43 protein-coding genes (2 of these 43 only partly in view) are annotated in these 57671 nt (G+C 61.5%); 22 read left to right on the forward strand and 21 right to left on the reverse strand.

Features of this window, described 5'->3' with window-relative positions:
- The 9 genes in view from hutH to H043_RS0107585 are tightly spaced (at most 9 nt apart) and all read right to left on the reverse strand, a layout consistent with a single transcriptional unit that may run on beyond the window.
- Positions 1-1104, reverse strand: the 5' portion of a protein-coding gene (hutH, locus tag H043_RS0107545; RefSeq protein ID WP_027611338.1) for a histidine ammonia-lyase. The gene continues 441 nt to the left of window position 1, outside the view; the window shows 1104 of its 1545 coding nt (coding positions 1-1104); its start codon is at positions 1102-1104; the stop codon falls past the left edge of the window.
- Entirely contained in the window at positions 1085-2032 is a 948-nt protein-coding gene (locus H043_RS0107550) for a glycosyl transferase (RefSeq protein ID WP_027611339.1), read from the reverse strand. Before H043_RS0107550 ends, hutH begins: the two co-directional genes overlap by 20 nt.
- A complete protein-coding gene (locus H043_RS0107555) occupies positions 2029-2763 on the reverse strand; it encodes a glycosyltransferase family 2 protein (RefSeq protein ID WP_027611340.1) in 735 nt (244 codons plus the stop codon). The genes H043_RS0107550 and H043_RS0107555 overlap by 4 nt, the downstream gene beginning before the upstream one ends.
- Positions 2756-4435, reverse strand: coding sequence for an acyl-CoA synthetase family protein (locus H043_RS0107560; RefSeq protein WP_027611341.1), 1680 nt, complete (start codon positions 4433-4435; stop codon positions 2756-2758). Before H043_RS0107560 ends, H043_RS0107555 begins: the two co-directional genes overlap by 8 nt.
- Positions 4432-4977, reverse strand: coding sequence for a membrane protein (locus H043_RS0107565; RefSeq protein WP_027611342.1), 546 nt, complete (start codon positions 4975-4977; stop codon positions 4432-4434). The genes H043_RS0107560 and H043_RS0107565 overlap by 4 nt, the downstream gene beginning before the upstream one ends.
- Positions 4974-5228: an acyl carrier protein gene (locus H043_RS0107570; protein WP_003220947.1), complete on the reverse strand. Its 255-nt coding sequence runs from the start codon at positions 5226-5228 to the stop codon at positions 4974-4976. Before H043_RS0107570 ends, H043_RS0107565 begins: the two co-directional genes overlap by 4 nt.
- A 9-nt stretch (positions 5229-5237) precedes the next feature.
- Positions 5238-5498, reverse strand: a complete 261-nt coding sequence (locus H043_RS0107575; RefSeq protein ID WP_007967290.1) for a phosphopantetheine-binding protein — start codon at positions 5496-5498, stop codon at positions 5238-5240.
- On the reverse strand, positions 5479-6288 hold the full coding sequence (locus H043_RS0107580) for a 1-acyl-sn-glycerol-3-phosphate acyltransferase (protein WP_027611343.1): 810 nt from the start codon (positions 6286-6288) through the stop codon (positions 5479-5481). The genes H043_RS0107575 and H043_RS0107580 overlap by 20 nt, the downstream gene beginning before the upstream one ends.
- On the reverse strand, positions 6264-6983 hold the full coding sequence (locus H043_RS0107585) for a beta-ketoacyl synthase chain length factor (RefSeq protein ID WP_027611344.1): 720 nt from the start codon (positions 6981-6983) through the stop codon (positions 6264-6266). The genes H043_RS0107580 and H043_RS0107585 overlap by 25 nt, the downstream gene beginning before the upstream one ends.
- A gap of 361 nt (positions 6984-7344) precedes the next feature.
- Between H043_RS0107585 and H043_RS0107590 the strand changes: the two genes are divergently transcribed.
- Positions 7345-8115, forward strand: a complete 771-nt coding sequence (locus tag H043_RS0107590; RefSeq protein ID WP_027611345.1) for a ParA family protein — start codon at positions 7345-7347, stop codon at positions 8113-8115.
- Positions 8116-8246: 131 nt separating this feature from the next.
- Here the strand turns inward: H043_RS0107590 and trxC are convergent, their stop codons facing one another.
- From trxC to H043_RS0107615, 5 genes are all read right to left on the reverse strand, one after another.
- A complete protein-coding gene (gene trxC, locus H043_RS0107595) occupies positions 8247-8681 on the reverse strand; it encodes a thioredoxin TrxC (RefSeq protein ID WP_027611346.1) in 435 nt (144 codons plus the stop codon).
- Positions 8682-8761: 80 nt separating this feature from the next.
- The gene (gene selO / locus H043_RS0107600) at positions 8762-10225 is read right to left on the reverse strand and encodes a protein adenylyltransferase SelO (protein WP_027611347.1); all 1464 of its coding nucleotides are present in this window, start codon (positions 10223-10225) and stop codon (positions 8762-8764) included.
- Between the two features lie 48 nt (positions 10226-10273).
- Entirely contained in the window at positions 10274-13627 is a 3354-nt protein-coding gene (gene mscK / locus H043_RS0107605; protein WP_027611348.1) for a mechanosensitive channel MscK, read from the reverse strand.
- 34 nt (positions 13628-13661) lie between these two features.
- A complete protein-coding gene (locus H043_RS0107610) occupies positions 13662-15404 on the reverse strand; it encodes a potassium/proton antiporter (RefSeq protein WP_027611349.1) in 1743 nt (580 codons plus the stop codon).
- A gap of 304 nt (positions 15405-15708) precedes the next feature.
- Positions 15709-17334 carry a methyl-accepting chemotaxis protein gene (locus tag H043_RS0107615; RefSeq protein WP_027611350.1) on the reverse strand — a complete coding sequence of 542 codons (1626 nt, stop codon included), beginning with the start codon at positions 17332-17334 and terminating at the stop codon, positions 15709-15711.
- Positions 17335-17612: 278 nt separating this feature from the next.
- Between H043_RS0107615 and H043_RS0107620 the strand changes: the two genes are divergently transcribed.
- From H043_RS0107620 to H043_RS0107630, 3 genes are all read left to right on the forward strand, one after another.
- Entirely contained in the window at positions 17613-17843 is a 231-nt protein-coding gene (locus H043_RS0107620; RefSeq protein WP_003220969.1) for a hypothetical protein, read from the forward strand.
- Positions 17840-18142, forward strand: coding sequence for a cell division protein ZapA (locus H043_RS0107625; RefSeq protein ID WP_027611351.1), 303 nt, complete (start codon positions 17840-17842; stop codon positions 18140-18142). The genes H043_RS0107620 and H043_RS0107625 overlap by 4 nt, the downstream gene beginning before the upstream one ends.
- Positions 18143-18241: 99 nt before the next feature.
- A complete protein-coding gene (locus tag H043_RS0107630; protein WP_027611352.1) occupies positions 18242-20179 on the forward strand; it encodes a methyl-accepting chemotaxis protein in 1938 nt (645 codons plus the stop codon).
- A gap of 144 nt (positions 20180-20323) precedes the next feature.
- Here H043_RS0107630 and H043_RS0107635 read toward each other — a convergent pair whose 3' ends face one another.
- A complete protein-coding gene (locus H043_RS0107635) occupies positions 20324-22126 on the reverse strand; it encodes an acyl-CoA dehydrogenase (RefSeq protein ID WP_027611353.1) in 1803 nt (600 codons plus the stop codon).
- A 260-nt stretch (positions 22127-22386) separates the two neighbouring features.
- Positions 22387-26340 carry a trifunctional transcriptional regulator/proline dehydrogenase/L-glutamate gamma-semialdehyde dehydrogenase gene (gene putA, locus H043_RS0107640; RefSeq protein ID WP_027611354.1) on the reverse strand — a complete coding sequence of 1318 codons (3954 nt, stop codon included), beginning with the start codon at positions 26338-26340 and terminating at the stop codon, positions 22387-22389.
- Between the two features lie 457 nt (positions 26341-26797).
- On the opposite strand from putA, the gene putP reads away from it, so the two are divergent.
- The 5 genes from putP to H043_RS0107665 all read left to right on the forward strand — a co-directional run bounded on the left by putP (position 26798) and on the right by H043_RS0107665 (position 33146).
- Positions 26798-28282, forward strand: coding sequence for a sodium/proline symporter PutP (gene putP, locus H043_RS0107645; RefSeq protein WP_027611355.1), 1485 nt, complete (start codon positions 26798-26800; stop codon positions 28280-28282).
- Between the two features lie 354 nt (positions 28283-28636).
- Positions 28637-30652 carry a type VI secretion system tip protein VgrG gene (locus H043_RS0107650; RefSeq protein WP_027611356.1) on the forward strand — a complete coding sequence of 672 codons (2016 nt, stop codon included), beginning with the start codon at positions 28637-28639 and terminating at the stop codon, positions 30650-30652.
- Positions 30642-31343, forward strand: a complete 702-nt coding sequence (locus tag H043_RS0107655; protein ID WP_027611357.1) for a DUF4123 domain-containing protein — start codon at positions 30642-30644, stop codon at positions 31341-31343. Before H043_RS0107650 ends, H043_RS0107655 begins: the two co-directional genes overlap by 11 nt.
- Before the next feature lie 326 nt (positions 31344-31669).
- A complete protein-coding gene (locus H043_RS0107660) occupies positions 31670-31990 on the forward strand; it encodes a hypothetical protein (RefSeq protein WP_027611358.1) in 321 nt (106 codons plus the stop codon).
- Positions 31991-32306: 316 nt separating this feature from the next.
- The gene (locus H043_RS0107665) at positions 32307-33146 is read left to right on the forward strand and encodes a 23S rRNA (adenine(2030)-N(6))-methyltransferase RlmJ (protein WP_003220988.1); all 840 of its coding nucleotides are present in this window, start codon (positions 32307-32309) and stop codon (positions 33144-33146) included.
- Positions 33147-33270: 124 nt separating this feature from the next.
- Here H043_RS0107665 and msrA read toward each other — a convergent pair whose 3' ends face one another.
- From msrA to aceE, 5 genes are all read right to left on the reverse strand, one after another.
- Complete coding sequence (msrA, locus tag H043_RS0107670; RefSeq protein ID WP_027611359.1) at positions 33271-33936, reverse strand: peptide-methionine (S)-S-oxide reductase MsrA; 666 nt, start codon at positions 33934-33936, stop codon at positions 33271-33273.
- Between the two features lie 195 nt (positions 33937-34131).
- A complete protein-coding gene (locus H043_RS0107675; RefSeq protein WP_027611360.1) occupies positions 34132-36828 on the reverse strand; it encodes a bifunctional diguanylate cyclase/phosphodiesterase in 2697 nt (898 codons plus the stop codon).
- Positions 36829-37080: 252 nt separating this feature from the next.
- On the reverse strand, positions 37081-38478 hold the full coding sequence (locus tag H043_RS0107680; RefSeq protein WP_027611361.1) for an alkaline phosphatase D family protein: 1398 nt from the start codon (positions 38476-38478) through the stop codon (positions 37081-37083).
- Between the two features lie 279 nt (positions 38479-38757).
- A complete protein-coding gene (aceF, locus tag H043_RS0107685; protein WP_027611362.1) occupies positions 38758-40734 on the reverse strand; it encodes a dihydrolipoyllysine-residue acetyltransferase in 1977 nt (658 codons plus the stop codon).
- A gap of 11 nt (positions 40735-40745) precedes the next feature.
- On the reverse strand, positions 40746-43391 hold the full coding sequence (gene aceE, locus H043_RS0107690; RefSeq protein ID WP_003220999.1) for a pyruvate dehydrogenase (acetyl-transferring), homodimeric type: 2646 nt from the start codon (positions 43389-43391) through the stop codon (positions 40746-40748).
- Positions 43392-43653: 262 nt separating this feature from the next.
- Here aceE and H043_RS30630 point away from each other — a divergent pair, with 262 nt between their 5' ends.
- The 13 genes from H043_RS30630 to H043_RS0107750 form a co-directional block, all read left to right on the forward strand.
- Entirely contained in the window at positions 43654-43779 is a 126-nt protein-coding gene (locus H043_RS30630; RefSeq protein ID WP_256198919.1) for a hypothetical protein, read from the forward strand.
- Positions 43776-46715 (forward strand): bifunctional [glutamate--ammonia ligase]-adenylyl-L-tyrosine phosphorylase/[glutamate--ammonia-ligase] adenylyltransferase, encoded by a 2940-nt coding sequence (gene glnE, locus H043_RS0107695; protein WP_027611363.1) that lies wholly within the window; start codon positions 43776-43778, stop codon positions 46713-46715. The genes H043_RS30630 and glnE overlap by 4 nt, the downstream gene beginning before the upstream one ends.
- Before the next feature lie 308 nt (positions 46716-47023).
- Positions 47024-48058 (forward strand): lipopolysaccharide heptosyltransferase II, encoded by a 1035-nt coding sequence (gene waaF, locus H043_RS0107700; RefSeq protein ID WP_027611364.1) that lies wholly within the window; start codon positions 47024-47026, stop codon positions 48056-48058.
- A gap of 1 nt (position 48059) precedes the next feature.
- Positions 48060-49121 (forward strand): lipopolysaccharide heptosyltransferase I, encoded by a 1062-nt coding sequence (waaC, locus tag H043_RS0107705; RefSeq protein WP_027611365.1) that lies wholly within the window; start codon positions 48060-48062, stop codon positions 49119-49121.
- Entirely contained in the window at positions 49121-50242 is a 1122-nt protein-coding gene (locus H043_RS0107710; protein WP_027611366.1) for a glycosyltransferase family 4 protein, read from the forward strand. The genes waaC and H043_RS0107710 overlap by 1 nt, the downstream gene beginning before the upstream one ends.
- A complete protein-coding gene (rfaP, locus tag H043_RS0107715) occupies positions 50243-51049 on the forward strand; it encodes a lipopolysaccharide core heptose(I) kinase RfaP (protein ID WP_027611367.1) in 807 nt (268 codons plus the stop codon).
- The gene (locus H043_RS0107720; protein WP_027611368.1) at positions 51049-51783 is read left to right on the forward strand and encodes a lipopolysaccharide kinase InaA family protein; all 735 of its coding nucleotides are present in this window, start codon (positions 51049-51051) and stop codon (positions 51781-51783) included. The genes rfaP and H043_RS0107720 overlap by 1 nt, the downstream gene beginning before the upstream one ends.
- Complete coding sequence (locus tag H043_RS0107725) at positions 51780-52532, forward strand: lipopolysaccharide kinase InaA family protein (protein ID WP_027611369.1); 753 nt, start codon at positions 51780-51782, stop codon at positions 52530-52532. Before H043_RS0107720 ends, H043_RS0107725 begins: the two co-directional genes overlap by 4 nt.
- On the forward strand, positions 52532-53983 hold the full coding sequence (locus tag H043_RS0107730) for a lipopolysaccharide kinase InaA family protein (protein ID WP_027611370.1): 1452 nt from the start codon (positions 52532-52534) through the stop codon (positions 53981-53983). The genes H043_RS0107725 and H043_RS0107730 overlap by 1 nt, the downstream gene beginning before the upstream one ends.
- A 213-nt stretch (positions 53984-54196) precedes the next feature.
- Positions 54197-54532, forward strand: coding sequence for a YceK/YidQ family lipoprotein (locus H043_RS0107735; RefSeq protein WP_027611371.1), 336 nt, complete (start codon positions 54197-54199; stop codon positions 54530-54532).
- A gap of 171 nt (positions 54533-54703) precedes the next feature.
- A complete protein-coding gene (locus H043_RS0107740; protein ID WP_007967355.1) occupies positions 54704-56461 on the forward strand; it encodes a carbamoyltransferase in 1758 nt (585 codons plus the stop codon).
- Positions 56445-57575 (forward strand): glycosyltransferase, encoded by a 1131-nt coding sequence (locus tag H043_RS0107745; RefSeq protein ID WP_027611372.1) that lies wholly within the window; start codon positions 56445-56447, stop codon positions 57573-57575. Before H043_RS0107740 ends, H043_RS0107745 begins: the two co-directional genes overlap by 17 nt.
- A protein-coding gene (locus H043_RS0107750; protein WP_027611373.1) for an antimicrobial resistance protein Mig-14 crosses the window boundary here: on the forward strand, positions 57575-57671 show its start. It continues 800 nt past the right edge of the window; the window shows 97 of its 897 coding nt (coding positions 1-97); its start codon is at positions 57575-57577; its stop codon lies off the right edge, out of view. Before H043_RS0107745 ends, H043_RS0107750 begins: the two co-directional genes overlap by 1 nt.

Below are 57671 nucleotides of genomic sequence, written 5' to 3' on the forward strand. Positions count from 1 at the left end.
GTAGCGCTCGTCGACCAGCAGCGCGAGCTGCCGGTCGAGCAGGTCGGCGACGTTGGCCACCAGATTTTTCAGGCTGTCCATGGCGAACGCGATGTGCCCGCCGTAGAAGTGCCCGCCGTGCAGCACGCGTTCGGCTTCGGCGTCGATGATCGGGTTGTCGTTGGCGCTGTTGAGTTCGGTCTCGATGAACGCACGCAGCCAGTTCAGGCTGTCGGCCAGCACCCCGAGCACGTGTGGGGCGCAGCGCAGCGAGTAGCGATCCTGCAGGCGATGCAGCGGCGCGGTCGGCGCGTCGATCGCCAGATCCTTGCGCAGCCATGCGGCGACTTGCATCTGCCCCGGATGCGGCTTGGCGGCGAACAGACGCTCGTCGAAGTGTTCCGGATTGCCTTGCAGCGCGACCACGTTGAGCGCGGTGATGCGCGTGGCGAGTTGCAGCAGATAGTCGGCGCGGGCGAAGGCGAGGCAGGCGAGGCCGGTCATCACCGCCGTGCCGTTCATCAAGGCCAGCGCTTCTTTCGGGCGCAGCACCAATGGCGTCCAGCCCAGTTCGCGATGCACGTCGGCCGCTTGCCGGCGTTCGCCACGGAACAGCACGTCGCGCTCGCCGGACAGGGTGGCGGCGACGTAGGACAGCGGCGTCAGATCACCGCTGGCACCAACCGAACCTTCTTCGGGGATCAGCGGCAGGATGTCGTGTTCGAGGAAGGCGTGCAGGCGCTCCAGCAGTTCGATCCGCACTCCGGACACGCCGTGGCACAGCGACTGCAAACGCGCCGCCAGCACGGCGCGGGTGGCTTGCGCGTCGAGCAGTTTGCCGAGGCCGCAACCGTGGAAGGTGTAGAGATGACGCGGCAGTGCCTCGACGTGATGCAGCGGCACCGCGACCACGCAGGAATCGCCGTAACCGGTGGTCACGCCGTAGATCACGCCTTCCTTGTCCAGCAGCGAATCGAGGAACCGTGCGCCTTTGGCGATGCGCTCGCGGTAAGCGGCGTCGCTCTGCAACTGCACGGGCGCCTGACGGTTGGCCAGGGCCAGCACGTCTTCGATGCGCAAAGGGCGTTCGCCGAAGGTTACCGGCTCATGGGTTGGCGTCGTCATCGGTCTTCCAGAAAGGGTAAAAGTTGAACCATTGGTGCGGGGCTTCGAGGCAATAGTGACTCAGGCGCTGCGCATAGCGGGTGGCCCACTGATGAATGACCTGCTCGCGCTCGCGGCGTGTCCAGGTCACGCTGTCGGCGAACGGCTCGAGGGTCAGGCGATAGTGGCCGTCCGGTTGTTTCAGGCACATCAGCAGATTGACCGGGCATTTGAGCAAACCGGCCAGCAACCACGGGCCTTGCGGAAACGCTGCCGGGTGGCCGAGAAAATCCACGTTGACGCTGCGCCCGCCATGCAACGGTACGCGGTCGCCGGCAATCGCCAGCCATTCGCCGCGCTCCAGACGTTCGTGCAGTTGCAGCATGATCACCGGATCCAGTTCGCTGACCTGAATCAGGCGCAGATTGGTCGCCCCGGCCTCGCCCAGCAAACGGTTGAACTGCTCGGCGTGCTTGGTGTGCACCAGCACATTCATGGTGACCTTTTCGCCGATCTCGGCCAGCGCCCGGCAGACTTCGAGGTTGCCCAAGTGCGCGCCGACCAGCAGTTGCCCGCGACTGCCGCGCAACTGATTGCGCAGCAATGCCGGGTCGATGATTTCGATCTGCTCAATGCGGATCTTGCCGTTCCACACGTCGAGCTTGTCGAGCAGCGAATCGGCGAACGCCATGAACTGGCGGAACACCCGCCAGTAACTCGGTCGCAATTCGGCACGCTGGCTCCAGTCGGCCAGCCGTTGCTGGTATTGCCAGGCACTGTTGCGCGCGGTACGGCCGAACAGGAAGAAGTACAGGACGATGCCGTACAGCAGCGGACTGAGCAGACGCCGGCCAAGCACCTTGGCGGCGAACGCGGTGAATTTCATCAGCAGGAAGCTGCCGCGTTCTTCGCGGTCGGCCCAGTGCTTCTTGTCGGTCTCGACGCTCATGTGCGCCACCGGCGCCAGAGGATCAGCGGCAGGCGCAGCAGCATGCCGAAGAATAACCGGGTGTGCATGCTGGAAATCAGCGCGTTGTCGTGCAGCAGACGGAAGTGCGAGACGCCATCCAGCGGGTAATGCACGCTGGTCTGCAGCCAACGCATCGGCTGGTTGCGCCACGACAGGCGCACGAGGATGTCGGAGTCGAAATCCATGCGCTTGCCGACCCGCGCCGAGTCGATCACCGCCAGCGTCGGGGCCAGCGGATAGACGCGAAAACCGCACATCGAATCGCGGATCTGCAACGACAGCGTATTGATCCAGACCATCACGTGGGTCAGATAACGTGCGTACAAGCGGCCCTTGGGCACGCTCTCGTCGAACAGCGGATAACCGCAGATCATCGCTTCCGGGTGGGCGCGGGATTCCTCGACGAAACGGGCGACGTCGTGCAGGTCGTGCTGGCCGTCGGCGTCAACCTGCAGGGCATGGGTGAAGCCCAGACGCGCAGCTTCGCGCAGGCCGGTCATCACCGCGCCGCCCTTGCCCTGATTGAGGGTCAGGCGCACCAGATGCACGCTTTCGCGTTCGGCCAGCGCATCCAGCACTCGCGCGCAGGACGGGGTGCTGGCGTCGTCCACCAGAATGCACGGCAGGCCTTGGGCGAGCAGCGCGTCGACCACGGTGCCGATCGCGGTTTCATGGTTGTAGACCGGAATTACGGCGCAAGGGTTATGCATCGGCGGCTCCTAGCAGGATTCGTCCGCTGGAGCAGGTCGCGGTGTCGTTACGGTAGGCGAAATACAGTTTGCCGCGCTCGGGATCGAAACGCAGGTGCAGCTGGATTTCATCGCCCGGGCGCACCAGTTGCTGGAATTTCAGCACTTCCATGCCGGCAAATTTGCCGGCCAGGTTCAGCAGTTGTCGGCCAAGGTTCAGCGCCCATTCGACCTGTACCACACCGGGCAGCACCGGGGCCTTGGGGAAGTGGCCGCTGAAGTAGGCCAGGTCCGGCGGAACACTCAATTGCAGGCTCCACTCGCCGTCGGTTTCGACCTGCTCCAGCACTTCCGGGGCTTTCGGCCGTGGCGCCAGCAGCAGCGCTTCGATGTCGGCCTGCGGCAGCTTGCCCTGGCTGTTCAGCGGCAGTTGTCGCACCAGACGCCAGCGCCGGGGCAAGGCCAGGGCTTCGCAATGCTGGCTCAGGTGTTTGCGCAGGGCTTCGGTCAGGCTGCGGCGGCCGTGCTCGCGCAAGGCGAACAGGCCCGCTTCGCTGAGCACCAGCAAGGCGCCAAGCACCGCACGGTTTTCTTGAACCACGCCCAGCCGCGCTTCGGCGACCCACTCGTGGGCGACCAGTGCCTGTTCGAGCATCGGCAGGGAGATGCGCTTCTCTTCGAGTTTGACGATCCGGTCCAGCCGCCCGAGCAGTTCGAAACGCCCGTCGGCGGCAATGCGCGCGGCATCGGCGGTGTGCTCGACATGCCCGGCTGGCAGGTAGGGCGAGGCGATCAGCAGGGCGCCGTCGCTGTCCTGACTCAGTTCAACCCCGGCGAAGGGCTGCCACAGGCTGGCGCCCTGACGCCAGGCGATGCCGCCGGTTTCCGAGCTGCCGAGGATTTCGGTCGGCCACTGTTGCAGGCGTTGCTGCAGGCTCTGCGCCGCGTCTGCGGGTAAAGCGCCGCCGGAGGAAAACACCCGGCGCACGGCGCTCAGGGCCGGCCAGTCGAGGTTGTCGCCCATGCGTTTGAGCAGTGCCGGGCTGCCGACCCAGGCGAAGGCCGGGTGTTCGCGGCTGGCGCGCTGCAGGTCTTCCGGGAACGCCAGTTGCCTGCGCACGAACGGCCGTCCGGCGCACAGCGGCCACAGCACCCGGAACAACAAACCGTAGATGTGCTGGGTGGCGACGCTGCCGATGATCCAGGCTTCACCCAGATCCGCGCCCCACAGTTGCTCCAGTGCCTCGACCTCGTTGGCCAGTTGGCGCAGGGTCTTGTCGATACGCTTGGGCTCGCCGCTGGAGCCGGAGGTGCACAGGCTCAGGCGGCACTGCTCGAGGTCGAGTTCAGCACCGGGCAGGGCCGGCTGCAGCAGATCGCTCAAGTGAGCATCATCGGGGTGATCGCTCAACCACAGATCGACCTCACTCGACCAGCGCTGGCGGGTCTGCGCTTGCAGGTCGGAGGGCAGCAGGACGGCGACGCCCGCGCGCCAGGCGCCGAGCAGGGCGATGGCGAGGTCGGCGGCATCTTCCAGATGCACCGCCATGCGCTGCACGCCGCGTGCCTGCAGGCCGGCGGCAACGCTCAGCGCCTGCTCGCGCAGTTGCGTGTGGTCGAGCGCCGGGGCGGCGCTGATCGCGCGCTCCGGCAGGGCCTTGAGCAACAGTTGCTCAAGTTTTATCCAGTTCATTTACGGCCTCTTACCCGTTGTCGTATCAGCCATTCAATGGCAAACATCAGGCCGATCAATCCGTAGGAGATCAGGCCGGTGTACAACATCCACCAATGCAGCGGCGCCCACAGGGTCAGGAGCGCGGCGCACAAACCGTTGCAGAAGAAAAACACGCTCCAGGCCACCGTGACCTGGCGGGTGTAGCGGATCGCTTCGGGCGGCAATTGCGGCTCGCGCAATCGCGCCAGACGCTCGACCATCGGCGGCCCGTATTTCAGGCTCAGGCTGAACAGCACCAGCATGAAGCCGCTGATCAGCACCGGATACCAGCGCAGCAACAGCGGACTGTCGAACAGCGCCAGCAGCAGGCAGAACACGATCGCTACGCAGGCCATCCAGCGGCTGCCGGGTTTGCGCTCGCCGGTCAGCGCGCGCGCCAGCCACAGCCCGCCCAGCAGCAGTCCGAACTGCCACGGGGCGAAGTGCTCCATGCCGAAATACACCGCAAAGGGGTACAGCAGCCCCGCCAGCAGCAGGCCGAGGCCGATCAATCGGCTCATGCGGCCGGTTGAACCAGACGGTAGACCGCCTCGACCACGTCACCGACGGTGCGCACCGATTTGAATTCTTCGGCGGCGATTTTCTTGCCGGTCTGGCGTTTGATGTGATCGATCAGGTCGACCGCGTCGATGCTGTCGATCTCCAGATCCTGATACAGGTTGGACTCCAGGCTGATCCGCGCCGGATCCAGTTCGAACAGCTCGACCAAGGCATCGCGCAGGGTGTTGAAAATGTCGTCACGAGTTTGCATGGTCCGGTCTCAAGCTGCCTGTTTTGCCGTGACGAACGCCGCAAGGCTCGCCACATTGGTGAAGTGGTTACGGGTGTCTTTGGCGTCGGCGTCGATCTTGATACCGTACTTTTTCTGGATCGCCAGACCCAGTTCCAGTGCGTCGACCGAATCCAGGCCCAGGCCTTCGCCGAACAGCGTCTGCTCGTCGCCGATGTCGTCGACGCTGATGTCTTCGAGGCCCAGGGCGTCGATGATCAGCAGTTTTATTTCACGGTGCAGATCGCTCATCTTCGGCGAGCTCCTTAATGTAGTAAGAGTGCAAATAATCATTGAGCTTGCGCGAGGCCTGCGGTGCCGGGCCTTGCGTGGCGAAAGTCTGTGGATCTATATCGGCCCCGACACGAAAACTGAAGTGCACGCGGCGGTGGGGGATGCGATACCAGGGTTCGGCCTTGGTCAGGGTGGTCGGATTGACCTTGATGACCACTGGCGTAAGGATTTTCGCACCGCGCAGGGCAATCGCTGCAGCCCCCCGATGAAAGGCTGGCGCCTGACCCGGTTGAGTGCGCGTGCCCTCGGGGAAAATGATCAGGGTCTGGCCGTTTTGCAGGGACTCGGCGGCAGCGTCGAGCATGTCCATGCTGCCGTCGTTGCTGATGTATTCGGTACTGCGCAGCGGGCCGCGGGTGAAGGGGTTTTCCCACAGGCTTTTCTTCACCACGCAATTGGCCTGGCGCACCAGGCCGATCAGGAACACCACGTCGATCAGCGACGGGTGGTTGGCGATGATCATCTGCCCTGGACGCCCGAGGCGTTCGGCCCCTTGAATGTCATAAGTCAGCACACCGGTGCGGGCCATGAACCGCACGAAAAACCAGAACAGCCGACTGACGGTTTGCCGCGCGCGTTGACGATGCCTGAGCGCGTCACCCGGCAGACAGCCGAGCAGCGGAAATACCAGCAAGCGCAGGCACAACCCGCCGAGCCCGAACAGGGTGAAACTGGCGGCGGTGGCCAGCAAGCGCCAGTAATAGGCGTCGCGGTTCTTCTCGGTCACGGGTTGCGTTGCCAGGTCCATACACGATTTTTCCAGGCATGTTGGCAATGGGTTTGCTGACCGAGCAGGGCGCGCAACAGATTCAGCGCGTGGGGCCAGTGCGCTTTGGACACTGTTTCCTGGCCGCTGTTCAGGGTCAGCCGCCAGTCGGTACCGGGGGTGAGCAGCAGACCCAGCGCATAAGGGAATGGCACGTCGTCGACCCACTGCGAATAGGCCTGTGGCGGCTGTTCTTCGGTGATGATCAGCAGCACCGCGGGAGCGCCTTCAGCGAGCAGGGCGGAGGCTTCAACGATGCCGTGTTCCAGGCCATCGCCTGCGGCCGCCAGGGCCGTCATTTCGCTGTTTTCACCGCGCATGATCGACCACAGACCAATGATCGCGTTGTGCACCGACAGGCTGAACTGGGTCGGCGACAACGGCTCGTCCTTGGCCAGATCACTGAGGATCTCGAAGGTGCGCGGGGTTTCGCCGTGTCGTGAAACAAACACCAGCGGCAGGTTCTCCCGTCCGTCGGCCAGCGGCCAGCCGACGCTGAACGCCATCCGCGCCAGACGGCTGAGGCGTCGGCGCTGCATGGCTGGCAGAAACGACACATCGGGCGCGGCATCGCTGCTCGGGAGTACGACCGGTTGTCGGCTCCAGGCCTGCCACGCGTCCACGCTGTCGAGCCCCGGGGCCCACGCGCGCCATTGGGCGATGTTGAAGTTGATCACGGATGTTCATCCCGCCCCTGCGGGCTTTTATGACGCTTTGAGTCGCCAGGGCCGCGGCTGACCTGAGGTGGCGCATGGCGCCGGGTGGCGCGCATTATCCCGGTGCGACGAGTGTGTAGCAAATGTTGGTTACGTTTTACGCAACGAAATGTACCGAGTGGTTCGTGGAAAAAATGTCATTTGGCCATTATCCGGATCGTGCGGGATTTGTCTGTCGGGCATATCAGCGCACTCGGGAGGTTTTTACCCGCCGTGCCCGCTGATTTTTGCGCCTGACTCTGTAGTCCGCTTCGTTGAAGGTAGCGAAGCGCACGCACAGGCAACTACACTCGGTCATTCTTTGATACACGGAGGTTTTGTCATGCGGCGCGTGGTGTTCAATCAGAAAGGTGGCGTGGGCAAATCCAGCATTGCCTGCAATCTGGCAGCGGTGAGTGCCAGCGAGGGCTATCGCACGCTGTTGGTCGACCTCGATGCTCAGGCCAACTCCACTCAGTACCTGACGGGGCTCACCGGCGATGACATACCGATGGGCATTGCCGACTTCTTCAAGCAAACCTTGTCATCAGGGCCGTTCTCGAAGAAAAACCAGGCCGACATCTACGAAACCCCGTTCGACAACCTGCACATCATCACCGCTACCGCTGAGCTGGCCGACCTGCAGCCCAAGCTCGAGGCCAAGCACAAGATCAACAAGCTGCGCAAATTGCTCGATGAGCTGGATGGCGAATACGACCGGATTTATCTCGATACCCCGCCAGCATTGAACTTCTATGCAGTGTCGGCGTTGATCGCCGCCGATCGGGTATTGATTCCCTTCGATTGCGACAGCTTCTCGCGCCAGGCGCTATACGGGCTGCTGGCGGAGATCGGAGAGTTGAAGGAGGACCACAACGAAGGTCTGGAAGTCGAAGGCATCGTGGTCAACCAGTTCCAGGCCCGGGCCAGCCTGCCGCAGCAGATGCTTGATGAGTTGATCGCTGAAGGTTTGCCGGTGCTGCCGGTGTACTTGAGCAGCTCGGTGCGCATGCGTGAGTCGCACCAGGCCAGCACCCCGCTGATCCACCTCGACCCGAGGCATAAACTGACGCAGCAATTTGTCGAACTGCACAACCTGCTCGAAGACCACTGATTTCCGGATTTCACTCCACTCTCCTGTGGGAGCGAGCCTGCTCGCGAAGAGGCCAGCACGTTCAACATCTCTGTTGACTGAACGGGCGCGTTCGCGAGCAGGCTCGCTCCCACATTGGGTCCTCCGGAGGGTCAGATGCCCTGGCTACGCAGCCACGCCATCAACTGTGGCAACGGAAACGCCCCGCTCTGGCGCGCCACCTCCCGCCCGTTCTTGAACAGAATCAGGCTCGGAATCGAACGGATCCCCAACTGCGCCGACAACTGCTGATTGGCCTCGCTGTCGAGCTTGGCCAAGCGGCACTTGCCCGCCAACTGCGCGGCCGCCTGCTCGAATACCGGCGCAAAGGACTTGCACGGCCCACACCAGTCCGCCCACACATCCACCAACAACGGCAGATCCCCTTTGATCTGGCTGGCGTAATCGCCTTGCTTGAGTTCGAACGGCTTGCTCAACAGCACCGCGGACTTGCAGCGCCCGCATTTCGGTTGATCGCCCAAACGTTCGGCGGGGATGCGGTTGAGGCCGTTGCAGGCGGGGCAGGGGATGAGGAGTGGAGTGGTCATGACGGGCTCGGTTTAAGTTGATATCTCGTACGACTGATCTGGAGTCGTACGAGGCGTTTATCAAGGTTGAATCCGGAGCCTCAAGACGAACAACTGATCTCCAGATGCTTGCCCCACTCCGGCGGCCGCTCGGCATAACCTTCCATCCCCGGCTGCTCGTCGAACGGTTTGCTCAGCACCGCATGCAGGCGGCGTACTTCGGAGTAGTCGCCTTGTTCGGCGGCGTCGATGGCTTTTTGCGCCAGATAGTTGCGCAGGATGTACAGCGGATTGACCGCGTGCATCCGTGCACGGCGCTGTTCCTGATCGCTGTCGCCATCGCGGGCAACCCGTGCCACGTAGCGCTCGCCCCAGGCATCGAAGCCTTTGATGTCGACGAAGTCATCGCGCAAGCGGGCGACAGCCTGTTCTGCGGACTCCTCACCGAGATGGCGGAAGAACAAGGTGTAGTCGACGCCGCTGTTCTGCATCAGTTGCAACAGGTCTTCGAGCAGTTTCTGGTCGTCATCCTCGGCGCTGGTGAAACCGAGGCGGCGGCGCATCAGGTCGAGGTAGTGCGCCTGGAACAGCGGCAGGTACAGGCCGAGGGTTTCGCGCAGGGCTTCGACGCTGATGAACGGCGTCAGGGCCTGGGCCAGAGCGCTGAGGTTCCACTGGCCGATCGGCACCTGGTTGCTGAACGAGTAGCGGCCCTGATCATCCGAGTGGTTGCAGATGAAGTTGGCGTCGAAATCGTCGAGGAAGGCGAACGGGCCGAAGTCGAAGGTGATGCCGAGGATCGACATGTTGTCGGTGTTCATTACCCCGTGGCAGAAGCCATAGGCCTGCCACTTGGCGATCAGTTCGGCGTTGCGCTCGACGATCTCGCGGAACATCGCCAGATACGGTTCCGGTTGCTCCAGGCACTCGGGATAGTGCATCGCCAATACGTGTTCGCCGAGCAATTTCTGCTGCTCGGGACGCTTGGTGTAGTAGAAGTATTCGAAGTGGCCGAAGCGCACATGGCTTGGCGCCAGACGCAGCACCATCGCCGCGCGTTCCTGCTTTTCGCGCCACACCGGAGTGTCGGAGCCAATCACGCAGGCGGCACGTGAAGACGGGATGTTCAGCGCGTGCAGCGCCTCGGAGGCGAGAAACTCACGAATCGACGAACGCAGCACCGCGCGGCCATCGCCCATGCGCGAAAACGGCGTCTGCCCGGCGCCCTTCAGATGCAGGTCCCAGTGTTCACCGGCGTTGTTGTAGACCTCGCCGAGCAACAACCCGCGACCATCGCCCAGTTGCGGCGTGTAGCCGCCGAACTGATGCCCGGAATAGACCATCGCCCGTGGTTCGGCATCGGCCCACAACTTGTGGCCGCCGAACAGTTCAGCGAATTCCTGAGTCTCAGCGGTTGCCGGATCAAGATCGAGCAAGGCCAGGGCCGCCGGGCTGGCGACGACCAGACGCGGGTTGTCGATCGGCTCGGGCAGCACGTGGGCGGAGAACGCATCGCCCAGGCGGGCGAAGCGATTGTCGAAGGTCAGTTCGTCGAGGGCTTTCAAGGGCCGGCTCCAGCAGAATGTCCGAGCATTCTGCTGGGATCAGACCGGTTAGTCGAGTTTGGCCGGCGGCGGCTCTTGCAGCGGCTTTTGCTCGGCGCCAATCGGCACGATGGTTTTGTTCTCGTCCTCGATCGGCACCAACTTGTATTCCTGGCCATGAAGGTTTTTCAGATACACCTCCATCTGGCGGAACGAGATGTTGATGTGCTGCTTCTTGAACTCGCGGTTGATGAAGCGGTTCACTTCGTCGATCACCGGGTTACGGTCACCGAGGTCGCGCACATGCATGCGCAATTCGTGATCGAGGGTGCTTTCGCCGAAGTTGAGGAAGTACACGTGCGGCTCGGGCTCTTTGAGCACGCGCGGGTTTTCCCGGGCAGCCTTGAGCAGCAGTTCCTTGACCAGATCCAGGTCGGAGCCGTAATCCACGCCGAGTTTCAGGGTGACGCGGGTGATGGTATCGGTCAGCGACCAGTTGATCAGTTGCCCGGTGATGAACGTCTTGTTCGGGACAATGATGTCCTTGCGGTCGAAATCGGTGATGGTCGTGGCGCGGATGCGGATCTTGCTCACCGTGCCCGACAGGTTGCCGATGGTGATGGTGTCGCCGATCCGCACCGGACGCTCGAACAGGATCATGATGCCGGAGATGAAGTTGGCGAAGATCTCCTGCATACCGAAACCGAGGCCGACCGACAGCGCCGCCACCAGCCATTGCAACTTGTCCCAGCTGACGCCGAGGGTCGACAGGGTCGAGACAAAACCGACACCGGCGATCACGTAAGACAGCAGCGTCGTGGTCGCATAGGCGCTGCCCTGCGCCAGATTGAGTTTCGACAGCACGAACACTTCCAGCAGACCCGGCAGGTTGCGGGCGAGGGCGAAGGTGATGCCGATGATGATCAGCGCGCCGAGCATGTCGCCGATGCTGATCGGCACCATGCTCATGTTGGCGCCAGTGCCGCTGGTGTATTCGTAGAGGGTGATGTTGTCGAGGTACGAGAACACCGAGATCAGGTCGGCCCAGACCCAGTACAGCGCGGCGATGAAACCGCCGAGCAGTGCCAGACGGATCAGGCGCAGCGACTGTTCGTTGACCTTTTCGATGTCCAGGGTCGGCTCTTCGATCACCGCTTCGCCGTCGCCGGCCTCTTTCGCCGCCTGACGTTTGGCCAGGGCGCGCTGATAGGCCAGACGGCGTGCGGCGACCGCCAGACCGCGCACGAACGTGGCTTCGATCACCAGCCAGAACATCAGCAGGTACAGGGTGTTGATCAACCGGTCGCTGAGTTTCAGCGCGGTGTAGTAGTAGCCGAAGCACACCGCGACGAACAGGGCGATTGGCAGCAGTGTGAACATCACGCCCACGGCCCTGCGGAACAATGAGGTGTTTTCGTGGGCCGGACTGCTGATCAGCAGACGGCTGAGCAGCCACGCCATCAGGGCGTAGCAGGTCAATACCACCGGCATGCCGAGCACGTCGTCAGCCAGCGCTGCCGGTTGCAATTCGGCCACCGCCACCACGGTCACCAGCGCCATCACCACCAGCCCGAGGCGACGGATCCAGCCCTGAAGGAATTCGACCTGCGGTTTGTCCCAGCGGAAGTGCAACTCCGCCACACCGCCCGGCGAGAGAATCCGGTAAGCGGTGTAGAACACCAGCCACGCCTGGCCCATTTGCAGCAACGCCGCGCCCATGTTGGCGTTTTGCCCGCGGGCGTCGATCTGCAAGGCCAGACCGCACAGGCCCAGGCCCAGCGCTACCGGCATCGCCAGCAAAATGTTGATCAGAATCGCCTGGGGCGTATGCCACTGGCTGTCACGCTTGAAGTGCCCGATGTCCTGGTGAACCTTGTTCAGGCGCGCATAAAGCGCCTTGCGCCGCCACAGCAGAGCGCCGATCAGCAAGGCCAGCGGCAGGAACAACAGCGGGCGCTGGGTCAGGCCGTCGGTCAGCTCGCTCAGGCTTGAGGCCAGCGGCAGGGTGTCGATCTGGCGCTTGAGCCGCTCTGGCACGTCGCGAATCCATTCCGCGTCCAGCGGCTTGTTGCTGGGGATCCAGAACATCTGCTCGTCAAGGGTCGCGCGCAGGCTCTGCGCGGTGCTCAGCAATTGTTTCTGGTTGAGTTGCAGGGTGATCGATTCGTTGAGCACTGCGCTCAGTTCGCGGTTCAGGCGCTCCAGCAGGTCGGCGCGGGTGTTGGCCAGTTCCATCAGGCTCTTGCGCAGTTGCGGGGTGACTTGTTCCGGCGGCTGGGTGGAGAGCAGGTTGTCGACGTAGGTCGCCGGATTGCTCAGGAGTTCGCGCTGCTGGCTGACTTCGAACTGATACAGGCGAATATCGGCGATCTGGTCCGCCAGATCGCGGTCGACCTTGAGTCGCGGCAGCGCCTGTTTCTGCTTATAGAGAATCTTCGACAGCAGCAGACTGCCCTTGAGCACGTTGATCTGCTCGTCGAGGGCCGAGTCGCTTTGGGTCAGGCTGTCGAGTTGCTGTTTGGTCTGCAGGTTCTGTTGAGTGACTTCGTTGAGGCGGTCGGTGCTTTTGAGCAGGTAATCGGAGAGCTTGAGGTTGGCCGCACTTTCGGTGGCGAGCAGGCTGCTGCCGCCGGCCTTCTGTGCTTCGATCGACTGCTGGGTCACGGTTTCCTGAGATTGCGCCAGACGCTTCTGGTTGATCAAGGTCTGCAGTTCCTGGATCTCGCGATCGAGACGGTCGGATTTCTCCGAGAGCAGGTCGTGCTGACTGTTGCCCAGATCCTGCAGCTGGCTGTTGCCCGCCAGTTCCTGGCGGCGCAGCGGAATCAGTGAGTTCAACGCGGCGAGCTCGGCGTTCAACTGGTCGCGCTGCTCGGCGCTGACGGTCTTGCCCGCGTCCTTGCCGGACTTGAGGATGTTGTTGATCTGCTGGATGCGCGTCTGGCTGGCAGAGATTTCCGCCTGCGCCCGCTCGGGACGGGTCTGGGCAGTGATGATCAGGCTGTTGGCATCGGCCAGGGCTTTTTGCAGGTCGCTCTGCTGGGTCGAGCGATCGGTGAGGATCTGCTCCAGTTGCTGGATCGACTCTTTGGTGAAGCGCTGCGCCACCGGCACCACTGGCGTGGCCTTGAGGCGCGTCAGTTCGCGGGTGTTCTCGATGGTCTGCCGAGGGGCGGAGGCCAGTTGCTGCTTGAGGTCGATCAGCTTCTGGTCGTAATCACGCCGGCTGTTGAGTTGATTGAGCGTGGTTTGCAGGACCGTCTGCAGGCTCTTTTTGTCGGCATCCGGCAGTTTGCTGTCGGCCAGTTTGTCGAGGCTGGCCTGCACGGCTTCGCTGGACGGCGGTTCGGCGGCGTAGAGCGGGCCGACGGAAAGACTCAGGCCCAGCAGGGCCGCGAAAAAGAAAGAGCGCAGGGTAGGCATAGAGACCGGTCAAGCAAGTGAGAGTGGACGCAGTTTAGAGGAAGAGACCGGGGCCCGGGCGACTTCCTTCGGGGAATCTGACGCCCACTTTGCCGATCTTGTTCCCGTCCATGACCGCGACCGTCCAGTGAGTGTTGTTCCACTCCACCTGGTCGCCAACGATCGGTGCCCCCCCGACCTTGTGGGCAATGAACGCACCCAGGGTCATGTCCGGATCGATGCCCTCGGCCGGTAGGCCATACAGCGCGGCAACCGCTTTAAGCTGGGCGTCTCCTTCGAGCACGAAGTCGCCGAAGAAGCGCAGATCGAGGCCGCGTTGCGGCGCCTGGCTGAACAGTTTTCCGAGCGCTGGCAAGTTGTGTTCATGGCCGATAACACACAGCAAATCATCGACTTCCAGCACCGTACTACCCGACGGATGGAGCAGTTGCTGGCCACGAAACAGGGCGGCGATACGTGTGCCTTCGGGCATTTTCAGCTCGCGCAGGGGCGAACCGATGCACCATTTCTCGGCGCCGAGCTTGTAAACGAACAGCTCCCACTCGCTGGTGATGTGCACTTCCAGTGCCGAACGGGAAATCGGCGCCGGCTCCGGCGGGACCGTCACCTTCAACAGTTTGGCCACCCACGGCAGGCTCGTGCCCTGCACCAGCAGCGACACCAGCACAATGAAGAACGCGAGGTTGAAGTACAGCTGCGCATTCGGCAACCCGGCCATCAGCGGGAACACCGCGAGAATGATCGGTACCGCGCCGCGCAACCCGACCCAGGAAATAAACGCTTTCTCGCGGCCGTGGAACGCCTTGAACGGCAGCAGGCCGACCAGTACCGACAGCGGCCGGGCGAACAGAATCATCCATAGCGCCAGACCCAGCGCCGGCAGGGCGATCGGCAGCAGATCGTGCGGAGTGACCAGCAGCCCCAGCACCAGGAACATGCCGATCTGCGCCAGCCACGCCATGCCATCGAGCATGTGCAGAATGCCGTGACGGCTGCGCACCGGGCGGTTGCCGATCACCAGACCGCACAGGTACACCGCGAGGAAACCGCTGCCGTGCAGGGCGTTGGTCAGGGCGAACACCACCAGGCCGCCGGCGATCACTAGAATCGGGTACAGGCCGGTGGCGAGGTTGATCCGGTTGACCAGTTGCAGCATCAGCCAGCCACCGCCGAGGCCGATCACGCCGCCGATGCCGAACTCGCGGATCAGGTGGGTCAACAGGCTCCAGTGCAGGCCGGTCTGGCCGCTGGCGAGCATGTCGATCAGGGTCACGGTGAGAAACACCGCCATCGGGTCGTTGCTGCCGGATTCGATTTCCAGGCTGGCGGTCACCCGTTCGTTGAGGCCCTTGCCGCCGAGCAGCGAGAACACTGCGGCGGCGTCCGTGGAGCCGACGATGGCGCCGATCAGCAGGCCCTGGATCAGGTTCAGGTCGAACAGCCATGCCGCGGCCATGCCGGTCAGCCCGGTGGTGATCAGCACCCCGACCGTCGCCAGCGATAGCGCCGGCCACAGGGCCACGCGGAAACTCGAAACGCGAGTGCGCAAGCCACCGTCGAGGAGGATCACCGCCAGTGCGAGGTTGCCGACCAGATAGGCCGTCGGGTAGTTATCGAAAATGATCCCGCCGCCATCGACCCCGGCCGTCATGCCGACCGCGAGGATGATGACCAGAATGGGGATGCCGAGACGGGAGGAAAGTGAGCTGACAAGAATGCTCGCACCTACCAGCAACGCGCCGATCAAGAACAGGCTGTTGATGGTCGTCGCATTCAAAGGCAGTACTCCAGAAGCGTAAAGACGGGCACAAACTGACCATGCAGTCTGCGTGCCAGCGATTCTAACCTGTTGAAATGTGATGCTGTCAAAAAGCTTTTTACGTGGGCATCACATTGAATGGGCACCGAATGAAAACTGTGGTGAGGGGATTTATCCCCGATGGGTGGCGAAGCCGCCCTAAACGCTGAATGCGAGGTGCATCAGATACACCATCGCACGATGGTTTTACGACTGCTTCGCAGCCGATCGGGGATAAATCCCCTCGCCACAAAGGAGCTTCTCCAGCCGCTGCATGGGTGGATTACAGGCTGAACCGCCCGACCATGTTGTTCAGATCCAGCGCCAGGCGCGACAGCTCGTTGCTCGCCGCACTGGTCTGATTCGCGCCGGTAGCCGATTGCACCGACAGGTCGCGGATGTTCACCAGGTTGCGATCCACTTCGCGGGCCACTTGTGCCTGTTCTTCAGCGGCGCTGGCGATCACCAGATTGCGCTCGTTGATCTCGACGATCGCGGTATTGATGGTGTCCAGCGACATCCCGGCACCCCGCGCGATGTTCAGCGTCGATTCGGCGCGCTCGGTGCTGTTGCGCATCGAATCCACGGCGTGTTCGGTGCCGCTCTGGATGCTGCCGATCATGCGTTCGATTTCGCTGGTCGACTGCTGGGTGCGATGCGCCAAGGCACGCACTTCATCGGCGACCACGGCAAAACCGCGACCGGCTTCACCGGCACGTGCCGCTTCAATTGCCGCGTTCAGGGCCAACAGGTTGGTCTGATCCGCCAGGCCACGAATCACGTCCAGCACCTTGCCGATGTCACGGGATTCATTCGCCAGATCGCCGATCAGGGTCGCAGTGCTCTGCACATCGGCGCTCATGCGTTCGATGGCGCTGACCGTTTCTTGTACCAGATCACGGCCGTCGCCGGCCGAGGTGGTGGCGTTCTTCGAGGCTTCCGAAGTGCTCACCGCATTGCGCGCGACTTCTTCCACGGCGCTGGTCATCTCGTTGACAGCGGTGGCGGCCTGCTCGATTTCGTTGTTCTGCTGGGTCAGGCCACGGGCGCTTTCGTCGGTGACGCTGTTCAGCTCTTCCGCTGCAGATGCAAGCTGGGTGGCCGAGCCGGAGATGCGCTGCAGGGTGTCGCGCAGCTTCGATTGCATTTTGGCCATGGCCGCCAGCAGACGCCCGGCTTCGTCGGTGCCGTCGACGTGGATCGGCTGGGTCAGGTTGCCTTCGGCGATGGTTTCCGCCGCGTCCAGCGCTTTGGAAATCGGCTTGGTGATGCTGATGGTCAGCAGCCAGGCGAACAGGAAGGTCAGGCCGGTCGCCACGACCAGCAGGGTGACCACCAGATTGAACGCCGAGGAATACTGGTCGACCGCCTCTTGATTGGTCTGGCTGATCTGCTCGCCGTTGATCTGCATCAGGCGGTTGAGCACGGTGTTCATCGCTTCGGAGTTGTTCAGCAACTCGGTGTTGAGCAGGTTGCGCAACTCGTCCACCTGATTGTTGCGCGACAGGCTCTTCATCCGGTCTTCGATCTGGCGGTACTGGCCGAGCAACTGCACATATTGATCGTAGGCCGCGCGTTCCTGCGGGCCGCTGATCAACGGCTCATAGGCCGTTTGGGCGGCGCGGATCTGCTGGTTGCGGGTGTCCAGCAGTTCCATGGTCTTCTGCTGCACGTCCGGCTCGCGATTGACCAGCAAGCGGTAGGACAGCACCCGCAGGCGCAAGGTCAGTTGGGTGAACTCGTCGAGGTTCTTGATGCTCGGCACGCTGCTGTTGGTGATGTCCTCGGCAGCGCCGCGGATTTTGCTCATCTGGTTCAGGGCGAACACGCCGAGAATCAGCATCAGGCCGCCGATCAGGGCGAAGCCGGTGAACGCCCGGGGGGCGATATTCATATTGCGAAGGGACATGGCGCGGATACCAAAAAGGGCCGCATCCATGCGGGCTGAGACTGCTGTATGGATGACTTATCGGTCATACGACTAAAGTCTTGAGGGACTGTGCGTATTTGTCGCATATGGGCCTGAGCGACGAAGTGCAGGAACCAGATCGGCAGATCACAGTCTTTTAAACTCGCGAGAACGGTCGGCCGCCAGGAAAATCAAGGCCTTGCGCCGGTATAACCCTGGCATCCGCAGTGACTTTTCTTTATCGTACGCGCCCTTTGAAAAACGCCTGGAAGATCAAAATGTTGGAAGCATCCCTCAGCCAATTGGAACAGCTCGTCAGCGACCTGGTGCAACAGAACCAGACCCTCACGCAAACCAACCAGACCCTGTCCACGGAACTGGCCCAGGCCAAGGATGAAAACGAAAGCCTGCAACTGAGCCTGATGGAACAGGAAGAGAAGCACGGCGCCACCGCAGCGCGCATCCAGGCTCTGGTTGATCGCGTCAACGCAGGCCCTGTCAGCGCATGAACCACGGCACCGCAGGGGTAAAAGTCATCTCCATTCTCGGGGAGGACTATTCGATCAAGGCACCGGCCGGGGAAGAACAGACCCTGCTGGATGCCGCACTGATGCTTAAAGCCGCACTGGCCGACACCAAACGCAAATACCCGACACTGATCGGTGACCGCTTGCTGGTGCTGGCAGCGATGAACCTGTGCTCGCAGCAGATCGAAATGAAGAAGCAGCATCAGGCAGAACTCGACCGTTACCAAGAGCAAGTCAGCGCCACGGTCGACACCATCGCCAAGACCATCAATCAGGGCTGATTGGGTTGCGCACAACCAAAGAATAAATTGTCGATCAGGTTGTATACAATCGGCACGGCTGTTGCATTGTTTCGGCCACTTATTCTTTGGGGGTGCTCCATGCAGTTGTGGCGACGCAGTATTCAATGGCAGCTGATTCTCAGCATGGGCACCGCCCTGCTGGTCAGCATCCTTATCGTGGTTGGCATTTATACCCTGGTGGTCAACCGCCTCGCCCAGAGCTATCTGGTCGAACAAGCGCTGCCGTCGAGCATCGAAGCGACGCGCAACGACATCGAACGCATCCTCGTCCAGCCGCTGACCGCCGCCAAAGACATCGCCAGCAATTCCATGGTGCGCGACTGGTTGGCGTCGGGTGAAGACAGCAGCAAAACAGCGGCCTTCGCGCAGTATCTGGAGGGCATCCGCGCCGAACATAAAGCCTTCACAGCACTGATCATCGGCACCGATTCCAATCACTACATCACCGAAAAAGGCCTCGACCGCACCCTCAGTCGGGCCAAACCGGCCGATGCCTGGTTTTATTCCTTCCTCGACAGCCATCAGCCGCGCACCCTGAACATCGACAACGATGGCGCCACCGGAGAATTGGCACTGTTCATCGACTTGAAGGTCGAGCAGGCCGGCAAAGTGGTCGGCGTCGCGGGACTGGGCCTGAGCATGAAAGAGCTGTCTGAGCTGATCCACAACTTCAGCTTTGGCGAGCGCGGTAAGGTCTATCTCGTGCGTTCCGACGGTTTGATCCAGGTTCACCCCGAGGCGCAGTTCAGTGGCAAGCGCACCCTCACGGAGCAGATCGGTGCGTCGGCGGCGCAAGCGGTCATGGGTCAAAAAGTTGCCACCAGCAGTTCCTTCCAGCGCGATGGCGAAGACTTCCTCGCCTTCAGCCTGCCGCTGCGCGATCTGGGCTGGACGCTGGTGGCCGAAGTGCCGCAATCGCAGATCTACGCCGAAGCCCGCAAGGCGATGTGGATGAGCGGCGGCATCGGTCTGGCGGTGGCACTGGTGTGCCTGGCGCTGGTGGTGTGGCTGGCCCAAGGGCTGGTGCGACCGATTCGTCAAGTAACAGCCGCGCTGGTAGCGATCGGTAGCGGCGGTGGAGATTTGACCCATCGGTTAGATTCCAGCCGCGCCGATGAACTGGGCGACCTGGCCCGAGGCTTCAACCGTTTCCTCGACAGCCAGCGCGGGCTGATCGGCGAAGTCCTGACCACCAGCGAACGTCTGCGCACAGCCGTTGGGCAGGTGGCGAAGGTGGTGGAAAACACCGCTGAACGCTCCGGGCGTCAGCAGGAAATGACCGACATGGTCGCCACGGCGGTGCACGAGATGGGCCTGACTGTGCAGGAAATCGCGCAGAACGCCGGCAACGCCGCGCTTGCCTCACAAACTGCTCGCGATGAAGCGCTGCAGGCACGAGAAGTGGTCGGCGGCTCGATCCGTCACATCGAAAGCATGTCCGATGAGATTGGCGTGGCGGCGGGCGCGGTGGGTGAGCTGGCGCATCAGGTGGCGTCGATCGATTCGGTGCTGGCGGTGATTCGCGGGGTATCCGAGCAGACCAACTTGCTGGCGCTCAACGCGGCGATTGAAGCGGCGCGGGCCGGAGATATGGGGCGCGGGTTTGCCGTGGTGGCGGATGAAGTGCGCACCTTGGCGCGCAGAACCCAGGCCTCCACCGACGAGATTCAGCAAATGATCGGCAGCCTCAAGCAAGGCGCCGAGAATGCCGTGTCATCGATGCGTACGGGTCAGGCTGCGACCGGCACCGGGGTTGAGTCGAGCCAGCGTACCGGCGCGTCGTTGACTGCGATTACCGGGCAGGTCGAGCGCATCAGCGACATGAACCATCAAGTGGCAACCGCGACAGAAGAACAGTCGGCGGTGACTGAAGAGATCAACCGCAACGTGCAGGGAATTTCCGATCTGGCCCGCGCCACGGCGGGCGAGGTGCGGGCGTGTCGCGAGGATTGTCAGATGTTGCAGCGGTTGGCGGATGATCTGGCAAGGCAGATGGGTGGGTTCAAGTTGAGCTGATTGATGCGTAGCCTGGGCTGATGCCTTCGCGAGCAGGCTCGCTCGCACATTGGCTCCGGTGTGTTCACATAAGCCGTGATCACCTCAATACCTGTGGGAGCGAGCCTGCTCGCGAATGGTTTCAGCCGCTAAAAAGCTCCTGGATCAAAACCACGCATCCTGCATCGCCAGACACGTATCATCCCGCGCCTCCAGCAACGCCAGCTCATGGTGACAGCCCGGCACTTCCCACGTCAGGAAATACCGCGCCGCCTGTAGCTTGCCCTTATAGAAGTCAGCATCCGCCGTATTGCCCTTGGCCAGCCCCTCCTCGGCGCGGATCGCCTGTTCCAGCCAGCGCCAGCCAATCACCGTGTGCCCGAACACTTTCAGGTACAGCGCCGAATTCGCCAGGCTGCTGTTGACCTTGCCCTGCGCTAGATCGGTGAGCAAACCGATGGTGACTGTTTGCAGGCGCGCCACCAGTTGCTCCAGTGGCTCACGCAGTGCGGTCAACGATTCATACGCGGTCGCGCGCTCGGCGGTGTTGGCGATCAGACGGATCAGTTGCTTCAATCCGGCGCCGCCGTACTGCGCCAGTTTGCGCCCGAGCAAGTCCAGCGACTGAATGCCGTGAGTGCCTTCGTGGATCGGGTTCAGGCGGTTATCGCGGTAGTACTGTTCCACCGGGTATTCGCGGGTGTAGCCGTGACCGCCGAGGATCTGGATCGCCAGTTCGTTGGCCTTCAGGCAGAACTCCGACGGCCAGGATTTGACGATCGGCGTCAGCAAGTCCAGCAGCTCGTGGGCCTGTTTGCGCTCGGCTTCGGTTTCCAGCGTGGTGGTGTCATCGAACAGCCGCGCCGCGTACAGGCCGAGGTCAAACGCCCCTTCGACGTAGGATTTTTGCGTCAGCAGCATGCGTCTGACGTCCGCGTGCTGAATGATCGCCACCGGCGCCGTGCTCGGATCCTTGCTGTCCGGCACTCGGCCTTGCGGGCGTTCGCGGGCGTATTCCAGCGAGTACAGGTAGCCGGCGTAACCGAGCATCACTGCGCCCATGCCGACGCCGATCCGCGCCTCGTTCATCATCTGGAACATGTAGCTCAAGCCATGATGCGGCTTGCCCACCAGATAGCCGACGCACTCGCCGTTATCGCCGAAGTTCAGCGCGGTGGAAGTGGTGCCGCGCCAGCCCATCTTGTGGAACAGCCCGGCCAGCAGCACATCATTGCGCTGGCCGAGGCTGCCGTCATCATTGACCAGAAACTTCGGCACGATGAACAGCGAAATACCTTTCACGCCTGGCGGCGCGTCGGGCAGTTTGGCCAGCACCATGTGCACGATGTTTTCCGACAGCGGATGATCGCCGCCGGAAATGAAGATCTTGTTGCCCTTCAGGCGATAGGTGCCGTCAGACGCCGGCTCGGCGCGGGTACGAATATCCGACAGCGAGGAACCGGCGTGCGGTTCGGTCAGGGCCATGGTGCCGAAGAAACGGCCGTCGATCATCGGTTGCAGGAATCGCTGTTTCTGCTCGTCGGTGCCAAAGCTTTCGATCAGATTGGCCGCGCCCATGGTCAGGAACGGGTAGGAAGTAGTCGCCGCGTTCGCCGCTTGAAAGTGCGCAAAGCAGGCTTGCGACAACAGTGTCGGCAGTTGCATGCCGCCGGCTTCGAAGCTTCGCGCGGCATTGAGGAAGCCGGCCTCGAGGAACGCGTCCACCGCCGGTTTCACTTCGGGAATCAGCATCGCCTGACCGCTCTCGTAGCGCGGCTCGTTCTCGTCGCCCTTGCGGTTGTGCGGTGCGAAGTATTTCTCGGCGATGCTGCGCGCGGTGCCGATGGCCGCGTCGAAGGTCTCGCGGTTGTGTTCGACGAAGCGCTCACGCCGGGTCAGGCCCTCTGCATCGAGGACTTCGTACAGCTCGAAAGCCAGATTGCGGGAACTGAGCAGCGTCTCGGACATGGCGGCCTACCTGAAAATTGGGGTTGGGCCGAGTCTAGGCTTGCTGATAAAGGCTGAACAGGATGATTGATGACGGTGATGTTGGAGCCGAGCACCGACTTAACAAACACCCCAAAACAACTGTGGGAGCGGGCTTGCTCGCGAATGCGGTGGATCAGTCACTGGAGATGTCGACTGACACAACGCCTTCGCGAGCAAGCCCGCTCCCACATTGGGATTTGATTGTCAGGCAACCATCGCGGTTGCCTGACTTCTCGGGTTTAACCGATAGTCATCAGGCTGGCATTACCCCCCGCCGCCGCGGTGTTGACGCTCAATGCACGCTCGATCACCAGACGCTCCAGCGCAATGTTGGTCTCGCCCTGGGACAGGCCCTGAACGCCAACGATCGCACCGGCGCGCTTGGCAATCTGCTGGCAGACACCACGCAACTGGTCGGAATGGCCGTGATGCAGCACGGCATCAAACACCACTTCATCCTTGTGCCAGTCGGCAACCCGTTTGATCCGCGCCTGAACTTCCTTCGGCAGGCGTGTGAACAATGCCTTGCTGATGTCGGACTCCGGCCATACCGCCGAACCGCCGACCGCCAATACCGCCGCCAGTTGGGTCAGCAGATCGCCTTCGACGTCGGCCAGGCACAGCACGTGTTCACGCGGCAGGATCGCGTAGCTGTTCTTCTCGCCGGTCGGGCCGGTCAGCACGCGGGTGATGCCGCTTTGCGATTGCGCGGCGTACTGCACGCACAGTGTGCTCAGTTCGGCGTACTGGTTGCTTTCGGCCCAAGCCTTGAAGGCGTTCAGCGGTTTGCTCATGGCATCACGCAGACGCACGTCCGGGGCGACGACTGCATCACCGCGAGCGAAGGATTGTTCGATCGCGTCAGTAGGGCGGGTCGACAGCAGACGGTACAGGTACAGCGGACCGCCGGCTTTCGGGCCAGTACCCGACAGGCCTTCGCCGCCGAATGGCTGCACGCCGACCACAGCACCGACGATGTTGCGGTTGACGTAGACGTTACCGGCGTTGACGTTGTCGATCACCTTGGCGATGGTCTCGTCGATGCGGGTGTGTACGCCGAGGGTCAGGCCATAACCGGAGGCATTGATCTGGCCGATCAACTGGTCGATGTCCTTGCGCTTGTAGCGCACCACGTGCAGCACCGGGCCGAAGATCTCGCGTTGCAGCTCGTCGAAGCTTTCCAGCTCGATCAGGGTCGGCATGACGAAGGTGCCGCGTTTGACTTCTTCGCTGTCGGCGATAGCCACCTGATAGACGCTGCGACCTTTATCGCGCATGGCCTGGATGTGCTTGTCGATACCGGCCTTGGCTTCAACGTCGATCACCGGGCCAATGTCCACGGACAGGCGCTCAGGGTTGCCGAGGCGGCTTTCAGCCATCGCGCCTTTGAGCATTTCGATGACACGGTCGGCGGAATCTTCCTGCAGGCACAGCACGCGCAGGGCCGAGCAACGCTGGCCGGCACTGTCGAAGGCCGAGGACACCACGTCGATCACCACTTGTTCGGTCAGCGCCGAAGAGTCGACGATCATCGCGTTCTGCCCGCCGGTTTCGGCGATCAGCGGAATCGGACGGCCCTGGCTGTCGAGACGGCCAGCAATGTTGCGTTGCAGCAGGCGCGCGACTTCGGTGGAACCGGTGAACATCACGCCTTTGACGCGCTCATCACCGACCAGACCGGCACCGACGGTTTCACCGCGACCCGGCAGCAGTTGCAGCACGCCTTCGGGAATCCCGGCTTCCAGCAGCAAACGTACGGCTTGCGCGGCAACCAGCGGCGTCTGTTCCGCAGGTTTGGCCAGTACCGGGTTACCGGCGGCCAGTGCGGCAGCGACCTGACCACTGAAGATGGCCAGCGGGAAGTTCCACGGGCTGATGCACACCACCGGGCCCAGTGGGCGGTGGGCGTCGTTGCTGAAATCGTTGCGCGCCTGCACCGCGTAGTAACGCAGGAAGTCGACCGCTTCACGCACCTCAGCAATGGCGTTGGCGAAGGTCTTGCCGGCTTCACGGGCCAGCAGGCCCATCAACGGTTGGATCTCGCCTTCCATCAGGTCGGCGGCACGCTCCAAAATCGCCGCGCGCTCGGCTGGCGGGGTAGCCTGCCAGATTGGCGCAGCATTCAGCGCGCACTGGATCGCGTTGTCGACGTCTTCGACGGTGGCTTCCTGCACGTGACCGACCACATCGCGGTGATCCGCCGGGTTCAGCACCGGTGCCGGGGCTTCGTTGCTGGAAGCGCAACCGAGCATCGGCACGGCTTTCCAGTTGTTGTGCGCAGTGGCGAGCAGGGCGCAGGACAGCGAGGCCAGACGATGTTCGTTGGCCATGTCGATGCCGGCGGAGTTGGCGCGATCGGCGCCGTAGAGGTCACGCGGCAGCGGAATGCGTGGGTGCGGCAGGCCGAAACCACCTTCCACGGTCGCCATCTGCTCGATCTGCGCCACCGGATCGGCCACCAGTTCCTGAATCGAAATCGACTGGTCGGCGATGCGGTTGACGAACGAAGTGTTGGCGCCGTTTTCCAGCAGACGACGCACGAGGTACGCCAGCAGGGTTTCGTGGGTACCGACCGGTGCGTACACGCGGCACGGACGGTTCAGCTTGCCTTCGGAAACTTTGCCTACAACTTGCTCGTAGAGCGGTTCGCCCATGCCGTGCAGGCACTGGAATTCGTACTGGCCCGGATAATAGTTCTGACCGGCAATGTGGTAAATCGCCGACAGGGTGTGGGCGTTGTGCGTGGCGAACTGCGGGTAGATGACTTCCGGCACCGAAAGCAGTTTGCGTGCGCAGGCAATGTAGGACACGTCGGTGTACACCTTGCGGGTGTAGACCGGATAGCCTTCCAGGCCTTCGACCTGGGCGCGCTTGATTTCGCTGTCCCAGTACGCGCCTTTCACCAGACGGATCATCAGGCGATGACGGCTGCGACGGGCCAGATCGATCACGTAGTCGATCACGTATGGGCAACGCTTCTGGTAAGCCTGAATCACGAAGCCGATGCCGTTCCAGCCGGTCAGTTGCGGTTCGAAGCACAGGCGCTCGAGCAGATCCAGCGACAGCTCCAGGCGGTCGGCTTCTTCGGCGTCGATGTTCAGGCCGATGTCATATTGCTTGGCCAACAGGGTCAGCGACAGCAGGCGCGGGTACAGCTCGTCCATCACGCGCTCGTATTGCGCACGGCTGTAGCGCGGGTGCAGGGCCGAAAGCTTGATGGAAATGCCCGGGCCTTCATAAATCCCGCGGCCGTGGGAGGCTTTGCCGATCGAGTGGATGGCTTGTTCGTACGACGCCAGGTACTTCTGCGCGTCGTGTTCGGTGAGTGCCGCTTCACCGAGCATGTCGTAGGAATAACGGAAGCCCTTGGCTTCGAACTTGCTCGCGTTGGCCAGCGCTTCGGCGATGGTTTCGCCGGTGACGAACTGCTCGCCCATCAGACGCATGGCCATGTCGACGCCCTTGCGGATCATCGGCTCGCCGCTCTTGCCGATGATCCGGCTCAGCGACGAAGTCAGGCCGGCTTCGTTGTGCGTGGAAACAAGCTTGCCTGTCAGCAGCAGACCCCAGGTGGCGGCGTTGACGAACAGCGACGGGCTGTTGCCCAGGTGCGGCTGCCAGTTGCCGGTGCTGATCTTGTCGCGGATCAGCGCATCGCGAGTGCCTTTGTCCGGGATACGCAGCAGCGCTTCGGCCAGGCACATCAGGGCCACGCCTTCCTGAGACGACAGGGAAAATTCCTGCAGCAGACCCTGAACAATGCCTGCACGACCGCCGGCACTTTTCTGGTTACGCAGTTTTTCCGCGATGGTCGCAGCGAGTTTGTTGGTGGCTTCGGCCATCGGTGCCGGCAGGCGTGCCTGCTCGATCAGCATCGGCACCACTTCCGGCTCAGGGCGGCGGTAAGCAGCAGTGATCGAAGCGCGCAGCACCGATTGCGGCAGGATGCTTTCAGCGAATTCGAGGAAGCACTGGTGGGCGTGATCGGTATGGACTTCACCGGCATCGTCGGTGTCTTTGGCGGTCAAACCGTTCAGCTCGGTCAGGGTTGCACCACCCTCGAGTTTTTCCAGGTAATTGAAAATTGCCTGCTTGATCAGCCAGTGCGGTGTGCGATCAATCGAGGTCGCGGCAGCCTTCAGGCGCTCGCGGGTCGGGTCATCGAGTTTGACCCCAAGGGTGGTGGTAGCCATATTTTTATCCTCATGGTTGCCACAGTTGCGTGGCATCAGCTGGCGGCAAGATTAGCCGTGCGTCGGAAGAGGTGCAACCGGGTGCAACCCTTTTTTTGTCGGAAAAATAAACGCTTCGTCAGGAATTATTTTCTGGTACTGAAGTGCCGCTCCTGCTTGGTGCTTTTACTTCTAGCGGAGCGCCGTGACTGCGCTAAAAAGGAGCAAAAACGGCATATTTATCGGTATATCCGACTGGGTGCAACTTAATCGCCAGAAACTGGTTGCACCTTTTTTACTTTGTTGCATAGCATTCGCGCCCAAGGTGCAACCGGGAATACCCGGTGCATCGGCTGGTGGCTTTCCTGGGGAAACATCAGTCCTAAATGCGCGGGATCCCGTTTCGTCTGCCAAACGTCGTCGTTTGTGGGCGATCAATCACCGCTGCAACATAAAAACAAAGCCAGGGCGTAACTTAATGAGCGTAAGCAATCCAACACTGATCACGTTCGTGATCTACATCGCAGCAATGGTGCTGATCGGCTTCATGGCCTATCGCTCCACCAACAACCTTTCAGACTACATTCTTGGCGGCCGCAGCCTGGGCAGCGTCGTGACGGCTCTGTCCGCCGGTGCTTCCGACATGAGCGGCTGGTTGCTGATGGGCCTGCCGGGTGCCATCTACATGTCCGGTCTGTCCGAAAGCTGGATCGCCATCGGCCTGATCGTCGGCGCCTACCTGAACTGGCTGTTCGTCGCCGGCCGTCTGCGCGTGCAGACCGAGCACAACGGCGATGCCCTGACTCTGCCGGACTACTTCTCCAGCCGTTTCGAAGACAAAAGCGGCCTGCTGCGTATCATCTCGGCGGTGGTGATTCTGGTGTTCTTCACCATTTACTGCGCTTCCGGCATCGTGGCTGGCGCCCGTCTGTTCGAAAGCACCTTCGGCATGTCCTACGAGACGGCGCTGTGGGCCGGTGCTGCGGCGACGATTGCCTACACCTTCGTCGGCGGTTTCCTCGCGGTGAGCTGGACTGACACCGTACAAGCCACGCTGATGATCTTCGCCCTGCTGCTGACGCCGATCATCGTGCTGCTGGCCACCGGTGGTGTCGATACCACGTTCCTCGCCATCGAAGCCCAGGACCCAAGCAACTTCGACATGCTTAAGGGCACTACCTTCATCGGCATCATCTCGCTGATGGGCTGGGGTCTGGGTTACTTCGGTCAACCGCACATCCTCGCGCGTTTCATGGCCGCTGATTCGGTGAAGTCGATTGCCAACGCCCGTCGTATCTCCATGACCTGGATGATCCTGTGCCTGGGCGGCACCGTCGCCGTGGGTTTCTTCGGTATCGCCTACTTCTCGGCGCACCCGGAAGTCGCCGGCCCAGTCACCGAGAACCACGAGCGGGTGTTCATCGAACTGGCGAAAATCCTCTTCAACCCGTGGGTGGCCGGTGTCCTGCTGTCGGCGATTCTCGCCGCTGTGATGAGCACCCTGAGCTGCCAGCTGCTGGTTTGCTCGAGCGCTCTGACTGAGGACTTCTACAAAACCTTCCTGCGCAAATCCGCTTCCCAGGTGGAACTGGTGTGGGTCGGTCGCGCGATGGTGTTGCTGGTAGCGCTGATCGCTATCGCCATGGCCGCCAACCCGGAAAACCGCGTACTGGGCCTGGTGTCCTACGCCTGGGCCGGTTTCGGTGCCGCGTTCGGTCCGGTGGTGCTGATCTCGGTGATCTGGAAGGACATGACCCGCAACGGCGCACTGGCCGGCATCCTGGTCGGCGCGATCACCGTAGTGGTCTGGAAGCATTTCGAACTGCTGGGTCTGTACGAAATCATCCCGGGCTTCATCTTCGCCAGCCTGGCGATCTACATCGTCAGCAAGCTCGGCGCGCCGACTGCTGGCATGGTGCAGCGCTTCCAGGCAGCGGAAAAAGATTTCCATCTGAACAAGTGATGCACTGAGCTGCGGCTCACAGAAAAACGGCCCGTTTCCTACAAGGAGGCGGGCCGTTTTTTTGTGCCTGTGATTTCTCGAGTCCTGTGGAGATCCAATGTGGGAGCGAGCCTGCTCGCGAATGCGATTGATCATTGAATGAATGTGTCGACTGACATGCCGCTTTCGCGAGCAGGCTCGCTCCCACGGGGGATCGGTGGTGAGTTTGAGAGGGTTGTCTGTAGTCGGATACACCGATTTGCGAAGGCTTTTTCGCCAGAAAAAGTAGGGCAATTCTGATTTTCCCGTCACCCACCCAACACCTCTTGCCCCTCATGCAGAATCGCCCGCCCTCAATCTGCAGAGAGACATCGGATGTTCGCGCCTGCCAATCAACCGCGTTTCACGTTGACCCTCGAAGGCGCCCAAGTTGATCTCAAAGTCCTTGAGTTCACGGGCAAGGAAGCCATCAGCCAACCCTTTCGTTTCGAGCTGGAACTGGTCAGTGAGCGTCCGGATCTGGACCTCGAAAGCCTGCTGCACCGTCAGGCGTTTCTGAGCTTCGATGCGGAAGGTTCCGGTGTCCATGGTCAGATTTATCAGGTCGGGCAGGGCGATTCCGGGAAACGTCTGACGCGCTACCACCTGAGCCTGGTGTCGCGTCTGACCTACCTCGGTCACCGCATCAACCAGCGGATTTTTCAGCATCAGACGGTTCCACAGATCGTCGCGCAGATCCTCAAGGATCACGCAATCCTGCGCGATGCCTTCGAGTTCCGCCTCGGCAGCGATTACCCTGTGCGGGAATATTGCGTGCAATACGCCGAGAGCGATCTGGCGTTCATCCAGCGCCTGTGTGCCGAGGTCGGCATTCATTACCACTTTCAGCACAGTCCCGAAGGCCATCTGTTGGTGTTCGGCGACGATCAAACGGTGTTTCCGCGCCTGGCCGAGCCGACGCTGTATCTGCCGGGCAGCGGCATGGCGTCAACGGCGCCGGCCATCAAGCGCTTCAACGTCCGGGTGGAGACTCGCACCAGCGTGGTCACCCGGCGCGACTACAACTTCGAAAAGCCGCGACTGCAACTGCAAAGCCGCAGCGACAGTGAGCAGCGCCCGGTGCTCGAGGACTATCACTTTCCCGGCCAATTCAACGATCGAGAAACCGGCAGGCAACTGGCGCAACGTACGCTGGAAAGGCATGTCGCCGACTACCGTCAGGCTGAGGGCATCAGCGACGTATCCGCACTGGTTTGCGGACATTTCCTGCAACTGAGCGAGCATCCGCGCCAGGACTGGAATGACCTGTGGCTGCTCACCGTCATCGAGCATCATGGCCGACAGCCGCAAGTGCTGGAGGAATCGGTGACCAGCGATGGGGAAACATTCCAGGGTTACCGTAATACCTTTCTTGCCACGCCGTGGGAGGTGTTCTTTCGCCCGGCGTTGGGGCCGGAAAAACCGCGCATGCCCGGTTATCAACCGGCCGTGGTCACCGGGCCGCAAGACACGGAAATCCATTGCGACGAGTACGGCCGGGTCAAGGTGCAACTGGCCTGGGATCGTGACGGCGAGCTCAACGAGCATTCCAGTTGCTGGCTGCGCGTTGCCACGGGTTGGGCGCATGATCATTACGGCAGCGTGCTGATCCCGCGGGTCGGCATGGAAGTGCTGGTCGGTTTCATCGATGCCGATGCCGACAAACCGTTGGTGATGGGTTGCCTGCCAAACGCCGCAACTCCGCTGCCGCTGGACCTGCCCACCGACCAGACCCGCAGCATCTTCCGCAGCCAGAGCAGCCCCGGTGGTGGCGGTTACAACGAGCTGCGCATCGAGGACAAAAAGGGCGCCGAAGAAATCTACCTGCGCGCCCAGCGCAACTGGACGCAGCATGTCCTGCACGACCAGCAGGTGCAGGTCGACAACCAGCGCAGCATTGTCGTCACTGGCCTTGCCAGCCATGAACTCAAGGCTGACGAGCAGCGCATCACCCACGGCCAGCGCCAGACCGAAGTGAAACAGGACGATCACCTCACGGTTATTGGTGATCGGCATATTCGGGTGAGTAGTCAGGCAACCAGTGCGAGCGCACAAATTCACGTCAGTGCCGGGCAACAAGTGGTGATCGACGGTGGCGCGAGCGCGACGATTCAGGCCGGCGGGCAGTGGATCAACATCGGTCCCGGCGGGATTTTCAGTAGCGTGCCGATTGTCGTGGGTGGGGCGCCAATGGCGGCGATGAGCGCGGCGCCGAGTGTGCCGGGGTTGCCGGCAAAACTCGCAGCAGCACCAGCGGCCCTGCTCACTGCTGCGCAAATCATGAGCTTTAAAGGTGATGCACCATTCTGCGAAGAATGCGAGCGCTGCAAGGACGGTGTCTGTGCTGCCTGAGTGCCTCACACCTGCAGAGTGGTTGGCGCGTGAACCGCTGAAACCTGCGGAGCAACTGTTCGCGATCTTCAGTAGCGCCAGCGACGCCAGGCCTCCGCTGGTTGCACCGAGCCCGATCTGGGCAGAGACGATCTACGCCGAGTGGGATGCGGTGATGCCCTTCGTGGGAATTGTCGCTGCGGACAGTGAGTTTCTCGATTGGGTGGCGAGTACCGAGTCTCGCGACTGGGGGTGGTTGGCGGTGTCTTCCGCGAGCCTTGAGGTGGTAGTTGAGCATTTTCGCAGTTTGACTCAAGTGCTGATGCCGGGCACAGCGGTGTTTTTCCGCTTCTGGGATGGGCGGTTTTTGTTGCCGATCCTGCAGTCCGATGAAGTGCAATCGGCGCAGTTGATGCCGGTGATTTCGCGCGGTTTGATCAACGGACAGGCCGTGGATATCGGGGGCAGGGCGCAGGTTTCAGGGCGGGTGTTTCCCTGGTGGAAAGTGCCTGAGTCAGTGCTGGCTTCAGCAGGGAATTCAGTCCGGATCGGGAATGCGCTGCAGTGGCTGAGCGAGGAGCATCCGGCGCTGTACGAGGCGTTTCCGCAGGCTGTGTTGCGCTGCAAGGTTCAGCAGTTTTTTCAGGTTTCGGCGTCGGAAGAATCGTCGCAATCGGCGTTATTGGCATATTTGCAGGACGAAGCGGAGTGAAATTTCCGGGCGAAGGCTTCGGAAATTTCCCGCGAGTTGCGGCGGATTTCATGAACTGGTGGGCGGTGGGTTGCGGGGATAGTCTTTTCGTTGTCACCGCGAGAGTGGTGACAGGGTGTAGGAACCCGTTACCTATGGTGCATCAGCGCTGTTGATTTAATTGCGACATGTAACTTGTGCCAGCAATATCTTTAGCGGCGGCTGTGTGCGGGGCACGCTTTGGCGTGGCCGAATTCCATGGGTCGGTTCCTACTCCCGTGCACAGCTGCCACCCGATCCCGTAGGAAGGAGCGAGGCAGTTCATTTTCACATCCATGGTAGAAAATATGGCGATGCTTAAACCCGACCCACCCTACGAAAAAATCATCCCCCATCCCGACAACCGCTTCATGGCCCTGACCGGCAACTGCAGCGACATGCCCACTCTGTTCATCGACACCCAAGTCCCCCTCGACATCCTCATGGACGCCGCCAACCACCGCATCCGCGCCGTGATTCAAGTGCTGGAAAACATGTGCATGCGCGGCTCGGTCGAATGCGACTCCATCATCCTCAGCGACTTCGCCATGCTCTGCGCCATTCCGCTGCGTGACGGCTGCGATGTGCTGGATGTCATCGGCAAACGCCTCGGCAACCTATCCCTGTAAGTTTGAGAGCGTTTTTGTGGCGAGGGAGCTTGCTCCCGCTCGGCTGCATAGCGGCCGCAACCAGGTTGTCGCGGCGTCAGACGGAATGAGGGATTGAGGTCTTGGGGCCGCTGCGCAGCCCATCGGGGATGAATCCCCTCGCCACAAAGGCAAGGGCAAAAGATCGCAGCCTTCGGCAGCTCCTACAGGGGGGAACGCCAATCCCGTGTAGGAGCTGCCGAAGGCTGCGATCTTTGCTGTTGAGGCCCGCTCGGCCGCCAACCCCTGACTTGCCGCCCGGTAAAAGGTAAACTTCACGGCCCTCGCAGGAGCAGCCATGAATTATCGTCACGCCTTCCATGCCGGCAATCACGCCGATGTGTTCAAACACCTGACCTTGACCCGCCTCATCGCGCTGATGTCGCGCAAGGAGCAGCCGTTTGCCTATCTCGATACGCACGCCGGTATCGGTTTGTATGACTTGCAGGGTGATCAGGCCAACCGTACCGGCGAGTACCTGGAAGGCATTGCGCGTTTGTGGGATCAGCCGGATCTTCCGGCGCTGACCGCCGACTACATGAAGGTGCTGCACGAGATGAACCCGGATGGCCAGTTGCGCTACTACCCGGGTTCGCCGGAGTTGGCGCGGCGTCTGACCCGGCCTCAGGACCGGGTGATGCTCAACGAGAAACACCCGGAAGACGGCGTGCAGCTCAAAGAGAACATGGCCGGTGACCGTCGGGTGAAAGTGCATCTGGGCGAGGGCTGGCATGTGGCGCGGGCGATGCTGCCGGTGCAGGAGAAGCGTGCGGTGATGTTGATCGATCCGCCGTTCGAGCAGCTCGACGAGATGCAAAAGTGTGCGGCGTCGCTGAAAGAAGCGATTGGCCGGATGCGCCAAACCGTGGCGGCGATCTGGTACCCGGTAAAGGACCAGCGTGCGCTGCGACGTTTCTATCAGGATCTGGCGGGTACCGGTGCGCCGAAGTTGCTGCGCGTGGAACTGCTGGTGCATCCGCTGGATACGCCGAACAGCCTCAACGGCTCGGGGATGGCGATTGCCAATCCGCCGTGGGGGCTGGAGGAAGAATTGCGTGAGCTGCTGCCGTGGTTGTCGAAGAAGCTTGGGCAGACTCAGGGTGGATGGCAGATGGATTGGTTGATTGCTGAAAGCTGATCAACTGTTTTAGCGGTGTCTGAACGGACGCCTTCGCGGGTAAGCCCGCTCCCACAGGGTTCGCGCAGATTCTGGAATCGCGCTCGACCTTATGAGAGCGGGCTTGCCCGCGATGCTTTGGGGTTTAGTTACCCGCCAGGCTCGGTGGCATGCACACGCCGGTGCCGCCAATCCCGCAATAGCCCTCAGGGTTCTTCGCCAGATATTGCTGGTGATACGCCTCGGCGAAGTACACGGTCGGCGCCTGCTCGATCTCGGTGCTGATTTCGCCCAGACCCGCCTTCGACAGTTCAGCCTGATACACCGCTTTGCTCTTCAGCGCAGCGTCCAGTTGCTCTGGCGAGGTGGCGTAGATCACCGAACGGTACTGGGTGCCGATGTCGTTGCCCTGACGCATGCCCTGCGTCGGGTTGTGCAGCTCCCAGAACATCGCCAGCAGCTCTTCGTAGCTGACTTTGTCCTTGTCATACACCACCAGCACTACTTCGGCGTGGCCGGTCAGGCCCGAGCAGACTTCTTCGTAGGTCGGGTTCGGCGTGTAGCCGCCGGCGTAGCCGACCACGGTGCTGACCACGCCTTCGCGCTGCCAGAAGCGGCGCTCCGCCCCCCAGAAGCAACCCAGACCGAAGATCGCAAAGTCGACGTCCTGGAAAAACGGGCCGAGCAGCGGAGTTTCTTCGAAGACGAAATGCTTTTCAGGCAGGGTCATCGCGGTTTCGCGGCCGGGCAGCGCTTGTTCTTTGGTCGGTAGCACGTTTTTGTTCACCAGAATTTCCGAGCGCAGAACCATGATCGTTCCTCTCAGTCAGGATGGGATGTAAAAAGTCAGACCATCAGTGTGCCGAATGATGCCGGATTTCGCACTATTCAAATGTGGGAGCGAGCCTGCTCGCGAAAGCGGTGTGTCAGGCGACGATGATGTCGACGGCTATAACGCCTTCGCGAGCAGGCTCGCTCCCACAGGGGGGGCTTCGACAGATGGGATTTAGAGGCAGAGCGGGCCGCGCGGGTAGCGCTTGAGCGCCTGGATCAGCTCGGCGCCGGGGATCGGCCGGTCGAACAGGTAGCCCTGGCCGACGTCGCAGCGGTGGCGACGCAGGAACGCCAGTTGTTCGGCGGTCTCGATGCCTTCGGCCACGACTTTGAGTTTCAGGTTGTGCGCCATGGCGATTACCGCGGAGGTGATTTCCATGTCGTCCTGGTTGTCGGGGATTTCGTGGATGAAGCTGCGATCGATCTTGATGATGTCGATCGGGAATTTCTTCAGGTAGCTGAGCGACGAATAGCCGGTACCGAAGTCGTCCATGGCCAGGGTCAGACCCAGGCGCTTGAGCTGATCGAGCTGCAAGTGGGTGTCTTCGGTGGCTTCCAGCAGCAGGCCTTCGGTCAGCTCCAGTTCGAGCAGATTGGCCGGCAGCGCTTCTTCCTTGAGGATGTTGGCGATGGACGCGACCAGATCCGGGTCGGAGAACTGCTTCGGCGAAAGATTGATCGCCACTTGCAGATTGCCCAGACCGGCGGCGGTCAGCGCCTTGCTCATGCGGCAGGCCTGACGCGCAATCCACTTGCCGATCGGGATGATCAGGCCGGTCTCTTCGGCAACGCTGATGAACTGGTCCGGGCGGATCATCCCGCGTTCCGGGTGATTCCAGCGCAGCAGCGCTTCCATGCCCAGCAGGCGCCCGCTGCGCAGGCACAGCTTGGGCTGGTAGAACACGTCCAGCTCGTTCTGGGTCAGGGCGCGGCGCAGGTTGTTCTCGACGAACAGCTTGTAACTGGCCTCGGCGTTCAGCGCTTCGGTGAACACCTGCACCTGGTGTTTGCCATTGGCCTTGGCCTTGTGCAGAGCGAGGCCGGCGTTGCGCATCAGGGTTTGCGGATCGCGGCCATGCAGCGGCGCGCAGGCCAGGCCCACGGAACCGGTGACGCTGATCAACTGGTTGTCGACGAACATCGGTTTGTCGAGGGTCGCCAGTAATTGGTTGGCGATCTGTTGGCCGGTGGCGAGGTCGGTGTCGTCGAGCAGCACTGCAAATTCGTTACTGGCGAAACGCGCGAGGCTGCCGCTCGGGCTGAGGCTGTTGCGCAGGCGCCGGGCGAGGCTGATCAACAACTTGTCACCGGTCTGGTGCCCGAGGCTGTCGTTGATCCGTTTGAAGTTGTCGATGTCCACCAGCAGCAGGCTGATCGGCGTATCGCTGTCGCGGGCGAAGCGTTCGTCCAGATTGCGGATAAACGCCGGGCGGTTGCCGAGGTTGGTCAGGTTGTCGGTGTAGGCCAGACGTTCGATGCGCTGCTGCGCCAGTTTGGTCTGGGTGATGTCTTCGTAGATGCCGATGTAGTGCGTCAGCTCACGGTTGTCGCCATACACCTTGGAGATCGACAACTGGCCCCAGTACGGTTCGAGGTTTTTGCGCCGGCTCTTGAATTCGCCCTGCCAGCTGTTGCTCTTGGCCAGCGCCGAGGGTGCGTCGAACAGCAGCTCGCTGAGGTTTTCCAGCGCCGGCAGCTCCGACAGGCGCTGGCCGTGGACTTCCTCGGTGGAGTACTGGGTGATCGCGGTGAAGCTCGGGTTGACGTACTCGACCACGCCGTCGCAATTGACCAGCAGAAAGGCGTTGGCACTTTGCTCAACCGCACGCTGGAACAGGTGCAGGGCGCTGGTGGCGGTGCGGCGGTTGTGGTTGTTGATGACCTGGGCGAACTGGTCGGCCAGCTCACCGGCAAAGGCGATTTCGTCGGACTGCCAGGCGCGGGTGACGCCGGTCTGCTCCAGACAGAGCACGCCGACCACCTGGCCGTCGACGCGGATGCTGGCGTCGAGCATGGCGTTGACGTCACGCGGGCGCAGAGCTTCGGCCATCTCGCGGGTTCGTGGGTCGCGCATCGCATTATGCGCGTCGATGGCGCGGCTGCCGTGCAGCGCTTCCATGTAGTCGGGGAAACCGCTGATGTCGATCACCTCCGGCAGGATGTATTCCTGCGTCGCGCGGTGATACGCGGAAATCGGCACCAGCAGATTGCCTTCGAGGTTCCACAGGCTGGCGCAGTCGATTTCATAGATGTCGCAGGCGCAGCGGGTGATCAGTTCGGCGGCTTCCTGCAGCGAGTTGTGGCTGCTGTAGCGCTGGCGGGCGAGCAGCAGAATCAGATCCTGCTGGGCGCGCACGCGATCGAGGTGCTGCAGCTGTTCCTGCTGGGCACGTTGGTTGAGTTCGAGGGCGATCTGCAGGCGCGAGTTCTGGGTTTCGAGGTCAACGGACGGCAGCGTCGGCGCTTCGTCGAACACGTTATCGACTGCCAGCAGATAACCGCGCAGCAAGTGTCGATTGTGCTGTTTATAGGCTTCGCCGAGTTCGAGGATGCTAAGCACGCCCGCAGCGGTGTGCAGGGTGTAGCGCACCAGATAATGCGGGCTGTCGCGCAGTTGCTGCTGGATCGCGTCGTGCAACTGATAGCGCGCTTCAGGCTCCATCAGGCTGGCATACGGTGAACCGACCAGTGCACAGAGCTCAACGGCCGGCTGGCCGAACTGGCGTTCGCAGTTGGGATCGAGAAACAGCATCGCCCAACTGGCTTCATTCAAGCGCTCGAAACGCAGCATGCCGAGCCGCGAGGGCACAGGCAACTGCGTCACTACCTCGGCCGCCATACGGCTGGCGGCATCGGGTTGGCTCTTCATGAAGGAACTCGCTTGGAAATATGCTGAACGCGCCGGGCTCTCGCCCTCTTTACTGTTGCCTGCGGCAAGGTTGCATCATTGCGGCACCGACTGACAAGAGAGATGAAGGCCAAGTGCTATAAGAATGTGTCGGCCGCTCGGGGCATTTCTCCAGTGGGTGGTTGAAAAGAGCAAAAGATCGCAGCCTGCGGCAGCGCCTGCAGGGATATACGATGTCCTTCAGGAGCTGCCGAAGGCTGCGATCTTTTAGATTCAACGTAATTTCAGGCTGAGCGATTGCAGCTTCTTGCCATCTCGATCATGGTAATTGATCAAAATCTGATCAGCCTCGACCACTACATGGGCGAAGTTGTCTTCGCTGACCACAGTGCTGGTCAACTCATGTTGATAGTCACCCGCCGCAGTGCGTACCAGTGGCTGATCAAGGATGAACGTCGACGCCGTGGCATAGGGCAAAAGTTTGCTGTTACACAACGGCGAGGAGACGATGGTGTGGACTTCGAAGTCCGGGTCTTCGCTATGGGTCAGGCGCGAGGTCAGCGAGCCGTGCACGTCGCCCGAGACGAATACGACATTCCTGATCTGTCGGGTGCGGATGGTTTCCAGCACACGCAGGCGCTGCTCCGGGAAGGCTTTCCAGGCATCGTCGCCGTGCAGTTTGCGATCCGGATAGAACATCACGCTGGTGACCACGAATTTGACCCGTGCCTTGCTGTTGCTCAGCCAGGCGACCAAGGCCTGTTCCTGCTCGCTGTCCAGGATGCGTCGATCATCAGCAGCCAGGTTGCGCCGAGTCCGGCTATCAGTGACAAACCATTCAATATCGCCATCGCTGAACTGATACCAGTAATGCGCCAGTTTTGAATGATCAATCTCGCCATCAACTGTTAGTTCATGCGCCGGACTATGACTGGCTTGATACAACTCATACGCCGCCATTGCATTGCGATATAACTCATGATCGGACTTGCTGGCGTTCGCCGGCCAGTTGTCTTCAATTTCGTGATCGTCGAGGATCATGTAAGTCGAAGTGCCGGACATCAGCCGCTGAATATTCGGTTGCGAGAAGGCCGTGCGGTATTTATCGAGGATGTCCTTGTACTCGCGATCCGGGGCAATCAGGTTGAGGTCGTCGACATAGATCTGGTCTCCGGTCATCAGGGTGGCGCTGATCGGCGGCTCGGCGCCTTCGATCAACTGATTGATCGAGGCGAATATACGGTCGCCAATTTGGGGCATGGAAGCAATGCCGGCGGTCATGCGCAAGTAGCGACAGGAGCCGATGATATAAGCGCGTGGCTGCGCGGCGTCGCTGGCACGGGTGCGAAAGCGGTAGATCTCGCGCGGCCATTGCAAAGGCAATTCGGCGATGCTCTCGACGGTATGCACCGGGCTCATGGGGCTGAACCAGCCCACTTGGTATTCATACTCGCAATGGCTCTCCAGGTCATTCAATGAAAAGACCTGGCAAAAATCGCGCAAAGCACTTAAACGGGAAAAAAGGCTATTTGACCATTGATTGCTGTCGCGCTTTCGATAACGCAGGCCGGCAAATGTGGTGGCGTTGTTTTGCGAGTCGCCGCGCATGAAGATGCGTGCGTGATTAGTTGTTGTATGGCCAATAATCGGGCCGACAGTTGGTTTTAACATGTTCGAATCCGTTCGAATTGATACTTGAATAGCGGTCAGTGTGTAGCAAGTTATTCGTTTAACTTGTGCCGCCAAGGTTAGTTGTCGGCGGATAAAAAATATCGGCGCGAAGTGGACTGGACTCGTGGCTTAAGTAGACCGAAGTTGTAGGAATAAAAGCGTTGTAACTTTTCTTCGGGCAAAAAAAGCCCCGTCAAACTGACGGGGTTGAGGTACGAGCGTGTGGCGCCCGAAAACGTGGAACGCAATCGGCCCTCCGTTGCCGGAGGGCCGAACGCTTTACAGCAGGATGGTGCGGATGTCGCCCAACAGGCTGCCCAGACGCTGGGTGAAGCGTGCAGCAGCAGCGCCGTTGATCACACGGTGATCGTAGGACAGCGACAGTGGCAGCATCAGTTTCGGCTGGAAGGCTTTGCCGTCCCAGACTGGCTGGATGGTTGCCTTGGAAACACCGAGGATCGCCACTTCCGGCGCGTTGACGATCGGCGTGAAGCCGGTGCCGCCAATGTGGCCGAGGCTGGAAATGGTGAAGCAGGCGCCTTGCATCTCGTCCGAAGAGAGCTTCTTGGTGCGGGCTTTTTCAGCTAGCGAAGCAGCTTCTGCGGCCAGTTGCAGCAGGCTCTTCTGGTCGACGTTCTTGATGACCGGTACCAGCAGGCCATCCGGGGTGTCGACCGCGAAACCGATGTTGACGTACTTCTTGCGAATGATCGCCTTGCCGCTTGGCGCCAGCGAACTGTTGAAGTCCGGCAGCTCTTTGAGCAGGTGCGCACAGGTCTTGAGCAGCAGCGGCAGGATGGTCAGCTTGACGCCGGCCTTCTCGGCGACGGCTTTCTGCGCAACGCGGAACGCTTCCAGCTCGGTGATATCCGCCGAGTCGAATTGCGTCACGTGCGGCACGTTCAGCCAGCTGCGGTGCAGGTTGGCGGCGCCGACCTGCATCAGGCGGGTCATCGGTACTTCTTCGATTTCACCGAAGCGGCTGAAGTCCACGACCGGGATCGGCGGGATGCCCGCGCCACCGGTTGCACCGCCAGCGGCTGGCGCTTCTTTGGCCTTCTGCATCATCGCCTTGACGTAAACCTGCACGTCTTCCTTGAGGATGCGACCGTGCGGACCGCTGGCGCCAACGGCGCTCAGCTCGACGCCGAACTCGCGGGCCAGTTGACGCACGGCAGGGCCGGCGTGAACTTTCGCGCCAGGCTTGGCCGGAGCAGCAACCGGAGCGGCAGCAGCAGGTGCAGCGGCAGCCGGAGCAGCAGCGGCTGGCGCCGGAGCGCTAGGAGCAGCGGCGGCAGCTGGAGCCGGGGCAGCAGGGGCAGCAGGGGCCGCGCCTTTGACTTTCAGCTTGAGGATCAGGTCGCCGGTACCGACTTCGTCGTCCAGCTTGATGGAAATGCTTTCCACCACGCCAGCGGCAGGCGATGGGATTTCCATGCTTGCCTTGTCGGATTCCAGAGTGATCAGCGACTGGTCGGCTTCAACGCTGTCGCCAGCCTTGACCAGGACTTCGATGATCTTGGCCTTGCCGGCCGAACCGATGTCCGGAACGTGGATGTCCTGAACGCTGTCAGCCACTGGAGCAGCCGGGGCTGCCGCAGAAGCAGGCGCAGCGGCAGCGGCCGGCGCAGCAGCCTGAGCCGGAGCGGCCGCAGCAGGCGCCGCAGCCCCCGCCACTTCCAGATCCAGAATCAGGTCGCCAGTGCCGACTTCGTCGTTGAGCTTGACGCTGATGGCCTTGACCACGCCCGCGGCAGGCGACGGGATTTCCATGCTCGCCTTGTCGGATTCCAGGGTGATCAACGATTGATCAGCCTCGACGGTGTCGCCGACCTTGACCTGGATCTCGATGATCTGCGCCTTGCCCGACGAGCCGATGTCCGGCACGTGCACTTGCTGTACCGAAGCGGCAGCAGGGGCAGCAGGGGCAGCGGCTGGCGCGGCAGCAGCAGGAGCGGCAGCCGGTTTGGCTTCAGCTTTTGCAGCCGGTGCAGCAGCAGGTGCAGGGGCCGCTTGCGCGGCGCCCTCGACTTCCAGCTCAAGCAGTTCGTCGCCTTCTTTCAGGCGGTCGCCCAGCTTCACTTTCAGGCTCTTGATGACGCCGGCTTTCGGGGCCGGCACTTCCATGCTGGCCTTGTCCGATTCCAGGGTCAGGATGCTCTGGTCGGCTTCGATACGGTCGCCGACCTTCACAAACAGTTCAATTACTTCACCTTCACCGCTGCCGATGTCAGGTACGCGAATGAGTTCGCTCACAAAATGTCTCCTCAGCAGTCCAGTGGGTTGCGTTTTTCCGGGTCGATGCCGAACTTGACGATGGCCTCGGCCACCACTTTAGGTTCGATATCACCACGGTCAGCCAGTGCTTCCAGGGCTGCCAACACCACGAAATGACGGTCGACTTCGAAGAAATGACGCAGTTTCTTGCGGCTGTCGCTGCGGCCGAAACCGTCGGTGCCCAGGACTTTGAATTCCTTGGACGGTACCCACTGACGGATCTGCTCGGCGAACAGCTTCATGTAGTCGGTAGAGGCAATCACCGGACCTTTACGGCCGCTCAGGCACTCTTCAACGTAGCTCTGCTTAGGCTTCTGGCCAGGCTTCAGACGGTTGCTGCGCTCTACGGCCAGGCCGTCGCGACGCAGTTCGTTGAAGCTGGTGACGCTCCATACGTCGGCGCCGATGTTGAACTCTTCACGCAGGATCTTCGCCGCTTCACGCACTTCACGCAGGATGGTGCCGGAGCCCATCAGCTGTACGTGATGCGCTGCATCGCGGGTGTCTTCTTCGAGCAGGTACATGCCTTTCTTGATGCCTTCTTCGGCACCGGCCGGCATGGCTGGCTGCTGGTACGACTCGTTCATCACGGTGATGTAGTAGAAGATGTCCTGTTGCTCTTCGGTCATCTTCTTCATGCCGTCCTGAATGATCACCGCCAGCTCGTAGCCGTAGGTCGGATCGTAGGTGCGGCAGTTCGGGATGGTCGCGGCCAGCAGGTGGCTGTGACCGTCTTCGTGCTGCAGGCCTTCACCGTTCAGGGTGGTACGGCCGGCGGTGCCGCCGATCAGGAAACCACGGGTACGGCTGTCGCCAGCGGCCCAGGCCAGGTCACCGATACGCTGGAAGCCGAACATCGAGTAGAAGATGTAGAACGGCAGCATCGGCTGGTTGTGGCTGGAGTACGAAGTACCGGCAGCGATGAAGGAGCTCATGGCGCCCGCTTCGTTGATGCCTTCTTCAAGGATCTGACCTTTCTGGTCTTCCTTGTAGAACATCACCTGGTCTTTATCGACTGGCTCGTAGAGCTGGCCGACGGAGGAGTAGATGCCCAGCTGACGGAACATGCCTTCCATACCGAAGGTACGGGCTTCGTCCGGGATGATTGGCACGATGCGCGGGCCGATTTCCTTGTCCTTGACCAGTTGCGCGAGGATCCGCACGAAGGCCATGGTGGTGGAAATTTCACGGTCGCCCGAACCATCGAGGATGGCTTTCAGGGTGTCCAGGTCCGGCGTCGGTACGCTGAAGCTCTGCGCGCGGCGCTGCGGTACGAAACCGCCCAGTGCGGCACGGCGCTCGCTCAGGTAGCGGGCTTCGGCGCTGTTTGGCTCTGGCTTGAAGAACGGCAGGTTCTCCAGCTCTTCGTCCTTGACCGGGATGTCGAAGCGATCGCGGAACAACTTCAGGCTGTCGACGTCGACTTTCTTGGTGTTGTGCGCAGTGTTTTTCGCTTCGCCGGCACCGGTGCCATAACCCTTGATGGTCTTGGCGAGGATGACGGTTGGTTGTTCTTTGTGGTTGACCGCTTCGTGGTACGCCGCATAGACCTTGTACGGGTCGTGGCCGCCACGGTTGAGTTTCCAGATCTCGTCGTCGGACAGGTCGGCAACCATCGCCTTGAGTTCAGGCGTGTTGAAGAAGTGCTCGCGAACGAACGCACCGTCTTTGGCTTTGTAGTTCTGGTACTCGCCGTCGATGACTTCGTCCATGCGACGTTGCAGGATGCCGTCGACGTCTTTGGCCAGCAGTGGGTCCCAGAAACGGCCCCAGATGACTTTGGTCACGTTCCACTGTGCACCGCGGAACACGCCTTCGAGTTCCTGGATGATCTTGCCGTTGCCGCGAACCGGGCCGTCGAGGCGCTGCAGGTTGCAGTTGATGACGAAGATCAGGTTGTCCAGCTTCTCGCGGCCGGCCAGGGAGATCGCGCCCAGGGATTCCGGCTCGTCGCACTCGCCGTCGCCCAGGAAGCACCAGACTTTCTGTTTGCCCGGCTGGATGAAACCGCGGTGTTCCAGGTACTTCATGAAGCGTGCCTGGTAGATCGCCTGGATCGGACCCAGACCCATGGATACGGTCGGGAACTGCCAGAAGTCAGGCATCAGCCAAGGGTGCGGGTAGGACGACAGGCCCTGACCGTCGACTTCCTGGCGGAAGTTGTTCATCTGGTCTTCGGTGATGCGGCCTTCCATGAATGCACGGGCGTAAACGCCTGGCGAGGTGTGGCCCTGGAAGTAGATCAGGTCGCCGCCGTGTTCGTCGGTCGGGGCCTGGAAGAAGTAGTTGAAGCCGATGTCATACAGGGTCGCGCTGGAAGCGAAGCTGGAGATGTGACCACCCAGGTCAGAATCTTTCAGGTTCGTACGCATTACCATGGCCATCGCGTTCCAGCGTACCAGCGAGCGAATGCGGCGTTCCATGAACAGGTCGCCAGGCATGCGTGCTTCGTGGGTTACCGGGATGGTGTTGCGGTAAGGCGTGGTGATGGCGTAAGGGAGCTGCGAACCGCTGCGGGTCGCCAGTTCACCCATACGGGTCATCAGATAGTGAGCACGGTCTTCGCCTTCTTTGTCGAGAACCGATTCCAGGGCGTCCAGCCATTCCTGGGTTTCGACGGGATCGAGGTCTTGCATGGCTTGCTCCAGGGCGGAAAGGCTTCCAGAATCGGTTGCCTGAGTTTGCGACTGGCCTTGTGGGCAGACGATTTAAAATTCTTGGATTGCCGACAGGTTGTTCCGGCGGCGTGTAGTTTTACTACAAATCTTTGAGCATTTCAGCCTTTCGCCTGTATAGACGAGTAGTAAAACTACAGAGGAAAGGCTTGTGGCCTCCGACTGCGTTGTGAGAATAATCGTTAAGGTTGGTCGATTACCATCCGAAAAAGGTGAAAGTTTGATGCTGGATGCCAAAGAAGAAGAAATTTCAGCTATTTCTAACTTTTGTTCGACAGTCCTTCGCGTAGCGGGTTTTCATCAAACACTACAAGCGGCCATTTACACGCCGATCAAGGATAGACCATGACCCTGCCCGTGCTCGCTGAACTCCCCGCCATTCTCCTGCCGTTGGTCACTCGATCCGAGCAGTCGTTCCGTACGGCCGTCGCCGCGCTGGAAGACGATCACGGCTTCTCCAACTGGACCCCGGAACGCTGGGCGCAATTCGCCCGCGTCAGTGCCGCCAGCGATTTCGTTATTGAACAGAGCGTTCGTGACCCTTTGATGTTGTTGTCACTGGTGCAGTCCGGCGAACTCGACCGGCCGTTCGCACCGGGTGAATTGTGCGCGCAGATTGCCGCCGCCGTGAACACCGCGCAAAGCGAAGACGAACTCGGGCGCGTCCTGCGCCGCCAGCGCGCACGCCATCAAGTGCGGATCATCTGGCGTGACCTCAACCGCCAGGCCGATCTGGTGCAGACCTGCCGCGACCTGTCGGACATGGCCGACGCCACCATCGACCAGGCCTACCAATGGCTGTACAGCCGCCATTGCCAGCAGTTCGGTACGCCGACCGGCCGGCGCAGCGGGCTGCCGCAGCAGATGGTCATTCTCGGTATGGGCAAGCTTGGCGCGGTGGAGTTGAATCTGTCGTCGGACATCGACCTGATCTTTGCCTATCCCGAGGGCGGCGAAACCGTCGGCGTGAAACGCGCGCTGGATAATCAGGAATTCTTCATTCGTCTGGGTCAGCGCCTGATCAAGGCCCTCGACCCGATGACGGTCGACGGCTTCGTGTTCCGCGTCGACATGCGCCTGCGTCCGTACGGTTCATCCGGCGCGCTAGTGCTGAGCTTCAATGCGCTGGAACAGTATTACCAGGATCAGGGCCGCGACTGGGAACGCTACGCGATGATCAAGGCGCGGGTGGTGGCCGGTGATCAAGCGGCGGGCGCACAGTTGCTCTACATGCTGCGCCCGTTCGTTTACCGCCGTTACCTGGACTTCTCGGCGATCGAAGCGCTGCGCACCATGAAGCAGCTGATCCAGCAGGAAGTGCGGCGCAAGGGCATGGCCGACAACATCAAGCTCGGCTCCGGCGGGATCCGCGAAGTCGAGTTCATCGCCCAGGCCTTCCAGTTGATCCACGGCGGGCGCGACCTCAGCCTGCAACAGCGTCCTTTATTAAAGGTGCTGAGCACGCTGGAAGGACAGGGCTACCTGCCGCCGGCGGTGATCAGCGAGCTGCGCGAAGGTTACGAATTCCTGCGTTACACCGAACACGCGATCCAGGCGATTGCCGACCGCCAGACCCAGATGTTGCCGGACGGCGCTCAGGATCAGGCACGCATTGCGTTCATGCTCGGTTTCGCCGATTGGGACGCCTTCCACGAAAAACTGATGTTCTGGCGCGGCCGGGTGGCCTGGCACTTTGCGCAGGTGATCGCCGATCCCGATGAAGAAGAGGGCGCCGACTGCGAAGTGGTGGTGGGCGGTGAGTGGTTGCCGCTGTGGGAAGAGGCGCAGGATGAAGAGGCCGCTTGCCGGCAGCTCGAAGAGGGCGGCTTCGCCGATGCGACCAAGGCCCTGAAAGCGCTGGCGAGCCTGCGTGGCAGTCCGCAATTGCGCGCGATGCAGCGGCTGGGTCGCGAGCGTCTTGATGCGTTTATCCCGCGCCTGCTGGCCCAGGCGGTGGAGCATGACAACCCGGATCTGGTGCTGGAGCGGGTGCTACCGCTGGTCGAAGCGGTCGCCCGACGTTCGGCCTATCTGGTGTTGCTCACGGAAAACCCCGGTGCCCTGCGACGCTTGCTCACCCTGTGCGCGGCCAGTCCGTGGATCGCCGAGCAGATCACCCGTTTCCCGCTGCTACTCGATGAATTGCTCAACGAAGGCCGGCTGTTCAAGCCGCCCCTGGCGCCGGAACTGGCTGCCGAATTGCGCGAACGCCTGACGCGGATTCCCGAAGACGACCTCGAACAGCAGATGGAAGCCCTGCGTCACTTCAAACTGGCGCACCGCTTGCGCGTCGCTGCCTCGGAAATCGCCGGCAGCCTGCCGTTGATGAAAGTCAGCGATTACCTGACCTGGCTCGCCGAAGCGATTCTCGAGCAAGTGCTGGCGCTGGCCTGGCGCCAGACGGTGGCCAAGTACGGCACGCCGCTGCGCACCGATGGCAGTTTGTGCGATCCCGGCTTCATCATTGTCGGTTATGGCAAAGTCGGCGGGCTGGAACTGGGGCATGGTTCGGACCTGGACCTGGTGTTCATCCATGACGGCGATCCGCAGGCGGAAACCGACGGGCCGAAGCCGATCGATGGCGCGCAGTTCTTCACCCGGCTGGGGCAGCGGATCATTCACTTGCTGACGGCGCAGACCAACTCCGGCCAGCTGTATGAAGTGGACATGCGTTTGCGCCCGTCCGGCGCGTCGGGGCTGTTGGTCAGTTCGCTCGGGGCGTTTGAGCGCTATCAGGAAAATGAAGCCTGGACCTGGGAACATCAGGCCCTGGTGCGGGCGCGGGTGCTGGTCGGCAGTCAGGATGTCGGCCAGGCCTTCGAGAAAGTCCGCGCGCAGGTTTTGGGCAAGCCGCGGGATCTGGCCAAGCTGCAGCAGGAAGTCAGCGAGATGCGTGCCAAGATGCGCGATAACCTCGGCAGCAAGAGCACGGCGGCCGGTACCGCGGCAAATGCCTTCGAAGCCACGGCGCCGTTCGACCTCAAGCAGGACGCCGGAGGTATCGTCGATATTGAATTTATGGTGCAATACGCGGCCCTGGCGTGGTCGCACAGCCACCCGCCATTGCTGCGCTGGACCGATAACATTCGCATTCTGGAAGAGCTGGAACACGAAGGGCTGATGCCTGCCGAAGATGCCAGCCTGTTGCGCGAGGCCTATAAAGCCTACCGCTCCGCCGCCCACCGGCAAGCCTTGCAGAAGGACGCCGGGGTGATTGCAGGCGACCAGTTTGTCGAGGAGCGCCGGCAGGTATTGCGGATCTGGAAAGAGATGGGGCTAAGCTGAAGCGCGCCAGTGAAGGCAATGAGATTCAAAAGGTGGGAGCGAGCCTGCTCGCGAAGGCGGTCGGTCGGCCAGCATGGATGTTGAATGTGCTGGCCCCTTCGCGAGCAGGCTCGCTCCCACAGTGATCTGCGGTGAGTCGCAGATGTGTGAACAGAGGCAAAACCATGTGGGAGCGAGCCTGCTCGCGATAGCGGAGTGACAGTCGACAGTCATGTTGAAGGTAATGACCCATCGCAAGCAGCGCCGCTCCCTCAGTGATTCTCGAGGCGGGGAGGCATTGGCCTCCCCGGTTCGTTTATGGAAACCACATGAATATTCTGATCGTTGGGCCCAGTTGGGTCGGTGACATGGTGATGGCGCAGACACTGTTTCAGTGTCTCAAGCAGCGCCACCCGCAATGCGAAATCGACGTGCTGGCCCCCGAGTGGAGCCGGCCGATCCTTGAGCGCATGCCCGAGGTACGCAAGGCCTTGAGCTTTCCGCTCGGCCATGGCGCTCTGGAACTGGCGACGCGTCGACGAATCGGCAAGTCCCTGGCCGGCCAGTACGATCAGGCGATCCTGCTGCCGAACTCGCTGAAATCGGCGCTGGTGCCGTTTTTCGCCGGCATCAAGCAGCGTACCGGCTGGCGTGGCGAATTCCGCTACGGCCTGCTCAATGACGTGCGCACGCTGGATAAAGAACGTTATCCGCTGATGATCGAGCGCTTCATGGCGCTGGCTTACGAGCCGAACGCCGAGCTGCCGAAGCCTTATCCGCGTCCGAGCCTGCAAATCGATCCCGTGACCCGTGAAGCGGCGCTGGCGAAATTTGGCCTGACCCTCGACCGCCCGGTGTTGGCCCTGTGCCCCGGGGCCGAGTTCGGCGAATCCAAGCGCTGGCCGTCCGAGCATTACGCCAAGGTTGCCGAAGCGCGGATTCGCGAAGGCTGGCAGGTGTGGCTGTTCGGCTCGAAAAACGACCACGCGGTAGGCGAAGACATTCGCGCGCGGCTGATTCCCGGCCTGCGTGAAGAGTCGGTCAACCTCAGCGGCGGCACCTCGCTGGCCGAGGCCATTGACCTTATGTCCTGTGCCGACTCGGTGGTGTCCAACGACTCCGGCCTGATGCACGTTGCGGCGGCGCTGAACCGTCCGCTGGTGGCGGTCTATGGCTCGACTTCGCCGGGCTTCACTCCGCCGCTGGCCGAGCACGTCGAAATCGTTCGTTTGGGACTCGATTGCAGCCCGTGCTTCGACCGTACCTGCCGGTTCGGCCATTACAACTGCCTGCGCCAGCTGATGCCGGACGCGGTCAACGATGCCTTGCAGAAACTGCAGGGCTCCGTGGTCGAGGTTCATTAAGTTGCGGGTATTGCTGATCAAGACTTCATCGCTGGGCGACGTGATTCACGCGTTGCCGGCGCTGACCGACGCGGCCCGGGCCATCCCCGGGATCAAGTTCGACTGGGTGGTGGAAGAAGGCTTCGCCGAGATCCCGACCTGGCACCCGGCCGTCGGCAAGGTGATTCCGGTGGCGATCCGCCGCTGGCGCAAGAACCTCTGGCAGACGATCAAGAGCGGCGAGTGGAAGCGCTTCAAGCAAAGCGTGCGCGCCAGCCAATACGATCTGGTGATCGACGCTCAGGGCCTGCTGAAAAGCGCCTGGCTGACGCGCTACGTCAAAGCCCCGGTAGCCGGTCTCGACAAAGGCTCGGCGCGCGAGCCGATCGCTGCACGTTTCTATGACCGCAAACTGGCGGTGGCCCGTGGGCAGCATGCGGTCGAACGGGTGCGTCAGCTGTTCGCCATCGCCCTCGGTTATGACCTGCCCAAAGGGTTGGGCGACTACGGCCTCAACGTCGAGCGTCTGGTGGAATTGCCGCGCAAGAGCGCGTTCGTGGTGTTCCTGCACGGCACCACATGGGACACCAAGCACTGGCCGGAAGCCTACTGGCGCGAGCTGACAGAGCGCGTCGGCTATCTGGGCGTCGGGGTCAAACTGCCGTGGGGCAACCCGCTGGAGAAGGCCCGAGCCGAACGGATTGCCGCCGGTTTCAAACACGCCGAAGTGTTGCCGAAGCTGAATCTGGCCGGGGTCGGCAAAGTGCTGGCCGGCGCCCAGGCTTGCGTCGCGGTGGACACCGGCCTCGGCCATCTGGCGGCCGCGCTGGACGTGCCGACGATTTCCCTGTTCGGCCCGACCAACCCGGGCCTGACTGGCGCCTACGGCAAGGTGCAGATTCACATGGCCAGTGATTTCCCCTGCGCCCCTTGCCTGCAAAAGAAATGCACTTACCAACCGACCGCGCAGGATGCCCGTCAGTTTGACCTGAAACGCGAGCAGCCGCTGTGCTTCACGCGTGTGAATCCCGAGCGTGTCGCCAGCCGACTGAGCACGTTGTTAATGGCTGAGGAGCTGCGCTGATGCAATTGGCTTTTGTTCTGTACAAATATTTCCCGTTCGGTGGCTTGCAGCGCGACTTCATGCGCATCGCCCTCGAATGCCAGAAGCGCGGCCATCAGATCCGTGTCTATACGCTGATCTGGGAAGGCGACGTGCCGCCCGGTTTCGAAGTGCTGGTGGCGCCGGTCAAGGCGTTCTTCAATCATCGGCGCAACGAGAAACTCACGGCGTGGATGGAAGCGGATCTGGCCAAGCGTCCGGTGGACCGCTTGATCGGCTTCAACAAGATGCCGGGGCTGGACGTCTACTACGCCGCCGACGGCTGCTTCGAAGACAAGGCGCAGAACCTGCGCCATTCGCTGTACCGCCGCTGGGGCCGCTACCGCCACTTCGCCGAGTACGAGCGCGCGGTGTTCGCCAAAGACGCGAAAACCGAAGTGCTGATGATTTCCGAAGTGCAGCAGCCGCTGTTCATCAAGCACTACGACACGCCGCTGGAGCGCTTCCACCTGCTGCCGCCGGGTATCGCCCAGGATCGTCGCCGGCCGGCGGATGCCGACCAGATTCGCGCCGGTTTCCGCGCCGAATTCAGCCTCAAGGACGATGAATTGCTGCTGGTACAGATCGGCTCCGGGTTCAAGACCAAGGGCGTCGATCGCAGCCTCAAGGCACTGGCTGCACTGCCCGCCGAGCTGAAGAAACGCACCCGGCTGTTTGTAATCGGCCAGGATGACCCCAAATTGTTCCAGATGCAGAGTGCGACTTTGGGCCTGGGCGACAACGTGACCTTCCTCAAGGGTCGCAGCGATATCCCGCGCTTCCTGCTTGGCGCCGACCTGTTGATCCACCCGGCGTACAACGAAAACACCGGCACCGTATTGCTCGAAGCGCTGGTCGCCGGGTTGCCGGTGCTGGTCAGCGCGGTCTGCGGTTACGCCCATTACATCGCCGAGGCGGACGCCGGGCGAGTGCTGGACGAACCGTTCGATCAGGCGCAACTGGCGCAATACCTGACTGACATGTTGAATGACGACGCTGCACGCGCGGCCTGGAGCCGCAATGGTCTGGCTTTCGCCGAGACGGCCGACCTCTACAGCATGCCGCAGCACGCGGCCGATGTGATTCTGGCGGAGCACGCTTAAATGAAGTTGATGCTGGCTGAACCGTTCAAGAGCCTTTGGGCCGGGCGCGACCCGTTCGCCGAAGTCGAAGGCTTGCAGGGCGAAGTCTACCGCGAGCTGGAAGCTAGACGGACTCTGCGCACGGAAGTCGACGGCAACGGATTTTTCGTCAAGATCCACCGGGGCATCGGCTGGGGCGAGATCTTCAAGAACCTGCTGACCGCCAAGCTGCCGGTGCTTGGCGCAGGTCAGGAGTGGAAGGCAATCCAGCGTTTGCAGGAAGTCGGCGTGCCGACCATGACCGCCGTGGCTTACGGCGAGAAGGGCAGCAACCCGGCCGAGCAGCATTCGTTCATCGTCACCGAAGAGCTGGCGCCGACCATCAGCCTCGAAGATTTCAGCATCGATTGGGTCAAGAATCCGCCGCAGCCAAAACTCAAGCGCGCGCTGATCGCTGAAGTGGCACGCATGACCGGCATGATGCACCGCGCCGGGGTCAACCACCGCGACTGCTACATCTGCCACTTTCTGTTGCACACCGACAAACCGATCACCCCGGAAGATTTCAAGCTCTCGGTGATCGACCTGCACCGCGCCCAGACCCGCCCCCGTATTACTCAGCGCTGGCGCAACAAGGACCTGGCCGCGCTGTATTTCTCGGCGCTGGACATCGGCCTGACCCGACGCGACAAGCTGCGTTTCCTCAAAGGCTACTTCCAGCAGCCGCTACGGCAGATCCTCGCCGAAGAAGCGCCGTTGCTGAGCTGGCTCGAAGGCAAGGCCAACAAGCTTTATGCGCGCAAACAGCGTTACGGGGATGCGCTCTGATGGCGGGTTGGACGCTTGAATCGCAATACAGCGAGCTGGCCGAAGATTTCGGCAGCCTCGAAGCGGTGTTTGCCCTGCAGGGCGAACGTCTGACCCGTGATCCGCTGTCCGAAGTCATTCGCGTGCAGCGCAACGGCGTGAATTACTACGTCAAACGCTACGTCGGCGCCGGTAAAGGCTTGCGTCGTTACTTGGGCAAGCCCCGGGTGAAGATGGAGTGGCAGAACCTCAAACGCTTCGCCAAATGGGGCATTCCCACCGCCGAAGTGGTGGCCTGGGGCCTGGAGCGACGTGGCGCGGCCTATGCCCGTGGCGCCATGATCACCCGCGAGCTGCCGCGCACCGAAGACCTCTCGGCGCTGGCTGAACGCAACGATCCGAAACTCAAGGATCGTCTGTGGGTCGATGGCATCAGCCGCCAACTGGCCGGCTACACCAGAACCATGCACGACCACCGCTTTACCCATAACGATCTGAAGTGGCGCAATTTGCTGATCGACGATCAGGCGCAGCTGTTTCTGATCGACTGCCCGAATGGCGACTTCTGGCGCGGCTTTTGGCTCAAGTACCGGATCACCAAGGATCTGGCCTGTCTCGACAAGGTGGCCAAGTATCACCTGTCGAACACCCAGCGCCTGCGCTTCTACCTGCAATACCGCGGACGTGATCGGCTGAATGCCGCCGACAAGAAACGGATTCGCCACGTGGTGAGATTTTTCGAGGGACGCGAATGACTGATTTCCTGGCCGCTGAAGACCGGGCGCTGCTTGAGCGTCATGGCCTCGGCACTTTCGACGCGCTCTGGGCCAAACAGCTCGAAGCCGTGGACGAACCGAACACCGATGGCGGTGGCTGGAGCAGCGTGTTTCGCCTGGAGCTGGAAGGGCAGGCCTACTACCTCAAGCGCCAGAGCAACTACCTGACCCGCACCCTGCATGCGCCGTTCGGCGAGCCGAGTTTCGCTCGCGAGTTTCGCAACATCAGCCGCTACAACAAGTTGGGGATCCCGGCGCTGCAAGCGGCGTTCTTCGGTGAGCGCAAGGTCAAGGGCGAAGTCCAGGCGATCCTGCTGACCCGTGCCCTCGACGGCTGGGACGACCTTGATTCGCTGTTGCAACGCTGGTCCGACCTGACCGCCGCGCAGCAATCGGCCATTCTCCAGGCCTGTGGACAACTGGCGCGCCAGCTGCACGGCGTGCGTCAGGTACACGGCTGCTTTTATCCGAAACACATCTTTTTGCAGGCTGATGGCGACGCGTATAAGGCGCAGTTGATCGACCTGGAAAAGACCCGACCCCTGCTGTTCGGCATGCGCGACCGGGTCAAGGATCTGGAGCCGCTGCTGCGTCGTGCCCCGGAATGGAGCGAGGCGCAATTACGCGAATTGCTCGCGGCCTATCTCGATCAGCCAGTCGACAGTTCGCTGGTCGACAGCTGGGTGACGCGCCTGACTGCGCGGCGCAGTCGCAAGGAGACCCGTTGATGCGCTTGTCCGAACTGAAAAACGCCGGACGTGCGCCGAGTCTGCCGCTGACGATCAGCCTCGCTGATGCGGCCGGTCCTGCGGATCTGCAACTGCTGAGTCTGCTGCGGGTGCTGCCGGGGCAGCGCTATGTCGGTGCCGGGGTCTGGCGCGGGCGGCCGGTGCTGGCCAAATTACTGGTGGGCAGCAAAGCTGCGCGGCATTTTCAGCGCGAACTGGCGGGCGTCAAGTTGCTCGCCGAACAAGGTCTGACCACGCCGCTGTTGTTGGCCGATGGCCTGAAGGATGGCGAGGGCGGCTGGCTGCTGTTCGAGTTCCTCGAAGGTGCTGAAAGCCTTGGTGAGGCCTGGCAGAAAGTCGAATCGCTGCCAGTGCTGGCGGACGAACAATCGGCGGTACTCGCCGAGGCGCTGGGCGCTATCGGTCAACTGCATGGCAAAGGCCTGTGGCAGGAAGATCTGCACCTGGACAACCTGCTGCGTCAGGGCGGTCAGCTGTACCTGATCGATGGCGCCGGGATCTGCGCCGAGACAGCTGGCCAGCCGCTGTCGCGGCAGAAAGTGCTGGAAAACCTCGGGGTGTTTTTCGCCCAGTTGCCCAAGTCGCTGGAGCCGTTCACCGAAGAATTGCTGGTGTATTACCTGCTGAGCAACAGCGAGCACGCGTTGCCGCTGGAAGCCTTGCAGAAGCAGATCGCCAAGGTGCGCGCCTGGCGCCTGAAGGATTACCTGATCAAGGTGGGCCGCGAGTGCACGTTGTTCAGTGTGCAGCGCGGTGCGTTCGCCTTGCGGGCGATCCGTCGCGAGGAAGAAGCGGCGATGCTCCCGGTGCTGGATCAGGCCGATGCGCTGCTCAATCAGGGCCATCTGTACAAGACCGGCGGCGCGGCGAGCGTCGGCAAGGTCGAAGTGGCCGGGCGTACGCTGGTGATCAAGCGCTACAACATCAAAGGCTTTGCGCACTGGCTCAAGCGCTTCTGGCGCCCGAGCCGCGCGTGGCATTCGTGGCGTGAAGGCAATCGACTGGCGTTCCTCGGCATCGCCACGCCGAAACCGCTGGCGGTGCTGGAAAAGCGCTTTTTGTGGCTGCGCAGCCGTGCTTATCTGGTGACCGAGTTCCTGCCGGGGCCGGACATCATCGAGCGCTTTGCGCCGTATGTGGAAAGCGGTGCGGCGCCGGAATCCGAGTTGCAGGCGCTGGATCAACTGTTCGCACGATTGATTGCCGAGCGCATCAGCCATGGCGACTTCAAGGGGCATAACCTGTTCTGGCAGGAAGATCGCTGGGCACTGATCGATCTGGATTCGATGTGTCAGCACAGCTCTGTCGGAAGTTTCGCAGCGGCCTATGCGCGGGATCGGGCACGGTTCATGCGCAACTGGCCCGAGAGCAGCGCGCTGTATCAGGTGATCGATCAGCGGTTGCCCAAGGACATCTCCAGCGCGGCCTGAGCCGCCTTCGCCAGTAGGCTGGCTCCCACATGGGATAGCATTCCCCTGTAGGAGTGAGCCTGCTCGCAACAGGGCTTTAAAGCCCCAAAAAACTCCCGTTGAGCAATAGCGGACAAACTGCACTGACTTGTCCTACAGCTTCTCCAGAAGCCATGAACTTTGCCCGCTCCAGCCCCGATGCTAGCTTGCCCTGACCACTTCGGAGGGCAAGACTTGACCATCAAAAACGCTTTAACACTCAGCACCTGCGCATGGCTTTTATCCGGCTGCGGCACCGCCGCCTCGGTCCTGCAAATGGACGCTGACGTCGCCCGCGACATGCGCAAACAGAAAACCTACTGCCAATCGATTCCACGGATCTACAGCGGTCTGGCGTTCGACTTCTGTGTGCTCCACGCGCCCCCTGACCCCTCCGGCGTCCTGGTGCCATTCGTGTTGCTGGACCTGCCATTGTCCGGGGTGCTGGATACGGTGGTGTTGCCGTATACGATTTATCAACAGGTCGTGGATGGCAATATCGGCATCTATTGGCGCGCGGGCGGTTATTGAGTGTGAAAGCAAGGTTTCACCGGGCCGATTCACCTGGGGCAATTCGCACAGGGTCATTCCCGCCAGGTTTACGCTATAATCCCGCCCTTTAGCTGTCTCTCGCCCGGTGCGAGGGCACATCAATTTTCGAGGCGCATCGCGCCTGAATGCAGACTAAAGAGGCTAGACCCTGTGGCATTGACGATTCTTGGCCTGTCCGGCGCCCTTAGCCATGACCCTTCAGCCGCCTTGTACATCGACGGCAAGCTGGTGGCGGCGGCTGAAGAAGAGCGCTTCGTCCGCGATAAGCATGCAAAGAACCGCATGCCCTACGAATCGGCGAAGTTCTGCCTGGAACAGGCCGGTATCAAGCCGTCCGACGTTGACGTGGTGGCGATTCCGTTCGCCCCGATCAGCCTGTTCGGCAAGGCCCGCTGGCACTATGCCAAGCGTTACTGGTACGCACCGGATCGCGCCCTCGATGCGATCCTGATGGGCAACCGTCGCTACAAGCGCTATCGCAACAAGATCGTCTGGTGCCTGGAGCAACTGGGTTTTGATCCGAAGAAGATCAAGATCGAGCCGGTCGAGCACCACCTCGCTCACGCCTCCAGCGCCTACCACTGCTCGGGTTTCAAAGAGAAAACCGCGATCCTCGGCATCGACGGCAAGGGCGAGTACGCCACGACCTTCTTCGGTTATGGCGAAAACGGCAAGATCCACAAGATCAAGGAATTCTTCGATCCGGACTCCCTCGGCGGCCTGTACGGCGCGATCACCGAGTTCCTCGGTTTCGAGATGCTCGACGGCGAGTTCAAGGTCATGGGCATGGCGCCGTACGGCGACGCCAGCAAATATGACTTCTCGCGTCTGGCCTCGTTCGAGAACGGCGAACTGGTGATCAACACCGACTACGCCAACGTGATCGGCCTGCGTCGCTATAAAGAGAAGGGCAAAGGCTTCTACTTCTCGCCGAAGCTGATCGAGTGGCTGGGTCCGAAGCGTGAAGGCGATATCGCCGACGAACCGTACATCCACTACGCCGCCAGCATGCAAGCGCTGTTCGAGAAACTGGCGTTGCAGATGATCGATTACTACCTGGGCGATGTGCTCAAGGAAACCGGCAAGCTGGCCTTCGCCGGTGGCTGCGCGCTGAACGTCAAGCTGAACCAGAAAATCATCGCCCGCGATGACATCAAGGAACTGTTCGTCCAGCCTGCGTCCGGCGATGCCGGCACCGCGGTCGGCGCAGCAGCCTATGTGTCCCACGCCCGTGGCGTGCCGGTCGAGAAGATGGAACACGTCTACCTCGGCCCGTCGTACAGCAACGAAGACGTGATCGCCGCGTGCGCCCGTCACGAGAACAAGCCGACCTGGCGCAAGCTCGACAACATGCCGGAGCAGATCGCCAAAATCATGGTCGATGGCAACCCGGTGGCCTGGTTCCAGGGCCGTATGGAGTTCGGTCCGCGTGCACTGGGCGGTCGTTCGATCATCGGTTGCCCGAGCGTGGCCGGTGTGGCTGACCGGATCAACCACCAGATCAAGTTCCGCGAGCGCTGGAGGCCTTTCTGCCCGTCGATGCTCGACACCGTTGCACCGCAGATGATCAAGATCGATCACCCGGCGCCGTTCATGACCTTCACGTTCGAAGTGGCGGAAGAGTGGAAGACCCGCGTGCCGGAAGTTGTCCACGAAGACGGTACATCCCGTGCCCAGGTGCTGAAGCGCGAATACAACCCGCGCTACTACGACATGATGAAGGCGCTGGAAAACCTCACCGGCAACGGCGTGTCGCTGAACACCTCGCTGAACCGTCGTGGTGAACCGATGATCTGCTCGCCGACCGACGCCCTGAACATGTTCTTCGGCTCCGATCTGCAGTACCTGATCATGGAAGACATTCTGGTGGTCAAAGAGGGCGCAAACGCTTATGACTCGCTCGGCTGAACGCCATGTGCTGCAGTTCTGTCACGGCTATGACGGGCCGTTCCTCGACTGCGCACGGCAGTACGCCAGCCTGTTCGCGGGCACCGGTTATCGGGTGACCACGGTCTTTCTGACCGGGGCCGCCGATAGCGAGGTGGCCGCAGCGTGTGCTTCCGATGAAGTGTTGTTCATGGAATACAGCTCCAAGGCCATTCGTGGCCTGAAGCTGGGCGCTATCGGCGATCTGCGCAAGATCGCCGCTTCACGCAATTTCAGTTTCTGCATCGCCCATCGCTTCAAGCCGATCTACATCGCCTTGCTCGGCACGTCGCTGCCGGTGATTGGCGTGCACCACGCGTTTGACGATTACAAACGTGGCACGCGCAAGCTGTTCGCGCACATTTTCCGCAAGCGTTTGAGTCTGCTCGGCGTCTCCGATGCCGTGCGCGACGACATGCGGCGCTGCCTGCCGAAATGGCCGTCCACTCGCATCCAGACCTTGTACAACCGCATCGATGTGCCGGCCTTGCAGGCCAGTCAGGTGTCGGCCCGCGAGGCCCGCGAGACCCTGGGTCTGGCGGCGGATGCGTTCATTGTCGGCAACGTCGGACGGCTGCACCCGGACAAGGATCAGGCCACCTTGCTGCACGGTTTTGCCGCGGCGTTACCCGGTCTGCCGGGCAACAGTCAGCTGGTGATTCTCGGCAAGGGCCGTCTGGAACAGGATCTCAAGGAGCTGGCGCGCGAACTGGGCATCGGTGACCGGGTGCTGTTTCTCGGCCAGGTGCCGGACGCGCGCAATTACTTCCGCGCCTTCGATGTGTTTGCCCTGAGCTCCGATCACGAACCGTTCGGCATGGTGCTGCTCGAAGCCATGGCCGCTGGCGTGCCGTTGCTCGCCACGGCCTGTGGCGGGGCCAAGGAAGTGGTCGAAGGTGTGGGGATTCTGTTCCCGCTGGGCGATGCCGAACACCTTGCACAAGGCCTGCAACATTTGGCCGGTATGGATGATCAGCAACGCCGGCAGTGCGCCGAGCTGATGCTCGATCGCCTGCGTGAGCGTTTCTCCGACCGTGCGGTGCGCGACACCTTCTGGCGTCTGCCGCAAGTTACCGATCTGGCACCGAGGGGCTGATGCTCAACCGATTTCAAGGCTGGCGCGAACGTGGCTGGTCGCCCGTTGACGCCTCCACCTATGCCAGCGCCTGGCAGCGTTTTGGCGGCAGCGTCG

The sequence above is a fragment of the Pseudomonas sp. URIL14HWK12:I6 genome, from assembly GCF_000514195.1.
GTDB lineage: Bacteria > Pseudomonadota > Gammaproteobacteria > Pseudomonadales > Pseudomonadaceae > Aquipseudomonas > Aquipseudomonas putida_A.

Bases quoted from the DNA above. Each gene is read 5' to 3' on its own strand.
- H043_RS0107550 (WP_027611339.1), bottom strand. From the start codon at position 2,032: ATGAGCGTCGAGACCGACAAGAAGCACTGGGCCGACCGCGAAGAACGC.
- H043_RS0107555 (WP_027611340.1), bottom strand. From the start codon at position 2,763: ATGCATAACCCTTGCGCCGTAATTCCGGTCTACAACCATGAAACCGCG.
- H043_RS0107560 (WP_027611341.1), bottom strand. From the start codon at position 4,435: ATGAACTGGATAAAACTTGAGCAACTGTTGCTCAAGGCCCTGCCGGAG.
- H043_RS0107565 (WP_027611342.1), bottom strand. From the start codon at position 4,977: ATGAGCCGATTGATCGGCCTCGGCCTGCTGCTGGCGGGGCTGCTGTAC.
- H043_RS0107570 (WP_003220947.1), bottom strand. From the start codon at position 5,228: ATGCAAACTCGTGACGACATTTTCAACACCCTGCGCGATGCCTTGGTC.
- H043_RS0107575 (WP_007967290.1), bottom strand. From the start codon at position 5,498: ATGAGCGATCTGCACCGTGAAATAAAACTGCTGATCATCGACGCCCTG.
- H043_RS0107580 (WP_027611343.1), bottom strand. From the start codon at position 6,288: ATGGACCTGGCAACGCAACCCGTGACCGAGAAGAACCGCGACGCCTAT.
- H043_RS0107590 (WP_027611345.1), top strand. From the start codon at position 7,345: ATGCGGCGCGTGGTGTTCAATCAGAAAGGTGGCGTGGGCAAATCCAGC.
- trxC (WP_027611346.1), bottom strand. From the start codon at position 8,681: ATGACCACTCCACTCCTCATCCCCTGCCCCGCCTGCAACGGCCTCAAC.
- mscK (WP_027611348.1), bottom strand. From the start codon at position 13,627: ATGCCTACCCTGCGCTCTTTCTTTTTCGCGGCCCTGCTGGGCCTGAGT.
- H043_RS0107615 (WP_027611350.1), bottom strand. From the start codon at position 17,334: ATGTCCCTTCGCAATATGAATATCGCCCCCCGGGCGTTCACCGGCTTC.
- H043_RS0107620 (WP_003220969.1), top strand. From the start codon at position 17,613: ATGTTGGAAGCATCCCTCAGCCAATTGGAACAGCTCGTCAGCGACCTG.
- H043_RS0107625 (WP_027611351.1), top strand. From the start codon at position 17,840: ATGAACCACGGCACCGCAGGGGTAAAAGTCATCTCCATTCTCGGGGAG.
- H043_RS0107630 (WP_027611352.1), top strand. From the start codon at position 18,242: ATGCAGTTGTGGCGACGCAGTATTCAATGGCAGCTGATTCTCAGCATG.
- H043_RS0107635 (WP_027611353.1), bottom strand. From the start codon at position 22,126: ATGTCCGAGACGCTGCTCAGTTCCCGCAATCTGGCTTTCGAGCTGTAC.
- putA (WP_027611354.1), bottom strand. From the start codon at position 26,340: ATGGCTACCACCACCCTTGGGGTCAAACTCGATGACCCGACCCGCGAG.
- putP (WP_027611355.1), top strand. From the start codon at position 26,798: ATGAGCGTAAGCAATCCAACACTGATCACGTTCGTGATCTACATCGCA.
- H043_RS0107650 (WP_027611356.1), top strand. From the start codon at position 28,637: ATGTTCGCGCCTGCCAATCAACCGCGTTTCACGTTGACCCTCGAAGGC.
- H043_RS0107660 (WP_027611358.1), top strand. From the start codon at position 31,670: ATGGCGATGCTTAAACCCGACCCACCCTACGAAAAAATCATCCCCCAT.
- H043_RS0107665 (WP_003220988.1), top strand. From the start codon at position 32,307: ATGAATTATCGTCACGCCTTCCATGCCGGCAATCACGCCGATGTGTTC.
- msrA (WP_027611359.1), bottom strand. From the start codon at position 33,936: ATGGTTCTGCGCTCGGAAATTCTGGTGAACAAAAACGTGCTACCGACC.
- H043_RS0107675 (WP_027611360.1), bottom strand. From the start codon at position 36,828: ATGAAGAGCCAACCCGATGCCGCCAGCCGTATGGCGGCCGAGGTAGTG.
- H043_RS0107680 (WP_027611361.1), bottom strand. From the start codon at position 38,478: ATGTTAAAACCAACTGTCGGCCCGATTATTGGCCATACAACAACTAAT.
- aceE (WP_003220999.1), bottom strand. From the start codon at position 43,391: ATGCAAGACCTCGATCCCGTCGAAACCCAGGAATGGCTGGACGCCCTG.
- H043_RS30630 (WP_256198919.1), top strand. From the start codon at position 43,654: ATGCTGGATGCCAAAGAAGAAGAAATTTCAGCTATTTCTAACTTTTGT.
- glnE (WP_027611363.1), top strand. From the start codon at position 43,776: ATGACCCTGCCCGTGCTCGCTGAACTCCCCGCCATTCTCCTGCCGTTG.
- waaF (WP_027611364.1), top strand. From the start codon at position 47,024: ATGAATATTCTGATCGTTGGGCCCAGTTGGGTCGGTGACATGGTGATG.
- H043_RS0107710 (WP_027611366.1), top strand. From the start codon at position 49,121: ATGCAATTGGCTTTTGTTCTGTACAAATATTTCCCGTTCGGTGGCTTG.
- rfaP (WP_027611367.1), top strand. From the start codon at position 50,243: ATGAAGTTGATGCTGGCTGAACCGTTCAAGAGCCTTTGGGCCGGGCGC.
- H043_RS0107720 (WP_027611368.1), top strand. From the start codon at position 51,049: ATGGCGGGTTGGACGCTTGAATCGCAATACAGCGAGCTGGCCGAAGAT.
- H043_RS0107725 (WP_027611369.1), top strand. From the start codon at position 51,780: ATGACTGATTTCCTGGCCGCTGAAGACCGGGCGCTGCTTGAGCGTCAT.
- H043_RS0107730 (WP_027611370.1), top strand. From the start codon at position 52,532: ATGCGCTTGTCCGAACTGAAAAACGCCGGACGTGCGCCGAGTCTGCCG.
- H043_RS0107745 (WP_027611372.1), top strand. From the start codon at position 56,445: ATGACTCGCTCGGCTGAACGCCATGTGCTGCAGTTCTGTCACGGCTAT.